Below are 54933 nucleotides of genomic sequence, written 5' to 3' on the forward strand. Positions count from 1 at the left end.
AGCCGGGGCGGGCGTCGGCGCAGGCGCCGGGGCGGTGCCGCCGGTGGGCTGCCACAGCGTCGGCGTGCTGGCCGGGTTCCAGTTGGTGCCGGCCCAGGCGGTGTGGGTCACGATGGCGACATACAGCGCGCCGTTGTAGCTGACGACGGTGCCCACCGTGTAGGTGACGCCTTCCTTCCAGGCCGGGGCGGTGGCCTGCGCCAGCATCATCCCGTCGAAGCTCGACGCCTGGGCGGCAGCCGCCGCCGCGGGCAGGCTGGCCGCCTGCACCTGTGCCCACAAGCCGCCGATGGCCACGGCCACCACGGTCATTCCCACGCTCTTCATGATCGGTCCCTTTCAGTTTTGTTGATGACGACGCACGGCTCATGCAGTGGGCGAGCGCTCACTGCAATTTGAAAAAACACGGAAAGGGACGGCCCCTCGCAGATCCCCGGACGGTGTTGCACCGTCGCTACGGGGGCGATTCTCAGAGGGGCGTCAGCCGGCGGCGAGGGGCGGCTTGCAACAAGATGCGAGCATCCGCGCAACGCGTCGGAGGGTGGCTCCAGGCGTCATGGCGGCGCCAACTGCCGTCATTGCGGAGTCATCAACAGGTATTGAATTGGTTATGTACCGGTCTGCATTGGTACTTAACTTATTGCATCGCTTACAGATGCTTGCAATTCAGTGGCGGCGCATTCATCCGGTCAACGGGTCTCGGTCAGCCAGATCTGGCTGCTGACGCCGCGCGGATAGTACTTGGCGGCGAACACCAGGCCGTTCTTCACCTGCTCGCTCCAGCAATGGATGCTCAGCTCCGGGTGCAGCTGCCAGGCGGCATGGGCCTCGTCGGCGCGCGCGCCGAGGTGGCCCAGGTCCATCTGCAGGATCTCGCGGGCGACGAACTGGCAGACGTAGGCCTTGGCCGGGAAGGTGTTGTCGCTGCGCGAGGTGATGCGCCAGCCGCCGTCGGCGAACAGGCAGGTGTCTTCGCGCAGCACGTGGTCGGCGACGTGGCGCTTCAGCGCGGCCAGGTAGGGGGCGTACTCGCCGTCCGGTGCCAACGCGTCGCGGCAGCCGGCGAACCACGGGTAAGCCAGCGCCTCGATCACCGGCAGGATCACCGCATCGTCGTCGGGCGCCTCCAGCAGCGCCGGGATGCGGCCGTCGGCACTGGCCGAGCCCGCCACGGTCGCGGCAGCGCGGCGCGCCTGGGCGTGGGCGCGCTCGGCCAGCGCCGGCCGGTCGAGCTGCGTGAACAGCCGCTGCAGGATGACGCAGGCGGCCCAGGCCTTGCCGGCGATGTAGGTGTTTCCGGCGGCTTGGCCGAGCGACGGATCCAGGCAGTCGTAGGTCGTGATCTCGCGTCCGCCTTCGCAGCGGCTGCTGTCGGCGCGCGGCACGCCGATGCGCCGGGCCGGGTCGCGGTGGTCGCGCCGTTCCAGGCTGTCCAGGCAGCGTTCCAGCACGCCCAGCCGGCGTCGCGTCCAGGCCGGGTCGCGGCCCTGGTGGGCGTACAGGCCGGCGCACAGCGTCCAGTTCAGCAGCTCCTCGGTCGTCATCTGCGAGAAGCAGCCGGTCAGTCCCGCGCGCTCGTAGGCCGAGCGCCCCGGCGGCGCGAAGATGCCGTCCACGCCCATGTCGTGCGTGAAGCTCAGGCCGTCCGCGTCCTCGTACGAGTAGCCGGCGACGTACTGGTCGAGCACGTTGCGGATGGTCCACGGGTGGTGCAGCCCCTCGTGCAGCGAATGGTCGGGCACCAGGTCCAGCGTGTTCAGCATGTTGTACTCGCCCTCGTTGACGACCCACAGCGCGCGGCCGTCGCGTTCGAGCAGCTGGGTCGAGTAGAGGTACGAGCGGGTCGCATGGGCCACCGTGAAGCGCTGCGCCGCCGACAGCGCGCTGCCCGCCAGCCGGGCATCGGCCGCGCGGCTGGCCTGCACCGCCTCGTCGAAGCCGGCCTGCGACAGCGCGAAGCACGCCACCGACTCGACCGAATCGAACCAGCGGGCGTAGAGCTGCCGGGTCGCGATGCCGCCGGTGACGACGCCGGCGCGGTGGAAGCAGAACGCGAAGCGCAGCGTGCGCTTCTCGCCGGCCGGCACCTCGGCGCAGACCAAACCCCAGCGGCCGAGCATCGATGCGCGGTTGCTCTCGTGCGGGTCGCCCAGCACCGCGAGCGGGTCGAAGCCGATGCCCGACCAGGCGCCGGGCGCATCGGTCGCGAAGCCGCTTTCCAGGCCATCGCCGATGCCTGCGCCTTGCGCGAGCTGCAGGTGCCGCAGGCCGCGCAGCGGGTCGATGCCCGACAGGCCGACGGCCACGCGGCGCGCCCGCGTGCCGGCGCGGTTGTCGACCTCGATCTCGGCCCGCACCGCCGGCACGTAGGCGCGCATCGCGTCGGCCGCGTCGCAGGCGTCCGGGTCGGGCAGCGCACGCACCGGCGTGTACAGCGTGAAGCGCAGGTCACCGGCCTGCCAGCTGTCGGTGGCGAGGGAGAACGTCCGCTGCACCTCGTCGCGCTCGAACAGCCGCGCGCCGAGGCCGGAGGCGCCCAGGTGCGCATCGCCCTGGTCGCTGACGAAGCGCTGGCGCTCGGCGTCGTCGGGTGGTTCGCAGAACGGCAGCGTCTCGAACAGCCCGGGCGACAGCGCCGATTCCAGCGCCACCAGCACCGATTGGCCGGGCGCGCCGCACAGCTCCAGGTCCATGCCGCCGGACGCACCCGGGAAGCCGAGCGTCAGGCTCGCATGCGCGCCGGCCGGCGCGTGCTGGGTGTTGAAGAAGCGGTTCGACAAGCTCATGGGGCGGCCTCGGTGTATGGTGCCGATTCTGCAAGCGCTGCCAGCGCCGGGCCATGTCCCGATGCCGGGCCGGCTTGCCCTGAGCCGTGACACCGCGACGATTGCCATGCACCCCGCCCGTCCCGAGAACGCCCTGCCGGACTACGCCAAGCAGCCCGACGTGCGCACCACGGTGTCGATGACCGATGCCCACACGCGTCGCGTCGGCGCGCGCTGGCAGTACCCGCGGCACGACCATCCCTACTTCGAGCTGTGCCTGCTGCTGTCGGGCGAGCAGCAGGTGCGCCTGACCGGCCGCACGCTCGCGCAGCAGGCCGGCGACCTGCTGCTGATCACGCCGTTCGAGGCGCATGCGTCGAGCACGCCGGTCGCGTCGCAGCTGTACTGCGTGCACTTCGACCTCGACGACCTGGAGCTGCGCCGCCTGCTGTGCCGTGCCGGCACGCGCGTGTTCGCGGCCGACAGCGCGCTGACGCAGCGCCTGCGGCCGGCGCTGCAGCGCATGTTGGCGTTGGCCGAGGCCGGCACCGGGCTGTCGGCCCTCGCCTACCGGCTCGAACTGGGCGCCGCGCTGATGGCGCTGTTTGCTGCGCTGACCCAGGGCCTGGAGCATGAAGAGATCGCCGCCGCGCCGGTGCCGCAGCTCGCGCTGCAGACGGCCGGCCGCCTGGCCGAGCTGATCGAGCGCGAGGTGCAGGGCGGCGGTGCCGAGACCTCGCTCGAAGCCGCGATCCGCCGGCTCGGCTACACGCCGGACCACGGCAACGCGCTGTTCCGGCAGGTCTATGGCATGTCGGCGCGCCAGTACCGATCGACGCTGAAGCTGCGCCGCGCCAAGCTGTTGCTGATGGACGCGCAGCTCAGCATCGCGGCCGTCGGCGAGCGCCTCGGTTACGCGAGCGGCGCGCACTTCAGCCGGCAGTTCAAGCGCTGGTGCGGCGTCGCGCCGCTGGACTACCGGCGCGACAGCGGCGCCGCGCCGGCCTGATCAGCGTGCCAGCCGGCGGCCGCTGCGCACCGTCGTCGTGCCGGCGGCCGCCACCGGTTCGGCCGCCGCGTCGTAGTCGCGCCGCGCCAGCAGCACCCGGCCCATGTTCACCTCGGCCCAGCGGCACATCTGGCCGGTGACCTCGGTGATGCTGTCACCCAGCGGCGTCAGCGCGTACTCGACGCTGGGCGGCGTGGTGGCATAGACGGTGCGCGTGACCAGGCCGTCGCGCTCCAGCGAGCGCAGGCTCTGCGTCAGCATCTTCTGCGTCACGCCCTCGATCTGCCGGCGCAGCTCGCCGAAGCGCATCGGCCCCGGCGCCAGCGACCAGATCACCAGCAGCGTCCACTTGTCGGCCAGCAGCTCGATCACGCTGCGCGACGGGCAGCGGGCACTGTAGGCGTCGCCGGCGGGGAGCTTGCGCAGCCGGGCGCGGGACATCGCGCCGTAGTCACGGTCGGCGTCGCCGTTGACGTCACGGCCGGCAAGGGTGGTATCCATCAGGTACCTATCACACCCATGGGTGCCTTCTTTACGAGAGAAACCAGGGCGCCAATCATGCCAGCACGGGCCCGCTTCCGGGCCATCGAAGGAGATTTCATGAAAGGCGTGACACAGCACCGCTTCGGCGGCCCCGAGGTCCTGGAGCTTGCCGAGCTCCCCCGACCGAAGCCGCTGCCCACCGACCTGCTGCTGAAGGTGCATGCGGTCGGCATCAACCCGGTCGAGACCTACGTGCGCAGCGGCGCCTTCCCGCTGCTTGGCGAGCCGCCCTTCGTGCTGGGGTGGGACGTGTCCGGCGTGGTCGAGGAGATCGACCCCGGCTCGACCCGCTTCCGGGTCGGCGACGAGGTGTTCGGCATGCCCTTGTTCCCGCGTGCCGCGGGCGGCTACGCCGAATACGTGGCCGGCCCGACGCGCCAGTTCTGGCGCAAGCCGGCGCGCCTGAGCCACGCCCAGGCGGCGGCGCTGCCGCTGGTGGGGTTGACCGCCCTGCAGGCCCTGGGCGACATCGCGCAGATCGAGCCCGGCCAGCGCGTGCTGGTCCACGCCGCCGGCGGCGGCGTGGGGCACGTCGCGGTGCAGATCGCGAAGGCGCTTGGTGCCCACGTCATCGGCACCGCCAGCGCGGGCAAGCACGACTTCGTGCGCAGCCTCGGCGCCGACGAACTGATCGACTACCAGGCGGTCGACTACACGCAGGCAGTCCGTGACGTCGACGTGGTGTTCGACCTGCTGGGCAACGGCCACGGGCAGCGCTCGCTGGCGGTGCTCAAGCCCGGCGGCATCCTGGTGACCGCACTGCCGCGCGCCAGCGGCGACCTGCCGGCGCTGGCGGCCGCAGCCGGACGGCGCTTCGCGAGCGTCGCGGTGGAGCCCGATGGCGCGGGGCTGCAGCGCCTGGCCGGCTGGGTGGCCTCGGGGCAGCTGACGCCGCACGTCGGCCACGAGCTGCCGCTGCGCGAGGTGGCCCGGGCGCACGAGCTGGTCGCGCAGGGCGGCCTGCTCGGCAAGATCGTGCTGAAGGTCGCCTGAGGGAGATCAGCCCGCCGGGCGCCGCGGCCCGCTGCCGCGCGCCAGCCGGGCCTCCATCGCATACGCGATGCGCGACAGGCCGAAGCACAGCACGAAGTAGGTGATGGCCAGCGTGCCGTACACCTGCACCGGTTTCGTGAAGACCTGCGTGTTGATCTGCGTCGTGATGAACGCCACCTCGGTCAGCCCGATGATGTAGCCGAGCGAGGTCTCCTTGATCGTCGAGACGAACTGGTTCACCAGCGACGGCAGCATGTGGCGCAGCGCCTGCGGCAGCACCACGTAGCGCAGCGCACCGAAGCGGCCGAAGCCGAGCGAACGCGCCGCGTCCATCTGGCCTTGCGGGATGCCGCGCACGCCGGCGCGCACGATCTCGGCGATGTAGACGCCGTCGAACACCACCAGCGCGATCAGCATGGTGCTGAACTGGTCGGTCTTGTGGCCGGTGACGCTGGGCAGGAAGAAGTAGGCCCAGAACACCACCATCAGCAGCGGGATGCCGCGCACCACGAACACCAGGGCCGTCACCGGCCAGCGCAGCGCGCGGTGCTCGCTGATGCGAGCCAGGCCCAGCAGCAGCCCGAGCGGGAAGGCCAGCACCAGGCCGAGCGCCGCCAGGATCAAGGTCAGCGCGAGCCCGCCCAGCGGCCCGTTCGGGTACTGGCCGATCAGGAAGTAGAGCCAGTAGGTCTGGATCAGCTCGATCATCGCGGCCTCAGCGGGTGCGCACCGGATAGCGGTGCTGGTACCAGCTCGCCAGACCCGTGATGGTGAGGGAGATCGTCAGGTAGGCCGCGGTCGCGAACGCGAAAGCCTCGACGCTGCGGAAGGTGGCCGATTCGACCTGCGCCGCGCGGTACATCATCTCGGCCACGCCGATGACGGTGGCGATGCTGGTGTTCTTCCACAGGTTCAGCGTCTGCGAGATCAGCGGCGGGATGGTCACGCGCACGGCCTGCGGCAGGATCACCAGCCGCATCACCTGCAGGAAACGCAGGCCCAGCGCGCGGGCCGCCTCCATCTGGCCCGGCGGCACCGCGCGGATGCCGCTGCGGATGTCCTCGGCCATGTAGGCGGCGGTGTACAGCGTCAGCGCCGCGACCGCGCTGATGGCCTCGATGTTGCCGGCGTACAGGCGTTGCTTCAGCGCCTCGGGCAGCAGCTCGGGCGCGCCGAAGTACCAGAACAGCATGTGCGCCAGCAGCGGCACGTTGCGGATCGCCTCGACGTACGACACGCCGAGGGCCCGCAGCACGCGCGACGGCGACAGCCGCAGCATCGCCACCGTGGTGGCCAGCGGCACGGCCAGCACCAGCGTCACCGCCGTCAGCTGCACGGACAGCACGAAGCCGGCCACGAGCGCGTCGTGGTACTGGCCGGACAACAGGAGGGAGAAGTCGAAGAAGGGCACTCGTCAGGAGTGTGCCACCAGGTGCATCGAACGACCGTCAGCGCCCGCGCGTGCCTGGCTTCGCGGCGGCGGGCGCGACGGTTCCTCGACGGAAGGCCTCAGCCGTCAATCTTGTCCGACACAAACTTGAAGTCCCGCGACTGGAACTTCAGCCGCGTGTTCGGCCCGTACCACTTCTGGAACAGCTTGTCGGCCTCGCCCGATTTCTCCAGGTCGCGCAGCACGCCGTCGACGACGTTCTTCACGCCGGCCTCGCCCTTGCGGATGCCCAGCGCCAGCGCCTCGGTGCTGATGCTCTGCGGGATGATCAGGTAGTTCTTCGCGGCCGGGCCGAGCTTGGCGAAGTCGTCGACGATGGACGCCTCGTCATTCACGTAGCCGACGCCCTTGCCCTGCTGCAGTGCCAGGAAGGCCTGCTGCGTGGTCTCGAAGGTCACGACGTCGACGGTCGGCACCGCCTTGCGGATGTTCGGCTCCTGCGTGCCGCCCTTGACGGTCAGCACCTTCTTGCCGCCCAGCTGCGCCAGCTGCGAGATGCCGCTGTCCTTCTTCACCAGCACCTTCTGGCCGGTGACGAAGGTGGTCAGCGAGAAGTCGATCAGCGCCTCGCGCTCCTTGTTGTGCGTGAGCGATGCGGCCAGGAGGTCGACGCGGCCCTGCTGCAGCTCGGGGATGCGCGCGGCCACCGCAAGCTGCTTGAACACCGGCTTGACGCCCAGCTTGGCAGCGATCGCGCGGCCGATGTCGACCTCGTAGCCGACCACGTCGCGCGTCTTCGGGTCGACGAAGCTGTTCGGCTCGTCGGTGCCCAGCACGCCGATCACGATCTCGCCCTTCTTCTGGATGTCGGCGAGCTGGTCGGCACGGGCGCTCACCGCGAAGACGGCGGCAGCGGCTGCGACCAGCGTGGACAGGAACAGGCGTTTTTGCATGGAGGTTCTCCTCAGCTCGTTGTAGTCGAAACGCGAAGGCTACCGAAGACCGGCCGGCGCGCGAACGACTGAATCCGGATAAGCAAAGGCGTGTCGGTTAGATGCGGGCCAGCGCCCCCTCCAGGTCGGCGCGCTGGTCGGCCAGGTCTTCGACGCCGACGCTCAGCCGCACCAGCGAATCGCCGATGCCCAGCAGCGCACGCTGCTCGGCCGGGATGGTCGCGTGCGTCATCAGCGCCGGGTGCTCGATCAGGCTCTCGACGCCGCCCAGGCTCTCGGCCAGCGAGAACACCTCGCACGCCTCGAGGAAGCGGCGCGAGCCGGCCAGGTCGGTTTTCAGGGTCACCGACAGCATGCCGCCGAACCCGTTCATCTGGCGCTTGGCGAGCGCGTGCTGCGGGTGCGATTCGAGGCCGGGGTAGTGCACGCGCGACACCTTGGGGTGGCGCTCCAGCCATTGCGCCAGCGCCGCGGCGTTCTCCGAATGGCGCTGGATGCGCAGCGCGAGCGTCTTCACGCCGCGCAGCGTCAGGAAGCTGTCGAAGGGGCTCGCGATCGCGCCGACCGCGTTCTGCAGGAATCCCAGGCGCTCGGCATGGCCGGCTTCCTCGGCCTGCTTGCCGACCACGGCCACGCCGCCGATGACGTCCGAGTGGCCATTCAGGTACTTGGTGCTCGAATGCACGACCACGTCGAAGCCCCGTTCCAGCGGTCGCTGCACGTAGGGGCTGGCGAAGGTGTTGTCGGCCACCGCGATCAGGTTGTGCTCGCGCGCGATGCGGGCGATGGCCTCCAGGTCGGTCAGCTTCAGCATCGGGTTGCTCGGCGTCTCGACCCAGACCATCTTCGTCTCGGGGCGGATGGCGGCGCGCAGCGCCTGCGGGTCCGACAGGTCGACGAAGCTGAAGCGGTGCCCGGCGCTGCGCGTGCGCACCTTGTCGAACAGCCGGAAGGTGCCGCCGTACAGGTCGTCGCTGGCGACGATGTGCGCATTGGCGTCCAGCAGCTCCAGCGTGGTCGAGATGGCCGCCAGGCCGGAGGCGAAGGCGAACGCGCGCGTGCCGCCTTCGAGGTCGGCGACGCAGCGCTCCAGCGCCCAGCGCGTCGGGTTGTGCGAGCGGCCGTAGTCCAGGCCCTTGTGCACGCCCGGGCTCTGCTGCACGTAGGTCGAGGTGGCGTAGATCGGCGGCATGATCGCGCCGGTGCTCGGGTCGGGCGACTGCCCCGCGTGGATCACGCGGGTCGCGAAATGGTGGTGGTCCTTGGAGCTCATTGGCGTGCCTTGCGCAAGTGATTCAGAAGATCGAAACGGGTGATCAGGCCGAAGAATGTATCGCCGTCGGCGACGATCGCGACCAGGCCGCGGTCCAGCACCTGGCGCAGCGCGGCGATGCTGGAACCGGGGCGCAGCGTCTCGAGCGCCGTGCTCATCGCCGAGCTGACGGTGCCGACGTAGTTGTCCGGGTCGCCGCTCAGCTTCATCAGCACGTCCGATTCGTCGATCACGCCGGCCAGCCGGCTGCCGTCCAGCACCGGCAGCTGCGACACGTCGGCCAGGCGCATGCGCTGGAAGGCGGTCAGCAGCGTGTCGTCGGGCGTCACCGAGATGACGCTGCCTTCGTCGAGGCGGCGCGACACGATGTCGCGCAGGTCGCCGTAGCGCTGCCGCGCGAGCAGGCCTTCGTCGATCATCCAGCTGTCGTTGTAGACCTTGGACAGGTAGCGCGTGCCGGTGTCGCAGACGAAGGTGGCGACGCGCAGCGGCTGGGTTTGCGCGCGGCAGAAGCGCAGCGCCGTGGCCAGCAGCGTGCCGGTCGATGAGCCGCCCATCAGGCCTTCGGCGCGCAGCAATTCGCGCGCGGTCGCGAAGCTTTCTTCGTCCGGGATGGAGTAGGCGTGCTTGATGCCCGACAGGTCGGCGATCGGCGGGATGAAGTCCTCGCCGATGCCTTCGACCGCCCACGAGCCGGCCGCGCCGTGCGAGCCGGTCAGCACCTGGTCGGCGAGGATGGAGCCGACCGGGTCGGCCAGCACGAATTCGAGCTTCGGCTGCACGCCGCGGAAGTAGCGCGTCAGGCCGGTCAACGTGCCCGACGAGCCGACGCCGACGACGATGGCGTCCAGGTCATGGCCGCTCTGTTCCCAGAGCTCGGGCCCGGTGCCGCGCTCGTGCGCGAGCGGGTTGTTCGGGTTGTTGAACTGGTCGGCGAAGAAGGAGTTGGGGATTTCCTGGGCCAGGCGGGCTGCGTAATCCTGGTAGTAGGCCGGGTGGCCCTTGCCGACGTCGGAGCGCGTGGTGTGGACTTCGGCGCCAAGGGCTTTCAGGTGCAGCACCTTCTCGGTCGACATCTTGTCGGGCACGACCAGCACCACGCGGTAGCCCTTGGCGCGCGCCACCAGCGCGAGGCCGAGGCCGGTGTTGCCGGCGGTCGCCTCGACCACGGTGCCGCCGGGCTGCAACAAACCGTCGCGCTCGGCCGCCTCGATCATCGAGACGCCGATGCGGTCCTTGATGGAACCGCCGGGGTTCTGCGATTCGAGCTTGAGCAGCAGCGTGCACGGGCCGGTGTCGAGGCGCGTCACGCGCACCAGCGGCGTGTTGCCGATCAGGTCGAGCACCGCGGGATGGGTGGTGGCGTTCATGGGTTTGTCTCCAGGATGAGCGAGGCACGCGCCTCGTGAGCACGTGCCTCGTAGCCCGGATGCTAATCCGGGGTGTGCGCATGAACCGAACGGGGTTATCGCCGGTTCGCCAGCCGGGCCACCACCGCGATGAAGCGGTCCACCTCGTCGCAGGTGTTGTAGAACGCGAGCGACGGCCGCACCGTGGCCTCGAGCCCGAAGCGCCGCAGGATCGGCTGCGCGCAGTGGTGGCCGGTGCGCACCGCGATGCCCTCGCGGTTCAACGCCTGCCCGACCTGGTCGGTCGAATACCCGTCGAGCACGAACGACAGCACGCTCGCCTTCTCGTCGGCCGTACCGACCAGCCGCACACCCGGGATCGGTCGCAGCGCGTGAGTGGCATACCCCAGCAGCGCATGCTCGTACTGCGCGATCGCGTCCAGCCCGAGCCGCTGCACGTAGTCGATCGCCGCCCCCAGCCCTACCGCGTCTGCGATGTTGCCGGTGCCGGCCTCGAAGCGCGTCGGTGCGCCGTGGTACACGGTCTTCTCGAAGGTGACGTCGGCAATCATGTTGCCGCCACCCTGCCACGGCGGCATGTCTTCCAGGATCGCCTGCTTGCCGTACAGCACGCCGATGCCGGTCGGCCCGAACAGCTTGTGGCCGGAGAACACGAAGAAGTCGGCATCCAGCGCCTGCACGTCGACCCGCATGTGCGACACCGACTGCGCGCCGTCGACCAGCGCTTTCGCGCCGGCCGCATGGGCGAGGGCCACGATCTCCTGCACCGGCACCACGGTGCCCAGCGCGTTCGACACCTGCGTCACCGACACCAGTTTCGTCTTCGGCCCGAGCAGCTTGCGGTATTCGTCCAGCCGCACCTGCCCGCTGTCGTCGACCGGGATCACGCGCAGCACCGCGCCCTTCTCGGCGGCGAGCTGCTGCCACGGCACGATGTTCGCGTGGTGCTCCAGGTGCGAGACGACGATCTCGTCGCCGGCGCCGATGTGCTGCGCGCCCCAGCTCTTGGCCACCAGGTTGATCGCCTCGGTGGTGCCGCGCACGAACACGATCTCGTCGACCGAAGCGGCGCCCAGGAAGCGCTGCACCGTCTTGCGAGCGCCTTCGTAGGCATCGGTCGCGCGCGCCGCGAGTTCATGCGCCGCGCGGTGGATGTTCGAGTTCTCGTGCTCGTAGAAGTGGCTGATGCGGTCGATCACCGACTGCGGCTTCTGCGTGGTCGCGGCATTGTCGAACCAGACCAGCGGCCGGCCGTTGACGCGTTCCTGCAGGATCGGGAAATCGCGCCGCACCGCGTTCACGTCGAAGGCCGGCTTCACCGGGGCGGCGTGGGCCGGTTCGCCGAGCGCGCGCTGGCCCGGGTGGCGCGGCGTCTCCAGGAAGTAGAACGACGGTGCGGCGGGTGCCACGCCGGCGGCCGAACTGCCGAAGCGCCCGTCCCAGGCCGGTGCCGCGGTGTAGCCCAGGTCCGGCACGCCGTTGCCGGCCACCGCATGCGGCAAGGACGACGGCGCCTGCGCGGCCAGCGCCGCCGGATGCTGCGGCGAGCTCGGCGCCAGGTTGGCACCGGGCACCGCCGCCGAGAGCGGCTGCACGTTCGGCGTGGCCGGGCCGATGCTGCCCGGCGGCGGCGTGAAGCCGGCCGGGTGTGCGTTGGCCGGCACCGATGGCACCGATGACGGAACCGCGCCAGGCCAGTTCGCGAAGAGTTCCCCCGCCAGCTTCGCGATCGCTGCCGGGTCGAGCGCGTCGAGTGTGCTCATCACTTGTACCGCTTACTTGTAAACATCGGGATACTCGTGGAACTTGCCGATCTCGACGTCTTCGAGCACGGCCAGCGCGTCGGGCGTCTGCACCGCGAGCGAGCAGTACAGCGAGATCAGGTACGACGAGATCGCGTTGCGGTTGATGCCCATGAAGCGCACCGACAGCCCCGGGCTCTGCTCGCCGGCGAGGCCCGGCTGGTACAGGCCGACGATGCCCTGGCGCTTCTCGCCGACGCGCAGCAGCAGGATCTTGCTCTTGCCGTCGGCCACCGGCACCTTGTCGGACGGGATCAGCGGGATGCCGCGCCAGGTGATGAACTGCGAGCCGAACAGGCTGACGGTCGGCGGCGGCACGCCGCGGCGCGTGCACTCGCGGCCGAAGGCGGCGATCGCCAGCGGGTGCGTCAAGAAGAAGGCCGGCTCCTTCCACACCTTGCTCAGCAGCTCGTCCAGGTCGTCGGGCGTGGGCGCACCGGTCAGCGGGAACACGCGCTGCTCGTCGGCCACGCTGGCCAGCAGCCCGTAGTCCGGGTTGTTGATCAGCTCGCTCTCCTGCCGCTCCTTGATGGTCTCGATCGTCAGGCGCAGCTGCTCCTTGATCTGGTCGTGCGGGCTGCTGTACAGGTCGGAGATGCGGGTGTGCACGTCCAGCACCGTGCTGACGGCGTTCAGGAAGTACTCGCGCGGCTGCTCTTCGTAGTCGACGAAGGTGCTGGGCAGTTCGCCCTCGTCGCGCTGCGACGAGCAGGCCACCAGCACGTCCTGCGGGTTCTTGACCTGGTTCAGGCGGTAGATGCCGGCCTCGACCGGCACCCACTGCAGCAGGTGCGTCAGCCAGCGCGGCGTCAGCGTCGCAAGCGTCGGCGCGGTCTTGGTCGCGTTGGCAAGTTGCCGGGCGGCGTGGTCGCCGAGGGCCAGCTGCTGCTGGGTGTCTGCCATGGAGGAACTCCTGAAACGAAAAACGAATGAAGTTATGCGGGGATCAGATAAGCGGCGGCAGTGTCGCCAGCGCCTGCGCGCCGATCAACCGGCTATCGCCATCAACGGGGGCTTTGTGGGTGTGTCAGGCGGGGGTCCCGAGTTCGAAGCGCGCGATCAGCGACGACAGGCTGACGCCCAGCGCCGCGGCGAGCTTGGCGGCGGTCTCGATCGACGGCATCACGGTGCCGCGCTCGATCTCGCCGAGGTAGGAGCGGTTCAGGTCGGCGCGGCCGGCGAGCTGCTCCTGCGACCAACCGCGGTCCTCGCGGGTCATGCGCACGACCTGGCCGAAGCGTTGCCTCAACGTGTTGCTCATGGCCGGCGGTCCTGGCGCGTGGTGGCCTGGGTCACGTGGCTGCCCGGCGGCACGCTGTCGGTGACCCAGACGTTGCCGCCGATGGTCGACCCGCGACCGATCACGATGCGGCCGAGGATGGTGGCGCCGGCGTAGATCACGACGTCGTCCTCCACCTGCGGGTGGCGTGCGAGGCCCTTCCGGATCTTGCCGCTGTCGTCGGTCGGGAAGCGCTTTGCGCCGAGGGTGACCGCCTGGTAGACACGCACCCGCTCGCCGATCTCCGCCGTCTCGCCGATCACGACGCCGGTGCCGTGGTCGATGAAGAAGCCGGCGCCGATGGTCGCGCCGGGGTGGATGTCGATGCCGGTGCGCCCGTGCGCCAGCTCGGCGACGATGCGCGCCAGCAGCGGCACGCCCAGCTCGTACAGCCGGTGCGCGATGCGGTGGTGCACCATCGCGTCGATGCCGGGGTAGCACAGCAGCACCTCGTCGACGCTGCGGGCGGCCGGGTCGCCGTGGAAGGCGGCGAGCACGTCGCTGTCGAGCAGGCCGCGGATGCCGGGCAGCGACGCGGCGAAGCGGCGCACCAGGTCTTCGGCGTCGACGTCGTGCTGGCCGGCATGGCGCAGCTCCAGCCGCACCTGGGCGCACAGCGCATGCAGCAGCGAGTCGAGCGTGTGGCCGATGTAGCGGTCCTCGTTGTCCTGGCGCAGGTCCGGCGGGCCCAGGCGCATCGGGAACAGCACGCCGCGCAGCGCGTCGACGATGCCCTGCAGCGCTTCGCGCGATGGCAGCTCGCGGCCGCCGGGCTCGCGCGGGCGCTGTTGCGCATCGCGCCAGCGGGTGCGGGCGGCGCGCAGGCCGGTGACGACCTCGTCGATGTCGAAGCTCATGGTGACGGCCCGGGCATCAGTCTTGAATCCACGGCAGCCCGTGGAAGCGCCAACCRTCCTCGTGGCCGCGTTGTCCGTGGGCATTCAGCTCGCCTTCGAAGCCTTCGCTGACGTTGAAGGCCTGCGTGAAGCCGGCCTTGGCGGCCGCCTCGGCCGCGAGCGCCGAGCGCTTGCCGCTGCGGCACAGCAGCAGCACGACGGCCTGCTTGGGCGCCTTGGCCTCCAGTTCGCGCACGAAGCGCGGGTTGCGCGTCAGGCTGGTGCCGGTGGCCCAGGGCACGTGCACGCTCTCGGCGACGTGGCCGACGAACTTGCGCTCTTCGGCCGTGCGCACGTCGACCAGCACCGCCTGGCCGCTGCGTGTCAGCGCCCAGGCGTCAACGGGCGACAGGCTGCCGGAGAACGGCAGGTTGCCGTCACGGGCGCGCTGGCGGGCTTCATCGAGCACGGTGGCGCGGGGGAATTCTGCAAGCACTGCGGACATCGGCGGTCTCCTTCATCAATCAAGGTCGGATGAAGGCTATCGCCACCAATTGCGGCGGCGAACGAAGAAAAGCGCGCTTCGATATGCGGTCGCGACAGGCACGGCATGAGCACATCCGAAAAGCTTCGTTCGGCCGGCGCGGCCGCGGCCCTACCGTGCAGTCCTCAGGAGAAGTCGCATGGAACACACCACACGTCGCGCATCGCGGGCCCAGTCGCTGGCCATCGCCCTGGCCTTGATCGCCGCGGCGGGCCTGGCCAACGCGCAGGTCCGCATCGCCTACCAGACCGTCGTCGAACCGGCCAAGGTGGCGCAGGCCGACGGCCTGTACGAGAAGGCCACCGGCCAGGCCATCGAATGGCGCAAGTTCGAGAGCGGCGCCGAGGTCATCACCGCCGTCGCGTCGGGCGACATCCAGATCGGCTACGTCGGCTCCAGCCCGCTGGCCGCCGCGGCCAGCCGCGAGCTGCCGATCGAGACCATCCTGGTGGCGGCCGAGATCGGCAGCGCGGAAGCCCTGGTGGTGCGCAACGGCTCGGGCATCGCGAGTCCGGCCGACCTGGTCGGCAGGAAGGTCGCGGTGCCGTTCGTGTCGACCACGCACTACAGCCTGCTGGCGGCACTGAAGCACTGGGGCATCGACGCGAAGAAGGTGACCATCGTGAACCTGCGCCCGACCGAGATCACCGCCGCCTGGCAGCGCGGCGACATCGATGCCGCCTACGTGTGGGATCCGGCGCTCGGCAAGCTCAAGGAGAACGGCAAGCTGCTGACCACGTCGGCCGAGGTGGCCACCTGGGGCGCACCGACCTTCGACGCGTGGATCGTGCGGCGCGATTTCGCGCAGAAGAACCCGGCCTTCGTCGCGCAGTTCGTCAAGGTCACCGGCGAGGCGTATGCGGCCTACCGCAAGGATGCAAAGGCCTTCGTCGCGAACGCGGCCAACGTCGACAAGATCGCCCGGCTGACCGGCGCCGCGGCCGCCGACGTACCCGAGCTGCTGGCCGGCTCGAAGTTCCCGACCCTCGCGGAGCAGGCTTCACCTGCGCTGCTCGGCGGCGGGACTGTCAAGGCGTTGACCGACACCGCGAAGTTCCTGAAGGAGCAGGGCAAGGTCGACAAGGTGCTGGCCGACTATGGCAGCCATGTGACTGCGAAACACGTGCAGGCCGCGGCCAAGGCCTCGGGCCAGGCGGTCGCGGCAGCACGCTGAAGCGACACGGAAGAGAAACGAAAGAGGACACCAAGGAGTTCACGCCGTGGTCGAGCTGCAGGCGGTCACTGTAGGGTACCGGGGTGCTGCAGGGTCGACCACGGCTGTGAACACCCCGGTTCTGGATGCCATCGATTGGCAGATTTCGCAAGGCGCGCTGGYGGTGCTGCTGGGTCCGTCGGGCTGCGGCAAGTCCAGCTTGCTGAATGTCATCGCCGGCTTCGTGACGCCCAGCGGGGGGCGGGCGTCGGTGTCGGGCCGGGCGATCACCGGGCCGGGTGCGGACCGCGGCGTCGTGTTCCAGGACGACGCGTTGCTGCCGTGGCTGGACGTGCTGAACAACGTCGCCCTGCCCTTGCGCCTGCGCGGTGGGGGCCGCGCAGCGCGCGAGGACAAGGCCCGCGAGTTCCTCGCGCTGGTCGGGCTGGAGGGCTTCGAGTCGCGGCCGGTGTGGGAGCTGTCGGGCGGCATGCGCCAGCGCGTCGGCATCGCGCGTGCACTGGCGGCCGACCCCGAGGTGCTGCTGATGGACGAGCCCTTCGGCGCACTGGATGCGCTGACGCGCGAGCGCATGCAGGAGCTGCTGCTGAAGGTGTGGCAGGCCACCGGCAAGACCATCGTGCTGGTGACGCATGGCGTCGAGGAGGCGGTGTTCCTGGCGACCGACCTGGTCGTGCTGTCGCGCCGGCCGGCGCGCATCGTGCAGCACCGCTTGCTGGACTTCGGACGCCGCCACGCGCAGGGCGAGGCGGCGCGGGCGATCAAGTCGCTGCCTGAATTCGTCGCGGTGCGCGAGCAGGTGCTGGGCGCGGTGTTCGCGCAGGACGAGGCGCTGCATTGAGCCGGGCATGGACGACGCCATCTCCCCGATGACCGTGCGCGCGCTGGCGCAGCCCGCCGAGCCGCCGGTGCGCGAGGCCATCGCCCCGCCGTGGTCGCGCCCGGTCGTGATCAGCCTGCTGAGCGTGCTGGTGCTGCTGGCCGCGTGGCAGGCGGTCACCGCGGCGCGCTGGATCGAGCCGCTGTTCCTGCCGCCGCCCGCCGCCGTGTGGGAGAAGTTCGCGCGCGTGGCTGGCGAGGGCTACATGGACGCCACGCTGTGGCAGCACGCCGGTGCGAGCCTCGCGCGCGTCGCGCTGGCGCTGGGCATCGCGGTGCTGACGGCGATCCCGCTCGGTTTGTGGATGGGCTTGTCGCCTACAGCGCGCGGCGTGTTCGACCCGCTGATCGAGTTCTACCGGCCGGTGCCGCCGCTGGCCTACCTGCCGCTGATCGTGATCTGGTTCGGCATCGGCGAGCTGTCGAAGGTGCTGCTGATCACGCTCGCGATCTTCGCGCCGCTGGTGATCGCCACCGCGACCGGCGTGCGCCAGGTCGACGAGACGCGCCGGCGCGCCGCGCAGGCCTTCGGCGCGACGCGCTGGCAGCTGCTGCGCCACGTGGTGCTGCCGAGCGCGCTGCCCGAGATCCTGACCGGGCTGCGCGTCGGGCTGGGGGTCGGCTGGTCGACGCTGGTCGCCGCCGAGCTGGTGGCCGCGACGCGCGGGCTGGGCTTCATGGTGCAGGCGGCCGCGCAGTTCCTGGCCACCGACATCGTGCTGCTGGGCATCTTCACGATCGCGCTGATCGCGTTCGGGCTGGAGCTGGGGCTGCGCGCGCTGCAGCGGCGGTTGGTGCCGTGGCAGGGGCGCGCGTGAACTGCCGGCGCCGCTTGCGCGTATGCTCGACGGCCTGACGGCCGAGCACGACATGGTGAAGTCCTTTCCCGCCCATCGCTTTGCCCGCGCGCCCGACGAGCGCGTGCGCTGGGACGAGGCGCGTGCGAAGAATCCGCCGGTGATTCTGCTGGGCGACAAGCCGTTCTGATGGCGCCGTCGCTGCAGCAGCACGTGCCGGTGATCGACCTCGCGTCGCCGGAGGCATCGGTGGCGCGGCAGATCGGCGAGGCCTGCCGGGCGCATGGCTTCTTCTACGTCGTCGGGCACGGCGTCGACGAAACGCTGATGGATCGCCTGGAGGACCTGAGCCGCCGCTTCTTCGCGCTCGACGAGCCGACGAAGCTGCAGTGGCGCATGGCGCTGGGCGGCCGCGCGTGGCGCGGCTACTTTCCGCTCGGCGGCGAGCTGACCTCGGGCCGGCCCGACTGGAAGGAAGGCCTGTACCTGGGTGAGGAGCTTGGCGACGAGGACCCGCGCGTGCAGGCGTGCACGCCGGTGCATGGCCGCAACCTGTTCCCCGAGCACCCGGCGCTGCCCGGCTTCCGCGAGACCTTGCTCGCGACGATGACGGCATTGACCGGCCTCGGTCACCGCCTGATGCGCCGCATCGCGCAGAGCCTGGAGCTGCCACCTGACTACTTCGACAAGCGCTGCACCGCCGACCCGCTGATCCTGTTCCGGCTGTTCAACTACCCGACACGCCCGGTGCCGGCCGGCACCGAGGCGCAGTGGGGCGTCGGCGAGCACACCGACTACGGGCTGCTGACGCTGCTGCGCCAGGACGACGTCGGCGGCCTGCAGGTGAAGACCCGCGAGGGCTGGATCGAGGCACCGCCGTTGCCGCACAGCTTCGTCTGCAACATCGGCGACATGCTGGACCGCATGACCGGCGGGCTGTACCGCTCGACGCCGCACCGCGTGCGGCTCAACACCTCGGGGCGCGACCGCCTGTCGTTCCCGTTCTTCTTCGATCCGGCGTTCGACGCGCGGGTGCAGCCCATCGAAGGCCTGCCGCCGGCCGACGACGACAGCGCGACGCGCTGGGACCGCGCGAATCCGCATGCGTTCGACGGGACGTATGGGGACTACCTGCTGGGCAAGGTGGGGAAGGTGTTTCCGCAGTTGCGCAACCAGGTGCTGTGACGCCGGGGAATTTCTCTCAACAATGTTGAGAGTTTTGATGGGCAGGCCCCGGATTGGCATCCGGGCTACGCATCCGCATAAGCAAAACCGCTTTCATTCGTTGGCGTTCCGAACCGCGGTCCCTATCGTGGCGGCTCGTTGTCATCACCGGGCCCACCCCGCCCGACCCGCCATGAAGATCGTCAGCATTTCCGGCAGTCCCTCGCTCCGATCGCGTTCGGGTTGGCTGCTGCAACTGGCCCGGACCCGCCTCGAAGGCTCGGCCGACAGCAGCCACCTGATCGCGGTGCGCGAGCTGCCCGCGGCCCCCTTGCTGCACGCCGACACCCAGAACCCGGCGATCCGCGAGGCCGTGGCCCACGTGCGCGATGCCGACCTGCTGATCGTCGCGACGCCCATCTACAAGGCCGCCTACAGCGGCCTGCTCAAGCTCTTCCTTGACCTGCTGCCCACCGACGCGCTGCGCGGCAAGACCGTGCTGCCGCTGGCCACCGGCGGCAGCCTGGCCCACCTGCTGGCGCTCGACTACGCGCTCAAGCCGGTGCTGTCGGCGCTCGGTGCGCGCGACATCCTCGATGGCGTGTTCGCCACCGATGCGCAACTGCTGCCGCACGAGTCCGGCGGCTACGCCCCCGACGACGCGCTGGTCGAACGCCTCGGCCGCGCACTGCAACCCTTGTCTCCTCGCCCGCTTGCCATGAACGCCGGGTGATTCGACACCCCGGTGCCGTTGCGGGCCGGGGTGTCTCTTTCCAAGGAAGTACCTCCCATGAAGCTGCCCATCGATTCGATCCTGTCGTCGCGTCGCCGCTGGCTGGGCCTGGCGCTCGCCGCCAGCCTCGCCGCCGCCCCCGCCTTTGCGCAGACGAAGACCGAGCTGCGCATCGGCTACCAGAAGTACGGCACGCTGACGCTGCTGAAGGCGCGCGGCGACCTGGAGAAGCGCCTCGCGCCGCAGGGCGTCGAGGTCAAGTGGACCGAGTTCCCGGCCGGGCCGCAACTGCTCGAAGGCCTGAACGTCGGCTCGATCGACTTCGGCACCGTCGGCGAAGCGCCGCCGATCTTCGCGCAGGCCGCCGGCGCCGACCTGGTCTACGTCGCCAACCAGCCGCCCGCGCCCGCCGGCGAGGCCATCGTCGTCGCCAAGGGTTCGTCCCTGCGCTCGGTCGCTGAACTCAAGGGCAAGAAGGTCGCGCTGAACAAGGGCTCCAACGTCCACTACCTGCTGGTCAAGGCGCTCGAGAAGGCCGGCGTCAAGTACGGCGAGATCCAGACCGTCTTCCTCGCACCGGCCGATGCGCGCGCCGCGTTCGAGCGCGGCAGCGTCGATGCGTGGGTGATCTGGGATCCGTTCCTCGCCGCGGCCGAGAAGCAGCTGGGCGCCCGCGTGCTCGCCGACGGCAAGGGCCTGGTCGCCAACCACCAGTTCTACCTGGCCTCGCGGCCTTATGCCGACAAGCAGCCGCAGGTGATCCGCGCCATCGTCGAAGAACTCGCCAGGCTGGACCGCTGGGCCGAAGGCAACAGCCGCGAGGTCGCGACCTTCCTCGCACCGCAGATCGGGCTCGACCTCGGCGTCGCCGAGGTGGCCGCCGGCCGCTTCGCCTACGGCATCGTGCCGATCACGCCCGCCGTCGCCGCGCAGCAGCAGAAGATCGCTGATGCGTTCTTCGAGCTGAAGCTGATCCCGAAGGCGATCCGCATCTCCGATGCGTTGCCGTCGGCCTTGAAGACGGCGGCGAATCCATGAGCACGCGGCGGCAACTGCTGCAGGCCTCGCTCGGTGCGGCGGCGGCCTCGTTCGCCGGCCTGCCGCGCGCAGCGGAGCCGGTGCCGGCCCAGCTGCGCATCGGTTTCCAGAAGGCCGCCGTCAACCTGGTCGTGCTGAAGCAGCAGGCCGCGCTGGAAAAGCGCTTCGCCGGCAGCACCGTCAAGTGGATCGAGTTCCCCGCCGGCCCGCAGCTGCTCGAAGCGTTGGCGGTCGGCAGCCTCGAGTTCGGCCTGACCGGCGACACGCCGCCGGTGTTCGCGCAGGCGGCCGGCAAGGAGCTGCGCTACGTCGGCGCCGAGCCGCCGAAGCCGCTGTCGTCGGCCATCCTCGTCAAGCCCGATGCGCCGCTGAAGGCGCTGGCCGACCTGAAGGGCCGCAAGCTCGCATTGCAGAAGGGCAGCAGCGCCCACTACCTGGCGGTGCGTGCGCTCGACAAGGCCGGCCTCGCCTGGACCGACATCCAGCCGGTCTACCTGGCACCCGCCGATGCGCGCGCCGCCTTCGAGCGCGGCAGCGTCGACGCCTGGGCGATCTGGGACCCGTACTACGCCTCGGTCGAGCTCGACCTGAAGCCGCGCGTGCTCGCCAATGGCCGCGACCTGTCGAGCAACAACTCGTTCTACCTCGCGTCGCGCGCACTGGCCGAGCAGCACCCGCAGGCGGTGCTGACGCTGCTGGCCGAGCTGTCGCGCGCCGATGCCTGGGTGCAGGCGAACCGCAAGGAGGCGGCGCAGCTGATCGCCGACTTCAGCGGCCTGAGCCTCGCGACCACGCACCTGTTCATCTCGCGCCGGCCGGTCTCGCCGACGGCGCCGCTGACGCCGGCGATCGTCGCCGACCAGCAGCGCGTCGCCGACGCATTCGCGCGGCTGAACCTGATCCCGCAACCGGTCCGCGTGGCCGACATCGTCTGGTCACCGTCCTCCAAAGCCCTATGAAGATCCTCTGGTTCATCCCCACCCACGGCGATTCGCGCTACCTCGGCACCAGCAAGGGCGCGCGCGCCGCCACCTTCGACTACTTCAAGCAGGTTGCCATCGCCGCCGACAGCCTGGGCTACGAAGGCGTGCTGCTGCCCACCGGTCGCTCCTGCGAAGACTCGTGGGTGCTGGCGGCCAGCCTGATCGACGCGACGCGCCGCCTCAAGTTCCTGGTCGCGCTGCGACCGGGCCTGGTGCAACCGGTGCAGTCGGCGCGCATGGCGGCCACCTTCGACCGGCTGTCGGGCGGTCGCCTGCTGGTCAACCTGGTGACCGGCGGCGATGCCGAAGAACTGGAAGGCGACGGCCTGTTCCTGCCGCACGCGCAGCGCTACGAGCTGTCGCGCGAGTTCCTGACGATCTGGCGCGACGTGCTCGCGAAGAGCCACGACAACGAAGCCGTCAGCCACGACGGCGAGCACCTGCGCGTCAAGGGCGGCAAGGTGCTGTACCCACCGATCAACAGGCCGTACCCGCCGATCTTCTTCGGCGGCTCGTCGGAGGAAGCCCACGAGCTGGCCGCACAGCAGCTGGACACCTACCTCACCTGGGGCGAGCCGCCGGCGGCCGTGGCGGCCAAGGTGGCCGACATCCGCGCGCGGGCCGCCAGGCACGGCCGCACGCTCGAGTTCGGCATCCGCCTGCACGTGATCGTGCGCGAGACCGAGGACGAGGCCTGGCGTGCCGCGGCCGAGCTGGTGTCGCACCTGGACGAAGAAACCGTCGCGCGTGCGCAGCAGAAGTTCGCGCAGATGGATTCGGTCGGCCAGCGCCGCATGGCCGAGCTGAACAAGGGCAAGTTCAACCCGAAGAACGTGCGCGAGGGGCTGGAGGTTTCGCCCAACCTGTGGGCCGGCGTCGGCCTGGTGCGCGGCGGGGCCGGCACCGCGCTGGTCGGCGACCCGCAGCAGGTGGCCGACCGCATCCAGGAATACGCGGCGCTCGGGCTGGAGTACTTCATCCTCAGCGGCTACCCGCACCTGGAAGAGGCACACCGCTTCGCCGAGCTGGTGTTCCCGCTGCTGCCCATCAACCTGCGCGAACGGCTGGCGGGCCAGGTGCTGACCGGCCCGTTCGGCGAGGTGGTCGCCAACACCTACGTCCCGAAAGTCTCGCAGAGCTGACCATGTCCGACTTCCGCAGCGTCGACCACGTGCAGTTGCCGATTCCGCTGGGCGGTGCCAGGCAGGCGCGCGCCTTCTACGAAGAGGTGCTGGGCCTGCGCGAGGTGCGCAATCCCGAACTCGACCGGCCCGGCCTGCTGCGCTACTCGCTCGGCTGGCAGCGGCTCGACCTGAGCGAGGGCCACTACACCGGCGTCGCGCCGCAGGCCCACCTGGCGCTGCGGGTGAGCGACCTCGACCGCATCGTGTTCCGCCTGCAGCGCGCCGGCATCCGGGTCGACGAGGCGCCGCTGTTCGACGCCAGCCGGGCCTATGTCGAAGACCCGTTCGGCAACCGCCTCGAGCTGATCGAGCCGAACCACCCCGACGCGCAGAGCCCTCGCCATGTCACGACCGTCCAGATCGCCATTTGAATCGCTGGGCCGGCGCATCGCGCCCTGGCTGCTGCCCATCGCGGTGCTGGTCGCCTGGGAGCTGTCGTCGCGCTTCGGCTGGCTGTCCACGCGCGTGCTGCCCGAGCCGCTGGCGGTCGTGAAGGCGTTCTGGAACCTCGCGCTGTCGGGCGAGATGGGGCAGCACGTGGCCACCAGCACTTGGCGCGCGCTGTCGGGCTTCGCCATCGGCGGCGGGCTCGGCCTGGCGCTGGGCCTGCTGACCGGCTCGCTGCGCAGTGCCGAGACGCTGCTCGACTCGACGCTGCAGATGGTGCGCAACATCCCGACGCTGGCGCTGATCCCGCTCGTGATCCTGTGGTTCGGCATCGAGGAATCGGCCAAGCTGTTCCTGGTGTCGCTGGGCGTGTTCTTCCCGGTCTACATCAACACCTTCCACGGCATCCGTTCGGTCGACAAGGGCTTGATCGAGATGGCGCGCAGCTACGGGCTGTCGGGCTGGGCCCTGTACCGCCACGTGATCCTGCCGGGCGCGCTGCCGTCCATCCTGGTCGGCGTGCGCTTCTCGCTCGGGTTCATGTGGGTGATCCTGATCGTCGCCGAGACCATCTCGGCCCAGGCCGGCATCGGCTACATGACGATGAACGCCCGCGAGTTCCTGCAGACCGACGTGGTGCTGGTCGGCATCCTGCTCTATGCGCTGCTCGGCAAGCTGGCCGACGTGCTGGCCAAGGGGCTGGAACGCTGGTGGCTGCGCTGGCACCCGTCGTACCAGCCGGCGGCTTGACCGATGTTCAGAAGGATCTCCGCCATGCTGCCGACCCAGATCGAGTTCCAGGGGCTGGCCTTTGCCGGCGATGCCGCACCGGTCGTGCCCCACGCGACGCCGCGGCGCAGCGCACCGGCCGGCATCGCGCTGCAGCTGGACGGGCTGTCCAAGCTGTTCGGCGAGCGCGAGGTGCTGGCCGACATCGACCTGCGCGTCGAGCCGGGCGAGTTCGTCGCCATCGTCGGGCGCAGCGGCTGCGGCAAGAGCACCTTGCTGCGCCTGGTCGCCGGGCTGGAGCAGGCGAGCCGCGGCGGCCTGAAGCTGGACGGCGAGCCGCTCGCGCAGCACCGGCGCGACCTGCGCTTCATGTTCCAGGACGCGCGGCTGCTGCCGTGGAAGCGCGTGATCGACAACATCGCGCTCGGGCTGGAGACGCCCGATGCGCACGGCCGGGCGCTGCAGGCGCTGGCGCAGGTGGGCCTGGCCGACCGCGCGAACGACTGGCCGGCGGTGCTGTCGGGCGGGCAGCGGCAGCGCGTCGCGCTGGCGCGCGCGCTGGTGCATGCGCCGCGGCTGCTGCTGCTGGACGAGCCGCTGGGCGCGCTGGATGCGCTGACGCGCATCGAGATGCAGTCGCTGATCGAATCGCTGTGGAAGCGGCATGGCTTCACCGCGCTGCTGGTCACGCACGACGTGTCGGAGGCGGTGGCGCTGGCAGACCGGGTGCTGCTGATCGAGGACCACCGGGTGGCGCTGGATGAGCGCATCGCGCTGCCACGGCCGAGGTCGCGGGGGAATGCGGCGTTTGCGGCGCTGGAAGAGCGGGTGTTGCAGCGGGTGTTGCAGACGCCCGGAAGCGAAGCCCCCGAGACATTGCCACCCATCGCCCATTGGCAATTTGCCGTGTAGCCCGGATGCCAATCCGGGGTTCGTCGGCCCATCCCGGATTGCCATCCGGGCTACTGGCACACTGGCGCCCATGCCGCCGTCCGAGCCCCTTCTCGTCGCCTGCCTTTGCGCCGCCTGGTGCGGCACCTGCCGCGACTACGAGCCCTTGTTCGACAGCCTGCGCGCCGAGCACCCGAAGCTGCAGTTCGCCTGGATCGACATCGAGGACAACGACGAGGTGCTCGGCCCGATCGACGTCGAGAACTTCCCGACCCTGCTGATCGCCCGCGGCGACACCGCCCTCTTCTTCGGCACCGTCACGCCGCACCTGCAGACGCTGTCGCGCCTCGTCCAGAGCGCCATCGACGGCAACCTGCCCGGCGTGCGCGAGGCCGGTCTGGAGGGCATGCCGGCCCGGATCCGCGCCCTCGGATCAGAAAGCGCATAAGAAAGGAAGTTTTGATTCGTTCCTCGCGTTAGGGCAGATGCCTAGGATTCACATCCTCCCCGCGGCTTCGTGCCGCCCACCCAGGACGATTTCATGACGACGGCCCGCTTCATCCGCCACTCGCTGCTCTCCTTCGCGCTCGCCGCCACGGCCGGCGTCGTGCTCGCCAAGGACATCACGCTGCTCAACGTGTCCTACGACCCGACGCGCGAGCTCTACCAGGAATACAACACCGCCTTCAGCAAGTACTGGAAGGCCAAGACCGGCGACAACGTCACCATCAAGGCCTCGCATGGCGGCTCGGGCAAGCAGGCGCGCTCGGTGATCGACGGCATCGACGCCGACGTGGTCACGCTGGCCCTCGCCTACGACATCGACGAGATCGCCGAAAAGGCCAAGCTGCTGCCCGCCACCTGGCAGAAGCGCCTGCCGCACAACAGCACGCCCTACAGCTCCACCTACATCTTCCTGGTGCGCAAGGGCAACCCGAAGGGCATCAAGAACTGGGACGACCTGGTCAAGCCGGGCGTCTCGGTGATCACCGCCAACCCGAAGACCTCGGGCGGCGCGCGCTGGGGCTACCTGGCGGCCTACGGCTTCGAGCTGAAGCGCAACGGCGGCAACGACGCCAAGGCGCGCGAGTTCATCGCCAAGGTCTACAAGAACGTGCCGGTGCTCGATTCGGGCGCGCGCGGCGCCACCGTCACCTTCGCCGAGCGCGGCATCGGCGACGTGCTGCTGGCCTGGGAGAACGAGGCCTACCTGTCGCTGAAGGAATTCGGCGCCGACAAGTTCGACGTGGTGTACCCGCCCACCAGCATCCTGGCCGAGCCGCCGGTGTCGGTGGTCGACAAGGTGGTCGACAAGCGCGGCACCCGCGACGTCGCCCAGGCCTACCTCGATTACCTCTACACGCCGGAAGGCCAGGAGATCGCGGCGCGCAACTTCTACCGCCCGATCGACCCGAAGGTCGCCGCCAAGTACGAGAAGCAGTTTCCGAAGCTGAACCTGTTCACCATCGACGAGGTGTTCGGCGGCTGGACCAAGGCGCAGAAGACGCACTTCGCCGATGGCGGCGTGTTCGACCAGATCTACTCGAAGTAAAATCGCAAGTAAGCGCAGGCTTCAATGGTCGGCGGCGGGCGCGGGAGCGCTCCGCCGCTGAGTCGCTTGTGCAAAAAACTCATAACGATTCGCCGAATGAATGGTTCACCGTTGGCGTGTCGGTCCGTAACATCGCCGCTCCGATCTGACCGGGCCGCGTCGTTGACGGCCGAAACACCATGTCCACCCGCTCCTTCTCGCCGTTCTTCTCGCCGGCGCGCCGTGCGCTGCTGCTGTCCACCGCCGGCGCCGCCGCGCTGTTCGCCTTCGCGCCCGCCCACGCGGCCGGCCCGACGCTGCTGAACGTCAGCTACGACGTCGCGCGCGAGTTCTTCAAGGAGATCAACCCGGCGTTCCAGAAGTCCTGGAAGGCCTCGACGGGTGAAGACGTCGCGATCAACCAGTCGCACGGCGGCTCCAGCAAGCAGGCGCGTGCGGTGCTCGACGGCCTGGAGGCCGACGTCGTGACGATGAACCAGTCGAGCGACATCGACGTGCTGGCCACGCGCGGCAAGCTGCTGCCCGAGGACTGGGCCAAGCGCTTGCCGAACAACGCGGCGCCCACCACCTCGGTCACCGTGATCCTGGTGCGCAAGGGCAACCCGAAGGGCATCAAGGACTGGGGCGACCTGGCCAAGCCGGGCACCAGCGTCGTGATCCCGAACCCGAAGATCACCGGCAACGGCCGCTACACCTACGTGGCGGCCTGGGGCTCGGCGATCAAGGCCGGCGGCACGCCGGCGCAGGCGCGCGAGCTGGTGCAGAAGATCTTCGCCAACGTGCCGGTGTTCGACGGCGGCGGCCGCGCCGCGACGACGACCTTCGCGCAGCGCAACATCGGCGACGCGCTCGCGACCTTCGAGTCCGAGGTCAACCTGATCAAGGACGAGTTCGGCGACAACTTCGAGGTGGTCTACCCGAAGTCGACCATCCTGGCCGAGAACCCGGTGGCGGTGGTCGAGAAGGTGGCCGACAAGAAAGGCACGCGCAAGCAGGCCGAGGCCTACCTGAAGTTCCTGTGGACCGACGAGGCGCAGGAGATCGCCGCCAAGCACCAGCTGCGCCCGCGCAGCGCGGCCATCCTGGCCAAGTACGGCCGTGACTTCCCGAAGGTCAACACCTTCACGATCGACGAGGTCTTCGGCGGCTGGACCAAGGCGCAGAAGGAGCATTTCGACGACGGCGCGATCTACGACCAGATCCTCGCCGCCGGCAAGAAGTAAGCACGCCCGCCCTGTCGTGCTGTTCTCCCGCACCCTGCTGAAGCGGCACAGCGTGCTGCCGGGTTTCGACCTGGCGCTCGGCTTCACGCTGCTGTACCTGAGCTTCATCGTCCTCGTGCCGCTGTCGGCCGCGTTCCTGAAGACGGCCACGATGACCTGGCCGGCCTTCTGGGAGGCCGTCACCGCGCCGCGCGTGCTCGCCTCCTACCGCCTGACCTTCGGCGCCTCGCTGGGCGCGGCGCTGCTGAACTCGGTGTTCGGGCTGGTCGTCGCGTGGGTGCTGGTGCGCTACGAGTTCCCGGCCAAGCGGCTGATCGACGCGCTGGTCGACCTGCCGTTCGCGCTGCCCACCGCGGTGGCCGGCATCGCGCTGACGGCGCTGTATGCGCAGAACGGCTGGATCGGCCGCTTCCTGCCGTTCAAGGTGAGCTTCACGCCGCTCGGCGTGCTGGTGGCGCTGACCTTCATCGGCCTGCCCTTCGTCGTGCGCACGCTGCAGCCGGTGCTGGAAGACCTGCACAAGGAGATCGAGGAGGCCGCGGCCACGCTCGGCGCGTCGCGGCTGCAGACCTTCACGAAGGTGATCTTCCCGATCATCTCGCCGGCGCTGCTGACCGGCTTCGCGCTCGCGTTCGCGCGCGCGCTGGGCGAGTACGGCTCGGTGATCTTCATCGCCGGCAACATGCCGCTGATCAGCGAGATCACGCCGCTGTTGATCATCACCAAGCTGGAGCAGTACGACTACACCGGTGCCACCGCGATCGCGGTGGTGATGCTGGTCAGCGCCTTCGCATTGCTGCTGGCGATCAATGCATTGCAGGCGTGGACGAGAGCGAGGCAAGGCCGATGAGCGCCGTCATCGTCGCCCCCCGCTCGCTGAAATCGGCGACCACCGAACCCGCGTGGGTCAAGTGGACGCTGATCGGCACCGCGCTCGCGTTCCTGACGCTGTTCCTGTTCGTGCCGCTGGCGATCGTGTTCGCCGAGGCCTTCAAGAAGGGCATTGGCGTCTACTTCGCGGCCATCACCGATCCCGACGCGCTGTCGGCGATCAAGCTGACGCTGATCGCCGCCGGCATCTCGGTGCCGATGAACCTGGTGTTCGGCGTCGCCGCCGCCTGGTGCATCGCGAAGTTCGAGTTCCGCGGCAAGAACGTGCTGCTGACGCTGATCGACCTGCCGTTTTCCGTGAGCCCGGTGATCTCGGGCCTGATCTACGTGCTGATCTTCGGCCTGCAGGGCTGGTGGGGCGGCTGGCTGCGCGACCACGACCTGAAGATCATCTTCGCGGTGCCGGGCATCGTGCTCGCGACGGTGTTCGTGACCTTCCCGTTCGTCGCGCGCGAGCTGATCCCGCTGATGCAGGCGCAGGGCACCGAGCAGGAAGAGGCGGCGCGCGTGCTGGGCGCGAGCGGCTGGCAGATCTTCCGCCGCGTCACGCTGCCCAACGTCAAGTGGGCGCTGCTGTACGGCGTGATCCTGTGCAACGCGCGCGCGATGGGCGAGTTCGGCGCGGTCAGCGTGGTGTCGGGCCACATCCGCGGGCAGACCAACACGATGCCGCTGCACATCGAGATCCTCTACAACGAGTACCAGTTCGCCGCGGCGTTCGCGGTGGCATCGCTGCTGGCCGGGCTGGCATTGGTGACGCTGGTGTTGAAGTACGCGGTCGAGCGGCGCGTGAGGGCGCAGAAGAAGTTGGCCGGTGAACGGGCCGAATGACGGTTGGAACAAGGCATCAAGATGAGCATCGAAGTCCGCAACCTGAAGAAGAGCTTCGGCAAGACCGTCGTCTGCGACAACCTGAACCTGGACATCCCGGCCGGCGAGCTGGTCGCGCTGCTGGGCCCGTCGGGCTCGGGCAAGACCTCGCTGCTGCGCATCATCGCGGGGCTGGAGGTGCCGGACAGCGGCACCGTGCTGTTCCATGGCGAGGATGCGACGAACACCGACGTGCGCGAGCGCCAGGTCGGCTTCGTGTTCCAGCACTACGCCCTCTTCGGCCACATGACGATCTTCGAGAACGTCGCGTTCGGGCTGCGCGTGCGGCCGAAGGCGACGCGGCCGAGCGAGGCCGAGATCAAGGCCAAGGTGACCGACCTGCTGAAGCTGGTGCAGCTGGACTGGATCGCCGACCGCTACCCGCACCAGCTGTCGGGCGGCCAGCGCCAGCGCATCGCGTTGGCGCGCGCGCTGGCGGTCGAGCCCAAGGTGCTGCTGCTGGACGAGCCGTTCGGCGCGCTCGATGCCAAGGTGCGCAAGGAGCTGCGCCGCTGGCTGCGCCGGCTGCACGACGAGATGCACGTCACCAGCGTGTTCGTCACGCACGACCAGGAAGAGGCGATGGAGGTGGCCGACCGCATCGTCGTGATGAACCAGGGCCGCATCGAGCAGGACGGACCGCCGGACGAGGTGTACGACCACCCGGCGAGCCCGTTCGTGCTGCAGTTCCTCGGCGACGTGAACCTGTTCCACGGGCGCTTCGGGCGGGGTGGTGCCGGGGGTTCCGCCGAAGAGGTGAGCTATGTGCGACCGCACGAGCTGCAGATCCTGGGCACGGCCGAAGAGGGCTCGCTGCCGGTGACGCTGTCGCAGGCGCTGACGGTGGGGCCGAACACGCGGCTGGAGTTCAAGCGCGACGATGACGGCAGCTATGTCGACGTGGAGCTGCCGCGTTCGGAGTACCAGGTGCTGCGCGAGAAGCTGCAGCTGGCGGCAGGCTCGCGGGTGCACCTGCGGCCGCGGCGGGTGCAGCGGTTCGCGAACGACGAGTTGCCGGATCCGGCGGCGATGATTTGAAGGGCGATCCGGGGCAGTGGATCACTCCTCGATGGCTTCACCGTTCAACGACCGCTCCACCGCCGCCCGCGTCAGCGTCGGCGCGAACGCCTCGATGAACGAGTACACATACCCGCGCAGCCAGGTCCCGCGCCGCACCGCCAGCCGCGTCAGGTTCACCTCGAACAGGTCGCGCGCATCGATCGCGCGCAGCTGCCGGTCGCGCTCGGGGTCGTACGCGATCGACGCGACGATGCCCACGCCCATGCCCAGTTCGGCATAGGTCTTGATCACGTCCGCGTCCATCGCGGTCAGCACCACGCTCGGCTTCAGCCCCTCGGCCGCGAAGGCCTCGTCGATGTGCGTGCGCCCGGTGTAGCCGACGTCGTAGGTGATGATCGGGTAGCGCGCCAGCCGCTGCAGCGTGAGCGGCCCCTCGTGCTTCAGCAGGTCGTGCCCGATCGGCACCACCACGCTGTGCGTCCAGCGGTAGCACGGCAGCGCCACCAGCTGGTCGTAGCCGGCCAGCGCTTCGGTCGCGATGCCGATGTCGGCCTCGCCGGACAGCAGCATCTCGGCCACCTGTTTGGGCGTGCCCTGGTGCAGGTTCAGCGTGACCTGCGGGTACAGCTGGCGGAAATCGCGCACCACGGCCGGCAGCGCATAGCGCGCCTGCGAGTGCGTCGCGGCGATCGACAGCCGGCCGCTGGTCTGCGCGCTGAACTCGTCGCCGGCGCGGCGCAGGTTGTCGGCGTCCAGCAGCAGGCGCTCGACGATCGGCAGCACGGCCTCGCCGGGCGGCGTGAGGCCGGTGAGCCGCTTGCCGGCGCGCACGAAGATCTCGATGCCGAGTTCGTCCTCGAGCTCGCGGATCTGGCGGCTGATGCCGGGCTGGGAGGTGTGGAGCACGGCGGCCACCTCGGTGAGGTTGAAACCGCAACGCACGGTCTCGCGGACCGACCGCAACTGCTGGAAATTCATTCGTGTGGGCACGGCCGCGGGGGTGACGCGGTGCGCGCATGAGTAGGTGCGCAATTCTGATGAGTGCGCCCGCCCGCCACAACGAATGTTTGCTTATGAACATATGTGACCCCGGATCGGCATCCGGGGTTGTGCCTCACGACAGCAACTGCTTCCTCGCCCGATGCAGCCGCACGAACAGGTTGTCCTCGCTGATCGACAGGGTCTCGCACACCTGCTGCGTCGGCTGGTCGTGCAGCACGCGCAGCCGCATCACGTCGCGCAGGCCGCCGGGCAGCGCCTCGATGCGCGCCAGCATCCGGTCCAGCTGCTGGCGCTGCTCGGCCACCTCGTCGGGTCGCGGCTGCGGGCATTCGATCGCCGCGGCGCCGACCGCGTCGCCGTCGTCGTCCAGCAGCTGGGCGTCCAGGCTGTCGTGGCCGGTCCGCTGGCGCACCAGGTCGACGATCTTGTGCTTCAGCACCGCCGTCAGCCACGAGCGCAGCGCCGCGCGGCCGCCGAAGCTGGCGCGCCCCGAGATCACTGCCTCGAACACGTCGTGCACCACGTCCTCGGCCAGCATCGGGTCGTGCAGCTTGCGCTGCGCGAAGCGCACCAGGTAGCCGCGGTGCGACACCATCTCCGCCCAGGACACCGCAGCGGCGGTTGCGGCAAGACCGGGCGTGGCGTGGGGGGCGGCAAGTTGCATGGCGGGCTCCGTGGAACAGTCGTTGTCGATGGACAGGACTGTGGCCAGCGCAGCTCGCACCCCCCTCGCGGAACCTCACAGGAAGATCACATTTGCGTCAGCAGGCGGTCCCGGCGACCGTAAGAAGCCGGGCCCGGCGCACGACAATGGACCCATGCCCGCCACCATCCTCGTTGCCGAAGACCAGACCGACATCCGCGACCTGATCGTGCTGAACCTCGGCAACGCGGGCTATGCGGTGACGGCGGTCGCCGACGGCGTCGCGGCACTGGCGAGCCAGAACGAGCAGGCGAGCGACCTGCTGATCCTCGACCTGATGATGCCGGGCCTGGACGGGCTGGAGGTCTGCAAGGCGCTGCGTGCCCGCGGCCGCAGCACGCCGATCCTGATGCTCACCGCCAAGGCCACCGAGCTCGACCGCGTGCTGGGGCTGGAGCTGGGGGCCGACGACTACCTGACCAAGCCGTTCTCGCTGGCCGAGCTGCTGGCGCGCGTGAAGGCGCTGCTGCGCCGCGCCGACCTGCTGCGCGCCGCGCAGGCCGGCGCCCAGGCCCAGGCCAGCACGCTGCGCAACGGTGACCTGGAAATCCTGCCGACCAAGCGCCAGGTGCGCTACCGCGGCGAGGAGCTGGATTTCACCGCGCTCGAGTTCGACCTGCTGCTGCATTTCGCGAGCCACCCGGGCCATGTGTTCTCGCGCGGGCAGCTGCTGAATGCGGTGTGGGGCTACACCCACGACGGCTACGAGCACACGGTGACGACGCACATCAACCGGCTGCGGGCCAAGCTGGAGGCCGATCCGATGAAGCCGCAGCTGATCCTCACGGTCCGCGGCGCCGGCTACAAGATGCGCGAAGCCCCACGATGAAGGATGACAGCCCCTCGTCCGTCGGGTACGCCGGCCCGGCGCTCGTCCCGGTTCGCTGAAGCTGCAGCCATGAGTGTTCGCTTAAAGATCGCCCTGACGATCTTCGCCACCGGCCTGGTCACCGCGCTCGCGGTGATCGCCACCGTGCTGTTCGCCTTCGAGCGCTTCGAGCACGAGACCACCTACCAGCGCTCCAGCGTGTTCCTGAACCGTGTCGTCACCCTGTACGACAACCTGTTCGAGATGCACGAGCGGCACCCGGAGGATTTCGACGCCTTCCTGAAGAACCTGGTGCTGTTCGAACCCGACACCCAGCTCTACCTGCTGGGCATGGACGGCACCGTGCTCGCGAGCACCGGCTCGGCCAAGCTGGCGCCGGGCTTCCGGGTCGCGCTCGATCCGGTGCGCGAGGCCGTCTCGCCGCATGCCTCCTCGTACGTGATGGGCGACGACCCCGAGCGCATGGACGCCGATGCGGTGATCGCGGCGCAGCCGATCCGCCGGCCCACGATCCGCGGCGGCGACAACGTGGCCGGCTACCTGTACCTGGTGGCGCACAAGGCCGAGCTGCCCGAGGGCCGCTGGCAGATGCTGCGCGCCAGCCTCGCGCGCCCGGTGCTGGGGCTGATCGGCGGCATCGTCACGGTGACCACGCTGCTCGCGGCGATGGTGATCGCGTCGGTCACGCGGCCGCTGCGCCGGCTCACCGACGCGGTCGCGATGCTGTCGCACAAGGGCCTGCAGGACGGCGCCGCCGACGCGCAGCCGCTGCTGCCGCCGGCCTCGCGCGACGAGTTCGGCCAGCTCACCAAGGCCTTCGGCGCAATGCTCGCGACGCTGCAACGGCAATGGGATGCGCTGCGCCGGCTCGACCACTTCCGGCGCGAGGCGGTGAGCAACCTGTCGCACGACCTGCGCTCGCCGCTGACCGCCACCGACGCCTGCCTGGAGACGCTGGACGCGCGCTGGGCCGGCGACCCGGCGCGCGCCGACGACCGCCGGCTGGTCGAGGTGGCGCTGCGCAACACCCGCAACGCGTCGCGCCTGGTGAAGGCGATGGGCGACCTGGCGACGCTGGACGAGCCGAGCTTCCAGCTGCGCCCCGAGCAGGTCGACCTGCGCGAGCTTCTGGACGACATCCAGCTGCGCTTCGCCGAACGCGCGAGCCAGTGCGGCGTGCAGCTCGAGGCGCTGGCAGGCGACGAGCCGGTGGCGGTGCGGGTCGACGTCGAGCTGTTCGAGCGCGCGGTGGCCAACCTGGTCGACAACGCGCTGAAGTTCTGCGGCACCGGCTGCCGCATCACGCTGTCGGCGCAGCGCCGCGGCGACACCGCCGAGGTGGCCGTCGGCGACACCGGCCCGGGCATCCCGGCCGCCGACCTGCCGCATCTGTTCGATCGCTTCTACCAGGCACGCACCAATGTGGCGCCCGCCACCGGCGAGGGCGGCAAGGGGCTGGGGCTGGCGATCGTGAAGCGCATCACGGAGCTGCACGGCGGCGAGGTCGGCGTGGAGAGCCCCGCCGGCCGCGGCACGCGTGTGATCCTGCGCATTCCCGCGCTGCGGGACAGCGCTGCCCTGTAACGGTGCAGGAAAACACCTAGTGCGTGCGTGACAGCGTTTGCCTAAAGTCCGCCCACTCGCGGCAGACATCCCCGGATGTCGAGCTGGGCGGGGGACTGAGGAGACAGACACAAGGCAACCGAAGCGCGCGTCCTGCACGTGAACGAGGCTGCAGCACACCAACAGGCTGGCGCTCCCGAGAGCGACCGGACCGATGACAAAATGCGAAGGGCGCCAGGTGATCCTGGCGCCCTTTCTCATTGCGTCATCGCGTCATTGCGTCATCGCGTCATTCCGGCCCCGCATGCTCGATCTCATCACCGTCACCCTCGCCTCGCTGTTCGCCGGATTCATCGATGCCATCGTCGGGGGCGGCGGGCTGATCCTGGTGCCCGCGCTGTTCAGCGTCTATCCGAACGCCGTGCCGGCCACGCTGCTGGGCACCAACAAGGGCGCCGGCGTGTGGGGCACCGGCTGGGCCACCGCGCAGTTCGCCAAGCGCGTGCAGCTGCAGTGGAGTGCGCTGCTGCCGGCCGCGGTGGCCGCGCTGGTCGGCGGGCTGGCCGGCGCCTGGACCGTCACGCTGGTCAGCCCCGACGGGCTGCGCAAGGCGCTGCCGCTGATCCTGATCGCGGTGCTGGCCTACACGCTCGCGCGCAAGGACATGGGGCGCACCCATGCGCCGCGCCACAGCGGCCACGCGCAGGCGGCGCTGGCCAGCGGCATCGGCCTCGTGATTGGCTTCTACGACGGCTTCTTCGGCCCCGGCACCGGCAGCTTCTTCGTGTTCCTGTTCGTGCGCCTGCTGGGCTACGACTTCCTGAACGCGAGCGCCAGCGCGAAGCTGCTGAACACCGCGACCAACATCGCGGCCCTGGCGCTGTTCGCGCTCAAGGGCCACGTCTGGTGGCACGTGGCGCTGGTGATGGCGGTGGCCAACGTGATCGGCAGCCTGCTCGGCACGCGGCTCGCGCTGAAGCACGGCGCCGGCTTCGTGCGCGGCGTGTTCATCGCGGTGGTGTCGGCGCTGATCCTGAAGACCGGCTGGGACGCCTTCCTGCGCTGAGCCGGACGCAGGCCCGGCGAGGGGTCGCCCTCATGCGTGCACGCGGTTCTTGCCGTCGTGCTTGGCGCGGTACAGGCAGGTGTCGGCCTCGGACAGCAGGGCGTGGTGCTCGCCGGCCGGCGCGGCCTGGGCCAGCCCGATGCTGAGCGTGACCTGCAGCTGCGGGTGCAGCGCCTGCCAGTCGTGCGCCGCCACCGCGCTGCGCAACGCCTCGCAGGCACTGGCAGCATGCGCGGCATCGCTGTCGAGGAAGGCGATGCAGAACTCCTCGCCGCCGTAGCGCGCCACCAGGTCGGTGCCGCGGCAGCGCTCGCGCAGCAGCTGGCCGACCTGGCGCAGCACCGCGTCGCCGACCGCGTGGCCGAAGCGGTCGTTGATGCGCTTGAAGTCGTCCAGGTCGCACATCGCCACCGACAGCGGATGGCCGTTGCGCTGTGCGCGCGCCAGTTCCTCGGCCAGCCGTTCGTCGAGCTGGCGCCGGTTGGCCAGGCCGGTCAGCGCATCGGTGCGGCTTTGCGCATCCAGCCGCACCAGCAGCCGCGATTTCTCCTCGTCGGCCGCCAGCAGCGCAGCATGCAGGGCCTGCAGCTGCGCGTGCGCATGGGCCAGCTCGACGCGCTTGAGGCGCTGCACCTCGGCCTCGTGGCGTGCCTCGGCCACTTCCAGCTGCACGCGCAGCGCGGTCAGCTTGCGGTCGGAGTCCTCGTTGAACTGCAGGCGCTCGGCGGCATGGAAATCCTCGTGGTGCGCCAGCGCGAGATCGAAGCGGCCGGCCGCCTTGTGCAGCTCGGCCAGCGTCTGGTGGGCGAGCGCCGTGTAGTTGCGGTTGCCGCTGGCGCGTGCCAGTTCGAGCGCGCGCTCCAGCTCGGCCTGCGCGGCGCCGGCGTCGCCGCGCGCCAGCAGCACGCGCCCGAGCGTGACGTGGGCGTTGATCTCGCCGCCGACGTAGCCGCCCGGGCCCAGGTCGGCGAGCGCGGCGCGCAGCACCTGGCAGGCCTCGTCCAGCCGGCCCTGCCGCCACAGCGTCTCGCCCAGGTTCGAGCGCAGCACCGCGCGCATGCCGTCGTCGCCCAGCGTGCCGGCCATCGCCAGCGCGCGCTGGAAATGCGCCGCCGATTCGTCGTGGCGACCGAGGTTCTTGCAGTTGATCGCCATGTTGTTGAGCACCCGCACGCAGCGGCGCGTGTCGCCGACGGACTCGAAGTGCGCCAGCACCTGCTCGTAGTGGGCCAGGCCGCCGGCCACGTCGCCGCAGCGCGAGCAGGCGACGCCCACCGACAGCAGCACGTCGGCGATCAGCAGCGGGTCGCCGTGCCGGTGCGCGGCATCCAGCGCCTGCAGGGCCCAGGCCAGCGCGTCGTCCAGCGCGCCGAGCAGCTCGCTGCCCTGCGACAGCCCGCGCAGCATCTGGGCGCGCAGCCGCAGGTCGCCGGGCGGGGCGACGTCGAGCGCCTGCCGCAGGTCGGCCGAGCCTTCGGCGTGGCGGCCGCAATGGTGCTGCGCCAGCCCGCGGGCCTGCAGCGCGCGGGCGGCGCGGGCCGGGTCGGGCGGGACGCCCAGGCTGGCGAGGGCGCGCCCGGCCGTGGCCAGCGCCTGCGCCGGCGCCGTCATGTACAGGCGGCTGCAGTCGTCCAGCAGGTGGTCGAAGGCATCGTCGGACGGGGACGAGAACGATGGCAGGGCCGGCATCGCGTGGCAGGTCGCGTCGTGGGGGCTTGCGCACTGTCGCACAGTCGGCGCGGCCGGCGTGCGAAATGCGCCCACGTCCCGGTGCCGCCGTCAACAAAGGCGGAATTCCCGGCCTGTTCATCGGATCGGCGCCGGGCTGCCTGCGTAGCATCGAGCGTGAAGAACTGCTATTCGACCGGAAATCCCCATGCCTGCCATCGACCCCAAGCTGCGTTCGCTGAACATCGACGTGCCCGCCCAGCCCGAGGCGCTGGTGCAGCTGTCCCTGTTGCTGGCCGAGGACGACGTCAACCTGCAGGCGCTGAGCCGCCTGATCGAGACCGACATGGCGCTCGCCTCGGCGGTGCTGAAGGCGGTCAACTCGTCGCTCTACGGCCTGAAGGGGCGCGTGCAGAGCGTGCAGCAGGCGGTCACCTACCTGGGCACGCGCGAGGTCGCGGCGGTCACGTTCGAGATGGGGTTGCGGGCGGTGTTCCCGCCCGCGCCGGAGCTGGAGCCGCTGTGGCAGCGCGCCAGCGTGCGCGGGCTGCTGATGGGCCGCATCGGCCAGGTGCTGAGCGTCGACCCGTGGGGCGCGCACTCGGCCGGCCTGTTCGAGGAATGCGGCAAGGCGGTGCTGTTCAAGCATTCGCAGGCGGTCTACCAGCCGATGCTCGCGTCGGCGGCCGACGACACCGAGCTGATCTACCTGGAGCACCAGGCCTTCGGCGTCAGCCATGACCTGCTGGGCGCCGCGCTGTGCGAAAGCTGGGGGCTGGCGCAGGCCGCGGTGGCCAGCGTGCGCCACCACGTCACGGTGAACGCGACGCGCGAGCTGCCGCCGCAGGTGCCGCGGCGCTCGATCTGCGCGCTGTCGGCACTGGCCAACGTGCTGATGACCGACCCGGATTCGCTGGAAGAGGTGGCGCGCGCGGTGGCGCCGCAGGCCTTGCTGGACGAGACGCTGGTGCTGCGCGGCGCGCGCAAGGTGAAGCAGCAGATCGAGGACGCCGAGGCCCGCTGACGCCGCGGCTCAGACGCGCCGCGTCGTCTCTCGAACGATCAACTCGAGCGGCGGCACATGCACCTCTTCGGCTGCGTGCCCGAGCATGCCCAGCAGGGCATGCGCCGCAAACAGACCCATCTCGTAGATCGGCTGCCGCACCGTCGTGATCGGCGGCGTCAGGTAGGCCGCCGCCGGCAGGTCGTCGACGCCGACCAGCGACACGTCGTCCGGCACCCGGATGCCGCGGCGGTACAGCACCACCCGCGCGCCGAACGCTGACTGGTCGTTGGCACAGAACACCGCGGTGAACGGCCGCCCGCTGTCGAGCAGCCGCGTCATCGCGAGCAGGCCGCCCGGCTCGGTGAAGTCGCCTTGCACCACCAGCTCGGGGTCGGGCGCGAGGCCCGCCTCTTCGTGCGCCTTCAGGTAGCCCTGGTAGCGGTCCTTGGCATCGTCGTGGTCGCGCACGCCGGCGATGTGCGCGATGCGCCGGTGGCCCAGCGAGATCAGGTGGCGCGTGGCCAGGTAGCCGCCGCGCACCTGGTCGAGCTTGATCGCGACGATGTTGTGGCTGTCCAGGTGGCGCCCGGTCACGACGATCGGCTGGTGGCGCGAGAACTCGACGATCTGCGCATCGTCCATGTGGCCGGTCAGGATCACCACGCCGTCGATGCGCCGCGTCATCAGCAGGCGCACGCGCTCGGCTTCCTCGCGCGCATCCCAGTGGCCGCTGACGATGATCGGCGCGTAGCCGCTGCCCAGCAGCCCGGTCTCGATGCCCTTCATCGCCCGCGTGTAGAACGGGCTCTCGATGTCCTGCGCCAGGATGCCGATGGTCATCGTGGTGCCGGTCTTCAGGCTGCGCGCGAACAGGTTGGGCTTGAAGTCGAGCTTGCTGATCGCGCTCTCGACCGCCTGCCGCTTGTCCGAGGTCACGCGGGCGGTGCCGTTCAGGATGCGCGAGACCGTGCTCGGCGACACGCCGGCTTCACGTGCCACGTCGAGCAGGGTGACGACGGCCGGGGTGGCCATGCGCTGGCGGACAGTTGGACGGGTCACGATGTGCTGTAGCGAAAAGACGATCCGCGATTCTGCATGGCTGGCGGAGTCTGGCAACGATTTCATAGCATTGCCGTTCCCAGATGGGGGTATGCATGAAATCGATGGCTGGAGGCCAGCATTCCGGCGGCCGTCCTGCCGGCGGATGCCTGTCGGCCGCACGGCTTCAGCCCGCACCAATGCTCGGTTTCACCGACCGGGCAGCGGGTTTTCCCGGCCTCGGGAATCCCCTGAGGGCCGGCCATCTTGACGACCGGAGGCCGTGCATCTCTAATCTGATCTACTCTGAAATCGTTTTCAGCGTAAATCGTGCTGCAACGTGGAATCGACCCGATCAGGGTCCCCCCGGAGAGGACTTTCCCTCACTGCTGAATCGCAAGGGTTTTGAGCGATTGACACCTTGGCGGCGCTCGACTGAAATCGTTACCAAATATGAAATCGATTTCAAGAGACCCGACCTGATCGAAGTTCGACCCGCGTTCGACGCGAACCTGTACAAAAGCTGGCGGAGCGAAGGCAGCCCGCCCGCGTCCACCAAGACCAAAAGGAGACTGACGTGACGAGACTGATGAAACCTCTGCTGCTGTGCGCGGCGCTGGCGCTGGCCGGAGCGGCCGGTGCCCAGACCACGACGACGCTGACCGTGGCGTCCTTCCCCAGCTTCGACTTGGCCGTGAAGGCCGCGATCCCGCTGTACAAGAAGCTGCACCCGGAGGTCGAGATCAAGCTGACCAGCCTGGCCTTCGGCGACCACCACACCGCGATGACGACGGCGCTGGCCACCGGCTCGAACCTGCCGGACGTGATGGCGGTGGAGGTCGGCTTCATCGGCAAGTTCGTCGAGTCCGGCGGCATGGAAGACCTGGGCAAGGCGCCGTACAACGGCCTGCAGTACCAGTCGAAGATCGCCCGCTTCACCGTGCCGCAGGCCATGAGCGGCAGCGGCGTGCTGGCGGCGATACCGGCCGACATCGGCCCGGGCGCCCTCTTCTACCGCAAGGACCTGCTCGACAAGGCCGGCGTCAGCGAGGCCGACCTGACGAAGAGCTGGGAGTCGTACATCGAGTCCGGCAAGAAGGTGAAGGCCGCCACCGGCGCCTACCTGCTGGCCAACGCGGTCGACATCAAGGACATCTACATCCGCTCCGGGCTGAAGGACGGCGAGGGCATCTTCTTCGACAAGAAGGGCACGCCGCTGATCAACACGCCGCGCTTCCAGAAGGGCTTCGAGCTGGCCAAGGCGGCACGCACCGCCGGCATCGACGGCAAGATCACCGCCTGGTCCAACGAATGGAGCGAGGGCTTCAAGCGCGACAAGGTGGCCTCGCAGATGATGGGGGCCTGGCTGGCCGGCCACCTGTCGAACTGGCTGGCGCCGGAATCGAAGGGCAAGTGGCGCTCGGCGCAGCTGCCCAACGGCGCGTTCGCGTCCTGGGGCGGCTCGTTCTACGCGATCCCGAAGAAGGCGGCCAACAAGGCGGCCGCCTGGGAGTTCATCAAGTTCATGACGCTGAACAAGGACATGCAGCTCGAGGCCTTCCGCAGCCTGGATGCTTTCCCGTCGCTGATCGAGGCGCAGAGCGATCCGTTCCTGGACCAGCCGATCGAGTACCTGGGCGGCCAGAAGGCGCGCCAGCTCTGGAAGGTGTCGGCCGACAAGATCCGCGCGATCGCGGTCGACAAGTACGACCCGGTGGCCAATGACGTCGTGAATGCCGAGCTGGACAAGGTGCTCGAGCAGAACAAGGACATCAAGACCGCGCTGGCCGACGCACAGGAACAGGTGAAGAAGCGCGTGCGCCGCTGACCGGCACCGATTGAACGTTCGCTGACCGAGCGTCGGCCCCCGGACCGCGTGGCACGCGCGGGCCGGGTGGGCCGGCGCAGCGCCGAGCGCCTTGCATCCATCGCCCGATCCCCCCGACACCATGCAAGCCATGCCCAAACCCCCGGTCTCCACGGCCAGCGCGGCCGCGCAGGCGCAGGCCGGCGGCGCTCGCAAGCGCCGCCGCAGCTTCCGCGACGTCGCGCCGTACGTGTTCATCAGCCCGTTCTTCATCCTGTTCGTGGCGTTCGGGCTGTTCCCGCTGCTGTTCTCGATCTACATGTCCTTCCACCGCTGGGAGCCGGCCGCGGGGCTGGAGGCGATGCAGTGGGTGGGGCTGGAGAACTACATCTACGTCGTCACCAACGACGACGGCTTCCGCAAGTCGCTCTACAACACGGCCTGGATGGCCATCGTGTCCGGCGTGCCGCAGCACCTGGTGGCCCTGCCGCTCGCGTTCTTCCTGCACACCGCGTTCGGCCGCTGGCGCAACGCCGTGGTCGGCGCCTATTTCCTGCCCTTCATCACCTCCACGGTGGCGATCTCGCTGGTGTTCACCTCGCTGTTCTCGCGCGACTACGGCGTGATCAACGCGGCGCTCACCGGGCTGTCGCACGTGCCGGTGCTGGGCTGGCTGTTCCCGTCGCAGAACATCGACTGGGCGCAGCCGGCGTACATCAAGTGGATGGTGTCGTCGGTCGTCTGGTGGCGCTACGTCGGCTTCAACATGGTGCTGTACCTGTCGGCGATCCAGACCATCCCCAAGGACTTGTTCGAGGCCGCGACCATGGATGGCGCGAAGGCCTGGCAGCAGTTCAGGTACGTGGCGCTGCCGATGCTGCGGCCGATGATCTTCTTCGCGGTGACGATGACCATCATCGGCAACCTGCAGCTGTTCGAGGAGCCCTTCATCCTGACCTCGGGCGGCAGCCCGACCGGCGGCAACGGCGGCCTCGACCAGGCCGGCAAGACGGCGGCCATGCACATGTACACGACGGCCTTCGTCGACAACGACTTCGGCACCGCCTCGAGCGTCGCCTGGCTGCTGTTCATGGTGATCGCGCTCGTCACCTGGGCCAACAACCGCCTGCTCGGCGAGAAGAAGGCCTGACGCCATGAGCTCCACCACCATCCGATTCGCCAACCCGGCCACCGCCGTGGCGGCCTACGCCATCGTGCTGGGCGGCGCGCTGCTGATGATCGCGCCGTTCTATTTCATGTTCGTGTTCGCGACGCACACCGACCGCGAGATCCTGTCGGTGCCGCCGCCGCTGTGGTTCGGCGACGACTTCATCGCCAACGTGAAGCTGCTGCTGCTGCGCCTGCCCTACTTCTGGAAGAACCTCAGCTGGAGCCTGTACACGGCGCTCGCGATCACGGCCCTGAACCTGCTGTTCTGCTCGCTGGCCGGCTTCGCGTTCGCGATGTACGACTTCCGGCACAAGGAACGGCTCTTCGCCTTCGTGATGGCCACGCTGCTGCTGCCCAGCTTCGTCGCGATGATCCCGACCGCGCTGACGATGAGCTGGCTCGGGTGGATGAACCAGCCGAAAGCGCTGATCGTTCCGGCCGCCTGCGGCGCGCTGGGCATCTTCATGATGCGGCAGTACATCGGATCGGCCATCCCGCGCGACCTGGTCGACGCCGCGCGCATCGACGGCTGCGGCGAGTTCGGCATCTACCTGCGCATCATCGTGCCGCTGATCGGGCCGGCGCTCGGCACGCTGGGCCTGGTCACCTTCATCGGGGCGTGGAACAACTTCCTCGGCCCGCTGATCGTGATGAACGACATGGAGATGTTCACCGTGCCGCTCGCGCTGCGCTCGCTGCAGGGCACCGGCCAGACGCCGTGGGGCGCCATCTGCGCCGGCTCGTCGATCGCGGTGCTGCCCTTGCTCGTGATGTTCGTGCTGGCCTCGCGCCGGCTGATCGAAGGGCTCACCGCCGGTGCGGTGAAAGCCTGACCTCCCTGCCCCCCGTTCTCCCCGTCCAAGGACCCGACCCGTGACCGACCCGACCTTCCCCCGCGACTTCGCGTGGGGCGTTGCCACCAGCGCCTACCAGATCGAAGGCGCCGCCCGTGAAGACGGCCGCGGCCTGTCGATCTGGGACAGCTTCTCGCACACCCCCGGCAAGACCTTCGACGGCCACACCGGCGACGTGGCCTGCGACCACTACCACCGCTGGGCGGACGACGTCGAGATGATCGCCGGCCTGGGCGTCGACAGCTACCGCTTCTCGGTCGCCTGGCCGCGCGTGCAGCCGCTGGGCCGCGGTGCGTGGAACGACAAGGGCCTGGCGTTCTACGACCGGCTGGTCGACCGCCTGCTCGAGCGCGGCATCGCGCCGCACGTGACGCTGTACCACTGGGACCTGCCGCAGGCCCTGCAGGACGGCGGCGGCTGGGGTGTGCGCGACACCGCGCAGCGCTTCGCCGAGTACGCCGAGGTGATGGGGCGCCGGCTGGGCGACCGCGCGGCCAGCATCGCGACGCACAACGAGCCGTGGTGCACCGCGCACCTGGGCCACGGCAACGGCCAGTTCGCGCCCGGTTTCAAGGACCCGCAGCTGACGGTGCAGGTGGCGCACCACCTGCTGCTGTCGCACGGCCTGGCGCTGCAGGCGATGCGCGCGGCCGGCGTGAAGGCGCCGCTGGGCATCGTGCTGAACCAGTCGCCGGCGACGCCGGCCACCGGCAGCGCCACCGACCAGGCGCTGGCCGAGCGCGAGTACGCGACCTTCGTGCGCTGGTTCATGGACCCGATCTTCCTGAAGCGCTACCCGACGGCCCCCGGCGTGCATCTTTATCCGGTCACTGCTGAAAACGATTTCGAGACGATCGCGCAGCCGCTCGACTTCCTCGGCGTCAACTACTACACCCGCATCTGGGCTTCCAGCGAAGACCCGCCGCGCCCGGCGCCGAAGCTGCGCGGCGAGAGCGACATGGGCTGGGAGAACTACCCGCAAGGCCTGACCGAGCTGCTGCTGAAGATCCATGCCGACTACGCGTTGCCGCCGCTGTGGATCACCGAGAACGGCACGGCCTGCGCCGACCGGCTCGACGGCGGCCGCGTCGCCGACCCGCAGCGCATCGACTACCTGTCCAGCCACCTCGACGCGGTGCGCGCCGCGATGGCGCAGGGCGTGGACGTGCGCGGCTTCTTCTACTGGAGCCTGATGGACAACTACGAGTGGAACTCGGGCTACGCCAAGCGCTTCGGGCTGGTGTACGTCGACTACGACACGCAGCAGCGCACGCTGAAGGACAGCGCGCTGTGGTACCGCGACTTCATCGCCGCCCGGCGCCAAGGAGGCTGACATGTCCACTCTCACGTTGCGCGGCGTGCGCAAGAGCTACGAGAACAACGTCGAGGTGATCCGCGGCATCGACCTCGACATCGCCGACGGCGAGTTCGCCGTCTTCGTCGGGCCGTCCGGCTGCGGCAAGTCCACGCTGCTGCGCATGATCGCCGGCCTCGAGGACATCAGCGACGGCGAGATCCACATCGGCGGCGAGCGCATCAACGACGTGCCGCCGGCCGAGCGCGGCGTCGCGATGGTGTTCCAGAGCTATGCGCTGTACCCGCACATGAGCGTCGCCGAGAACATGGGCTTCGCGCTCAAGCTCGCCGGCCAGTCGAAGGAACAGGTGAAGCAGGCGGTCGGCCGCGCGGCCGAGATCCTGCAGATCACGCACCTGCTCGACCGCAAGCCCAAGGCCTTGTCGGGCGGGCAGCGCCAGCGCGTCGCCATCGGTCGCGCCATCGTGCGCAAGCCCAAGGTCTTCCTGTTCGACGAGCCGCTGTCCAACCTGGATGCCTCGCTGCGCGTGCAGATGCGCATCGAGCTGTCGCGGCTGCACCAGGAGATCGGCAACACGATGATCTACGTCACGCACGACCAGGTCGAGGCGATGACGCTGGGCGACCGCATCGCGGTCTTCAATGGCGGCCGCATCGAGCAGGTGGGCTCGCCGCTGTCGCTCTACGAACACCCGGCCAACCGCTTCGTCGCCGGCTTCCTGGGCTCGCCGCGCATGAACTTCATCCCCTGCGTCGCGGCCGCCGCCGGCGCCGATACGGTGCAGCTGCGCGTCGAGCAGGCCGGCACGCTCAGCCTGCCCGGCGGCCTGCCGTCCGGCGCGTCGACGCAGCTGGTGCTGGGCATCCGCCCCGAGCACCTGGGCGTCGGGCGCGTCGAGCAGGGCCTGGCCGCGCGCGTCGACCTGCTCGAGCACCTGGGCGATTCGATCATCGTGCACGCCACGCTGCGCGGCACGGACAACACCGTGTCGCTGCGCCTGCCGGCCGACCACGAGGGCCTCGGCGCCGGCCAGGACATCGGCCTCGTCCCCCAGGCCGCGCGCGCGCTGCTGTTCACCGACGGCGGCAGCGCCCTTGCCCTTCACTGACCCGGACCCATCCCCATGCACGCCCGCCGGCCAACCGATGGCACACCCAGCATGAAAACGATTTCGTGCCGGAATGTGCCGCGCCCTGGAGCCCGCGAGCGCCCCCGTTTTGGCCTGCCACTCCAAAGGCCAAGAGCCGCCGTTCCGGCGAACGACCTTTCCACCCCAACAGGAGACCAGGAGATACCATGAACCACAAACCTCTGTTCCTCGCCATGGCGCTCGCGGGCGCCGCCGGAGCGGCCGCCGCCGGCCCGGCCATCGACTTCTCGGGCTACATGCGGGCCGGCGTCGGCCTGAACGCGCGCGGCGGCAACCAGGTCTGCTACGGCCTGGCCGGTGCCGACACCAAGTGGCGCCTGGGCAACGAGTGCGACTACGTGGTCGAGCCCAACATCAATGCCAAGCTCGCCGAGTTCGAGGGCTCCGACTGGCACGTGCACGTGATGCCGAGCGTCTACAAGGCCTGGTCGGACGGCCAGACCTCGCCCGACACGCTGACCACGCGCTTCGGCCAGATCTACACCTACGGCGACCACATCAGCCAGCTGGCCAACGGCAAGGTCTGGGCCGGCCGCCGCTTCTACAACCGCCTGCAACTGGGCATCAACGACCAGTTCCTCGAGAACAACGACGGCAACGGCGCCGGCATCGAGGACATGGACCTGGGCGTGGGCAAGCTGAGCGTCGCGTTCATGATGGACCCGAACTACGGCGTGCCGGGCGCCGTCAACGACACCTCGGTCAAGAACAACCGCTTCGCGATCCCGGTGCGCATGACGGGCATCAAGGACCTGCCGAACGGCGAGCTGTCGATCTACGTGACCGGCTCGATGCAGACCAAGACCAGCGGCGCCAACGGCCAGGAAGCCGACAAGCAGCCCAAGGGCCTGGCGGTCGGCGCGTACCAGACCCTCAACGGCACGCTGGGCGGGGCGACGATCTTCGGCGCCAAGTTCGACAAGCAGGGCGAGACCAAGAACAGCCGCATCGTGGTGCAGCAGACCGGCAAGTTCGGCGAATCCACCGGCTGGGACGCGATCGCCGAGTACCGCATCAACAAGCAGATCAACGATGGCGGCAACAAGTGGTTCTCGCTGGGCGCGCGCACCGACACCTACCTGGGTGGCCCGTTCCGCGCGCTGGTCGAGCTGGGTCACGACCAGGTCAAGCCGGACGCCGGCTCCAGCCTGGCGGCGGCGGCCGGCAGCACCGGCAACCTGACGATGACCAAGATCACCGGCGCGCTGGCCGCCTCGGCCGGCAAGGACCCGTGGTCGCGCCCGACCGTGCGCCTGTTCGTCACGCATGCGGTGTGGAACGAGGCCGCCCGCCTGAACCTGGGCGGCACGACGCAGGCGGTCTTCGGCGACAAGAAAGCCGGCACCTCCATCGGTATCCAGGGCGAAACCTGGTGGTGACCGGCCCGGGCCGCCGCCGGGTGGACAGGTTTTGCCGCGGTTGGGGGATCGTGCTTGCCCGACTCCCCCGGTGTGCGGCCCGAACACGCGGGCCCGGCGCTTCGGCGCGGTGATCCGCGGGACACCCCACGGCGGTGGGGTGTCCGAAGCAAGAGCGTTGGCCCGGCCTTGTGCCGGGCCTTTTTCATGGTCAGCCGGCCAGCAGCCTGCCGTCGATCGCGATGTGCAGCGTGCGCACCGTCAGCACCGCCAGCGCGAGCGTCAGGAACGCGAGCATCGCGATCGCGATCGCCTGCAGCGGCAAGGCCGGGTGCGCAAGGGCGTAGTGCAGCGCCGCATTGCTCAGCGCCGCCAGCGGAAAGCTGATGGCCCACCACCCCGGCGCGAACGGCACGTCGCGCCGGAACACCTTGGGCGCCAGCACCCCGAACATGAACAACCCGAAGTAGAAGAGCATCGACGCGAAGCGGTCGACCCCGCCGGTCATCGATGTGTAGGCGAGGAAACCCACAGCGAACGGCCCGATCAGCACCATCAGCGACGGCACCATCGCGGTCGCCACCGGTTCCTGGTGCGCCAGGCGCGACAGCACCAGCGTCAGCAGCACCAGTGCGAGCACGGTGCCCAGGGCCATCGCCGCCCAGTTGATCTCGGCGGCCCAGGCCATCGGCATCTGCGCGCCGGTGACCGCGATGTCCAGCGTCGCGACACCGGGGATCACCCAGGCGGGCACCGCCAGCTTCGCGTCGATGCTGCCGCGCAGCAGGCGCGACACGACCACGGCACTCAGCGCGAAGGTGGCCACCAGGCCGAGCGTCCACACCGCCCTCGCCGCCGCGCCGCTGTAGGGCTGCAGCACCGCCGACAGCAGCAGCAGCGAGATCACGATGGTGCCGAAGAAGTTGCCGGCCACCGGGTGGCGGAACTCCGCCAGCACCGCGTCCGGATGCCGGGCCAGCTTGGCCACGTAGCTCGCGGCCAGCACCGCGAACACGGCCAGTGCGAACACCCCCATCGCCTCGCCGATCGCGGCAGGCACGCCGAACTGCCCGGCGGCCTGGCGCCACGCGAGCGCCATGCCGGACAGGCCCATCACCGATGCGAACAGGTTGACCGGCAGGTGGCGCACGCTGGGCGGGTTGCGCAGCGGGATGGCAGGCGGGTGAAGGGCGGTGGACGGGGTGGACATGCAGGGCTCCGATGGCTGGATTTGTCGGTCACGGAAGTTTCCGCCATACTGGATCGAGCCGCTCCGGCCAAGCCCGTCGATTCCAGCCAAACATCCGGGAGCACCCGCCATGCGCATCGGCATCCTCGTCTCCCCACGCGTCCAGCTGCTGGACGTCGCCGGTCCGGCCGACGTCTTCGTCGAGGCGGCGCGCCAGCTCGGCGACCCGCGCGCCTACCAGGTGCAGCTGATCGGCACCGAGGCGGGCGTCATCCAGTCCAGCAGCGGCCCGCGTCTGCAGGTGGACGCCAGCATCGCCGACCACCGGGGCCGCCTCGACACCCTGCTGGTGGCCGGCGGCCCCCACATCGCGTCGATCGCCGGGCGCGAAGACCTGCAGCGCTGGCTGCAGCGCCAGGCGAAGGTGGTGCGGCGCATCGGCTCGGTGTGCACCGGCACCTTCGTGCTGGCCGCCGCCGGCCTGCTGCAAGGCCGGCGCGTCGCGACGCACTGGAACAGCGTCGAGCGCCTCGCCGCCGAGAACCCGGCCGCCGCCGTCGAGCCCGACGCGATCTACGTGAAGGACGGCAAGCTCTACACCTCGGCCGGCGTGACGGCCGGCATGGACCTGGCGCTCGCGATGGTCGAAGAGGACCACGGCCGCGAGCTGGCGCTGCGCGTCGCGCGCGAACTCGTGATGTTCCTGAAGCGGCCCGGCGGGCAAAGCCAGTTCAGCGCGCACCTGGCGGCGCAGACCGCCGAGAAGTCGGGCATCCGCGCGCTGCAGGACCACGTGCTGGCCAACCTGCGCGGCGACCTGTCGGTGCCCGCGCTGGCGGCGCGCGCCGGCATGAGCGAGCGCAACTTCGCGCGCGTCTTCAAGGACGAAGCCGGCATGACGCCGGCCGAGTTCGTCGAGGTGGCGCGCATCGACGAGGCGCGGCGGCGCATCGAGGCCAGCGACCTGCCGCTGAAGCGACTGGCCGACGCCGTGGGCTACGCGAATGCCGATGCGCTGCGGCGCGCGTTCACGCGGCGCGTCGGCGTCGCGCCGCGCGACTACCGGCGCCAGTTCACTTGACGCCTGCGCAGGCCGCGTCCTGCGGCGGCACGATGGTCCACAGGATGTCGTAGGTGGAAACCTTCGATGTCCCGGGCATGAAGGGCAGCGTCTGCAGCGGCGGCGTGCCGGCCGGCGCCTCGTCGGCACTGTGGAAGAGTTGCACCGAGCCGGCCTTGCGCAGCGCGGCCAGGTCGACCCACGGCGACTTGAGCGGATCCCCCGACTCCAGCACCGCCGGATTGCTGCCGGAATACACCGACACCATGCCGCCCTCGTAGGTCGGCCCGACCACGAAGCGCAGCGGGCAGGCCGTCGTCTGCTGCCAGGCCTTCAGCACCGTGTCGGCCAGCTGCTGCGCCGGGTAGAACTGGTCGGGCCGGCCGCGGCCGGCCAGCGAGGCCGGGTCGAGCACCGAGCGCGAGTACGCGGCCATCAGCGCGACATGGATCACCAGCGCCAGCGTGCACAGCCGGCGCAGCGTGATGCCGGCCACGCGGCCGCGCAGCAGCCACGCCAGCCACAGGCTGATGAACTGCACGCTCTGGAAGCCCCAGTGGTCCTGCAGGCGCACGCCCATCGCCAGGCACATCACCACCAGCACCGCGAGCGGAAAGCCGAGCAACCCGAACAGCCAGGCGCGTCGCACCCGGCGATCGGCGCCCGGGTCGACGTCGGCCGGCACCGGCGCCAGCCGTTGCCACGCCGCGAGCCCCAGCATCGCGACCAGCACCGGCAGCAGCATGCGCAGGTGCACCGCGGCGAACGACAGCAGCTTGTGCACGCGCCCGGCGGCATCGAGCTGCAGTGCGGTGGTCGACGCATAGCGCAGCGTCGAGAACTGGTGATGGAAGACCCAGGCGATGTGGGGTGCGAACAGCGCCAGCGAGATCGCGATGGCGAGCGCCAGGCCGACGCGCGCACGTGTCGACGCCAGCATGCCGCTGCCGGCCAGCGCGAGGATGATGCCCGCCAGCCCGACCGCCGACTGGTACTTCGACAGCAGCGCCAGCCCGGCCAGCACGCCGAGCGCGACCCACCAGCCCCAGGAGGCCCGGGCCTCGCCCGCCCGCAGCGCCGTCCAGGCCGCGGCGGCCATGCACAGCATCATCACGGTGTTGTGGTTGTAGAGCTGGCCCTTCCAGCTGAACGCGAAGTGCAGGCCCCACAGCACGATCGCGATGCCGGCGAGTCGCACGCCCAGCAGCCGGCGCGCGACCAGCCAGGTGAACACCGCCGTGCCGGCCAGGCACAGCGCCGACAGCACGTAGGGCCAGTACGGCGAGAACCCGAACAGGCGGACCGCCGCGCCCAGCAGCCAGGTCGGCAGCGGCGGATGCTTGTGGTAGCCCCATTCGAACCCATGCGACCAGGTGAACTGCTCGAAGTGGTCGCCGGGCTGGCCGGGATTGAGCACGGCACCGAACACGGCCCAGCCGACGGTGAACAGCAGCGCGAACGCGAGCGACGGGGAGGGCATGGTGGGAAGGGACGGCGTGCGGCCGAAAGGGCGCCGCAGTTTAAACCGGGGCCTCCCTGGTACTGACCCTCTTGGCGGCGGCGTCGCCACGGGCCTATCGTCGGATACCGGCCGCCGCGCCCTTGCAGGAGATCCCTGTGCCCGATCCCGTTCGTGCGGAAGACCTGGCGCTGCAGCGCCTGTACCACTGGGAGCGCAGCGCGCCCGACCGCATCTGCTTCACGCAGCCGCAGGGCGGTGGCGTGCTGCGCGAGTTCACCTGGTCGCAGGTGATGGACGAGGTGCGCCGCATGGCCACGCACCTGCGCGCGCAAGGGGTGCGCGACGGCGTGAAGGTGGCGCTGCTGTCGAAGAACTGCGCGCACTGGATGATGGCCGACTGGGCGATCTGGATGGCCGGCGGTGTTTCGGTGCCGCTGTACCCGACGCTCGCGGCCGGCACGATCCGCCAGATCCTCGAGCACAGCGAAGCGCTGCTGCTGTTCGTCGGCAAGCTCGACGGCTGGGAGGCGATGAAGGCCGGCATCCCGGCCGCGCTGCCGTGCATCGGCATGCCGCTCGCGCCGGCCAACGCCTACCCGCAATGGGACGAGATCGTCGCGCGCAGCGCCCCGCTGCCCGGCGAGCCGGTGCGCGAGGCCGGCGAGCTGGCGACCCTCATCTACACCTCGGGCACCACCGGCACGCCCAAGGGCGTGATGCAGAGTTTCGGTGCGTTCGCGTGGTCGATCCGCGCCGGCTTGAAGCGCCTCGATGCGATCGACCCCGACACCCGCATGCTCAGCTACTTGCCGCTCGCCCACGTGGCCGAGCGCGCGCTGGTCGAGCACGGGCAGCTGGTGACCGGCATGCACCTGTTCTTCGCCGAGAGCCTGGAGACCTTCGCGAGCGACCTGCAGCGGGCCCGGCCGACGGTGTTCTTCTCGGTGCCGCGGCTGTGGGTCAAGTTCCAGCAGGGCGTGCACGCGAAGATGCCGCCGGCCAAGCTGCAGCGGTTGCTGAAGATCCCGCTGGTGGGCTGGCTGGTGCGGCGCAAGATCCTGCGCGCGCTGGGCCTCGACCAATGCCGCGTCGCCGCCTGCGGCGCGGCGCCCCTGCCGCCGGAGTTGCGCACCTGGTACGAGGGGCTGGGCCTGTCCATCCTCGACGCTTACGGCATGACCGAGAACTGCGGCGTCTCGCACGCCACCTGGCCGGGCCGCGCGAGCCCGGGCACGGTCGGGCCGCCGTACGACGGCGTCGAATGCCGCATCGATCCGGCCAACGGCGAGATCCAGATGCGCAGCCCGGGCCTGATGCTGGGCTACTACAAGGCGCCGGGGCTGACGCGCGAGGCAATGACCGAGGACGGCTGGCTGCACACCGGCGACAAGGGCGAGATCGATGCGCAGGGCAACCTGCGCATCACCGGCCGCGTGAAGGACCTGTTCAAGACCAGCAAGGGCAAGTACGTCTCGCCGGCGCCGATCGAGGACCAGCTGGTGATGCACCCGGCGGTCGAGGCCTGCTGCGTGATCGGCGCCAACCTGGGGCAGCCGATGGGCATCGTGATGCTGTCGGCCGCCGCGGCGCTGCGGGCCGGCGACGTGGCGTCGCGGCGCGAACTCGAGGCTTCGTTCGAGGCGCACCTGCGCCACGTGAACGAAGGGCTGGATCCGCACGAGCAGATGGATTGCCTGATCACGGTGAGCGAGCCCTGGACGGTCGACAACGGCTTCATCACGCCGACCTTCAAGGTCAAGCGCAACCGGATCGAGGAGGCCTATGGGGCCTTGTTCGAGGGGTGGGCGGGGGCGCGGCGTGCCGTCGTGTGGCATCCGTCATGAATTTCGCCACTAGACTGCGGCCCATGACCAAACTCGCCCTCACCTGCCTCGCGCTCGCCCTCACCGCCTGCGCCTCCGACGTCCCGCGCCAGACCGTCACGCAGGCCGGCGAGGTGGTGGTGACGCCGCTGAACGACCTGAACCTGATCCGCACCGACATCCCGGTGCCGCTGCAGGCGGCGCAGAAGGCACCCTACCTGGTGCCGACCCCCGCCGGCTGCGCCGCGATCTCGGCCGAGGTGCAGGCGCTCGATGCCGTGCTCGGTCCCGACCTCGACGCGCCGCTGTCGCCCACCAACCCGAGCCTGATCGAACGCGGCGCCGGCACCGCCAGCGGCATGGCCGTCGGCAACCTGCGCACCACGGTCGAAGGCGTGGTGCCGTTCCGCGGCTGGATCCGCAAGCTGAGCGGCGCCGAGCGCTATTCGCGCGACGTCGCTGCAGCCATCGCTGCCGGCACCGTGCGCCGTGCCTTCCTGAAGGGGTTGGGTGCCAGCGCGTCGTGCGAGATCCCGGCGGCACCGCGCGCGACCACCGGGACATGAGCATGCCCGCCTGCGACAGCCCCGAGGCCGTCGTGCAACGCCAGCTCGACGCCTACAACGCCCACGACCTGGACGCGCTGCTGGCCACCTACGCACCCGACGCACGCCAGTTCGAGCTCCCGGCCCAGCTGCTGGCCGCCGGCCATGCGCAGATGCGCGAGCGCTTCATCCAGCGCTTCCAGGACCCGACGCTGCATGCGCGGCTGGTCAAGCGCACGGTGATGGGCGCCATCGTCGTCGACCAGGAGGACGTCGTGCGCCAGTACCCCGAGGGCCCGGGCCGCGCCGAGATCATCGCGATCTACGAAGTGCGCGACGGGCTGATCCGCAGCGCGTCGTTCGTCTTCGGCCCGCCGGTGATCGGGGGCGCGGCATGACGCGTCGCGGCCGGCCGGCGCTGCCCGCGAAGTGAAGACGCTGCAGGTCAAGGTCAAGCCGAACGCCCGCAGCAGCCAGCTCGAGCCCCAGCCCGACGGCAGCTGGCTCGCCCTGCTGAAATCCCCACCCGTGGATGGCAAGGCCAATCAGGAACTGGTGGCGCTGATCGCGCAACATTTCGGTTTGCGCAAAGCGCAGGTGCAGATCAAGAGCGGCGCGTCCGGGCGCATGAAGCTGGTCCAGCTGGACGACAGCTGAACTGGCGCCGCTCGTGGCTGCCGCGAAGCGCCTTCCGAGAACCCGACCGAGACCCGTTCGATGAGCCTTCCCTACCAAGACGCGCACCGTGCCGTCCCCGAGCGCGTGGCCGACCTGCTGTCGCGCATGACCCTCGACGAGAAGATCGCGCAGATGCACGCCTTCTGGCTGCTGCTGTCCGAGGATGGCCGGCACCGGCCGCGCATGGACAGCTTCACCGGCGGCAGCGATGCCGACGCGGTGCGCCACGGGCTGCGCCATGGCCTGGGCCAGGTCTCGCGACCGCTCGGCAGCCACAGCGTCGAGCCGGCGGCCGGCGTGCGGGCGCTGAACCGGTTGCAGCGCTTCCTGGTCGAGGAGACGCGGCTGGGCATCCCGGCGCTGTCGCACGAGGAATGCCTGGTCGGGCTGATGGCGCGCGGCGCGACGCTGTTCCCGTCGGCGCTGTCGTACGGCGCCACCTGGAACCCGGACCTGGTCGAGCGCGCCGCGCAGGCAATCGGCCGCGAGGCGCGCAGCGTCGGTTGCCACCACGGCCTGGCGCCGGTGCTCGACGTCTCGCGCGACGTGCGCTGGGGCCGCACCGAAGAGACCTTCGGCGAAGACCCCTACCTGGTCGGCGTGCTCGCCACCCGCTACGTGCGCGGCCTGCAGGGCCCGCAGCGCGACCTGCTGGCCACGCTGAAGCACTACGTCGGCCATTCGGCCAGCGAGGGTGCGCGCAACCACGCGCCGGTGAGCCTGGGCTGGCGCGAGCTGAACGACGTGTTCATGCTGCCGTTCGAGATGGCGGTGAAGCAGGCGAATGCCGGCTCGGTGATGCCGGCCTACCACGACGTCGACGGCGAGCCGGCGCACGCCTCGCACCGGCTGCTGACCGAGGTGCTGCGCGGCCAATGGGGCTTCGACGGGTTGATCGTCGCCGACTACGTCGGCATCAGCCTGCTGTACCAGCACCATGGCGTGGCGGCCGACCGCGCCGAGGCGGCGGCCCAGGCCTTCAACGCCGGGCTCGACATCGAGCTGCCCGGCGACGACTGCGCGCCGCAGCTGAAGCAGGCGCTCGAGCGCGGGCTGATCACGCTGCAGAAGATCGACGAGATCGTCGCACGCGTGCTGGCCGAGAAGTTCAGGCTCGGGCTGTTCGAGCGGCCGTATGCCGACGAGGCCGGCATCGCGTTGCAGCAGCCTGGCACGCTGGCCATCGCGCGCGAGGTGGCGCGGCAGTCGGTGGTCGTGCTGCACAACGACGGCACGCTGCCGCTCGACCCGCGCGCCGGCCGGCGGCTGGCGGTGATCGGCCCGACGGCCGCCGATCCGCTGGCGCTGCTCGGCGGCTACAGCTTCCCGGTGCACCTGATCCTGAACGACCAGGCCGAAGGTGCGTCGCACG

The 54933-nt window shown here is 69.9% G+C and carries 56 protein-coding genes (1 of these 56 only partly in view); 37 read left to right on the forward strand and 19 right to left on the reverse strand.

All coding sequences use genetic code 11. From position 1 onward, the window contains the following. Positions 1 to 327, reverse strand: a 327-nt coding sequence (locus tag AC1DYN_RS06620; RefSeq protein WP_477958327.1) for a carbohydrate-binding protein, incomplete at its 3' end; no start/stop codon positions are given. A 362-nt stretch (positions 328 to 689) separates the two neighbouring features. Further along, the gene (locus AC1DYN_RS06625) at positions 690 to 2786 is read right to left on the reverse strand and encodes a glycoside hydrolase family 52 protein (RefSeq protein ID WP_477958328.1); all 2097 of its coding nucleotides are present in this window, start codon (positions 2784 to 2786) and stop codon (positions 690 to 692) included. A gap of 106 nt (positions 2787 to 2892) precedes the next feature. Here AC1DYN_RS06625 and AC1DYN_RS06630 point away from each other — a divergent pair, with 106 nt between their 5' ends. Beyond that, complete coding sequence (locus AC1DYN_RS06630; protein ID WP_477958329.1) at positions 2893 to 3774, forward strand: helix-turn-helix domain-containing protein; 882 nt, start codon at positions 2893 to 2895, stop codon at positions 3772 to 3774. On the opposite strand, the gene AC1DYN_RS06635 is transcribed toward AC1DYN_RS06630, so the two are convergent. Beyond that, positions 3775 to 4275 carry a winged helix-turn-helix transcriptional regulator gene (locus AC1DYN_RS06635; protein WP_477958330.1) on the reverse strand — a complete coding sequence of 167 codons (501 nt, stop codon included), beginning with the start codon at positions 4273 to 4275 and terminating at the stop codon, positions 3775 to 3777. Between the two features lie 99 nt (positions 4276 to 4374). Here AC1DYN_RS06635 and AC1DYN_RS06640 point away from each other — a divergent pair, with 99 nt between their 5' ends. After that, positions 4375 to 5310, forward strand: a complete 936-nt coding sequence (locus tag AC1DYN_RS06640; protein ID WP_477958331.1) for an NADP-dependent oxidoreductase — start codon at positions 4375 to 4377, stop codon at positions 5308 to 5310. A gap of 6 nt (positions 5311 to 5316) precedes the next feature. Here AC1DYN_RS06640 and AC1DYN_RS06645 read toward each other — a convergent pair whose 3' ends face one another. From AC1DYN_RS06645 to AC1DYN_RS06690, 10 genes are all read right to left on the reverse strand, one after another. Next, positions 5317 to 6018, reverse strand: a complete 702-nt coding sequence (locus tag AC1DYN_RS06645) for an amino acid ABC transporter permease (RefSeq protein ID WP_477958332.1) — start codon at positions 6016 to 6018, stop codon at positions 5317 to 5319. 7 nt (positions 6019 to 6025) lie between these two features. After that, positions 6026 to 6721: an amino acid ABC transporter permease gene (locus tag AC1DYN_RS06650; RefSeq protein ID WP_477958333.1), complete on the reverse strand. Its 696-nt coding sequence runs from the start codon at positions 6719 to 6721 to the stop codon at positions 6026 to 6028. Between the two features lie 98 nt (positions 6722 to 6819). Further along, positions 6820 to 7653, reverse strand: a complete 834-nt coding sequence (locus AC1DYN_RS06655; protein WP_477958334.1) for an ABC transporter substrate-binding protein — start codon at positions 7651 to 7653, stop codon at positions 6820 to 6822. Positions 7654 to 7750: 97 nt separating this feature from the next. Continuing rightward, positions 7751 to 8926 carry a trans-sulfuration enzyme family protein gene (locus AC1DYN_RS06660; RefSeq protein WP_477958335.1) on the reverse strand — a complete coding sequence of 392 codons (1176 nt, stop codon included), beginning with the start codon at positions 8924 to 8926 and terminating at the stop codon, positions 7751 to 7753. Beyond that, positions 8923 to 10296, reverse strand: a complete 1374-nt coding sequence (locus tag AC1DYN_RS06665; RefSeq protein WP_477958336.1) for a pyridoxal-phosphate dependent enzyme — start codon at positions 10294 to 10296, stop codon at positions 8923 to 8925. The genes AC1DYN_RS06660 and AC1DYN_RS06665 overlap by 4 nt, the downstream gene beginning before the upstream one ends. Positions 10297 to 10391: 95 nt before the next feature. Next, on the reverse strand, positions 10392 to 12059 hold the full coding sequence (locus AC1DYN_RS06670; protein WP_477958337.1) for a family 2A encapsulin nanocompartment cargo protein cysteine desulfurase: 1668 nt from the start codon (positions 12057 to 12059) through the stop codon (positions 10392 to 10394). A 12-nt stretch (positions 12060 to 12071) separates the two neighbouring features. Next, on the reverse strand, positions 12072 to 13001 hold the full coding sequence (locus AC1DYN_RS06675; RefSeq protein ID WP_477958338.1) for a family 2A encapsulin nanocompartment shell protein: 930 nt from the start codon (positions 12999 to 13001) through the stop codon (positions 12072 to 12074). Positions 13002 to 13125: 124 nt separating this feature from the next. After that, positions 13126 to 13359 (reverse strand): helix-turn-helix domain-containing protein, encoded by a 234-nt coding sequence (locus AC1DYN_RS06680; protein WP_477958339.1) that lies wholly within the window; start codon positions 13357 to 13359, stop codon positions 13126 to 13128. After that, positions 13356 to 14234, reverse strand: a complete 879-nt coding sequence (gene epsC, locus AC1DYN_RS06685) for a serine O-acetyltransferase EpsC (RefSeq protein ID WP_477958340.1) — start codon at positions 14232 to 14234, stop codon at positions 13356 to 13358. Before epsC ends, AC1DYN_RS06680 begins: the two co-directional genes overlap by 4 nt. Before the next feature lie 16 nt (positions 14235 to 14250). Next, positions 14251 to 14718: a rhodanese-like domain-containing protein gene (locus tag AC1DYN_RS06690; protein ID WP_477958341.1), complete on the reverse strand. Its 468-nt coding sequence runs from the start codon at positions 14716 to 14718 to the stop codon at positions 14251 to 14253. Between the two features lie 178 nt (positions 14719 to 14896). Here AC1DYN_RS06690 and tauA point away from each other — a divergent pair, with 178 nt between their 5' ends. The 18 genes from tauA (at position 14897) to AC1DYN_RS06780 (ending at position 30290) form a co-directional block, all read left to right on the forward strand. Continuing rightward, positions 14897 to 15931: a taurine ABC transporter substrate-binding protein gene (gene tauA / locus AC1DYN_RS06695; protein ID WP_477958342.1), complete on the forward strand. Its 1035-nt coding sequence runs from the start codon at positions 14897 to 14899 to the stop codon at positions 15929 to 15931. 46 nt (positions 15932 to 15977) lie between these two features. Next, a complete protein-coding gene (locus AC1DYN_RS06700; RefSeq protein ID WP_477958343.1) occupies positions 15978 to 16772 on the forward strand; it encodes a taurine ABC transporter ATP-binding protein in 795 nt (264 codons plus the stop codon). A gap of 7 nt (positions 16773 to 16779) precedes the next feature. Next, positions 16780 to 17628: a taurine ABC transporter permease TauC gene (tauC, locus tag AC1DYN_RS06705; protein ID WP_477958344.1), complete on the forward strand. Its 849-nt coding sequence runs from the start codon at positions 16780 to 16782 to the stop codon at positions 17626 to 17628. Positions 17629 to 17650: 22 nt separating this feature from the next. Continuing rightward, the gene (locus AC1DYN_RS06710; RefSeq protein ID WP_477958345.1) at positions 17651 to 17797 is read left to right on the forward strand and encodes a hypothetical protein; all 147 of its coding nucleotides are present in this window, start codon (positions 17651 to 17653) and stop codon (positions 17795 to 17797) included. After that, complete coding sequence (locus AC1DYN_RS06715) at positions 17797 to 18792, forward strand: isopenicillin N synthase family dioxygenase (RefSeq protein WP_477958346.1); 996 nt, start codon at positions 17797 to 17799, stop codon at positions 18790 to 18792. The genes AC1DYN_RS06710 and AC1DYN_RS06715 overlap by 1 nt, the downstream gene beginning before the upstream one ends. Positions 18793 to 18964: 172 nt before the next feature. After that, a complete protein-coding gene (gene ssuE, locus AC1DYN_RS06720; RefSeq protein WP_477958347.1) occupies positions 18965 to 19504 on the forward strand; it encodes an NADPH-dependent FMN reductase in 540 nt (179 codons plus the stop codon). A gap of 57 nt (positions 19505 to 19561) precedes the next feature. Beyond that, positions 19562 to 20542: a sulfonate ABC transporter substrate-binding protein gene (locus tag AC1DYN_RS06725; protein ID WP_477958348.1), complete on the forward strand. Its 981-nt coding sequence runs from the start codon at positions 19562 to 19564 to the stop codon at positions 20540 to 20542. After that, the gene (locus AC1DYN_RS06730) at positions 20539 to 21501 is read left to right on the forward strand and encodes a sulfonate ABC transporter substrate-binding protein (protein ID WP_477958349.1); all 963 of its coding nucleotides are present in this window, start codon (positions 20539 to 20541) and stop codon (positions 21499 to 21501) included. The genes AC1DYN_RS06725 and AC1DYN_RS06730 overlap by 4 nt, the downstream gene beginning before the upstream one ends. After that, on the forward strand, positions 21498 to 22667 hold the full coding sequence (ssuD, locus tag AC1DYN_RS06735) for an FMNH2-dependent alkanesulfonate monooxygenase (protein ID WP_477958350.1): 1170 nt from the start codon (positions 21498 to 21500) through the stop codon (positions 22665 to 22667). Before AC1DYN_RS06730 ends, ssuD begins: the two co-directional genes overlap by 4 nt. A 2-nt stretch (positions 22668 to 22669) precedes the next feature. Continuing rightward, positions 22670 to 23080: a VOC family protein gene (locus tag AC1DYN_RS06740; RefSeq protein WP_477958351.1), complete on the forward strand. Its 411-nt coding sequence runs from the start codon at positions 22670 to 22672 to the stop codon at positions 23078 to 23080. After that, complete coding sequence (gene ssuC / locus AC1DYN_RS06745; RefSeq protein ID WP_477958352.1) at positions 23052 to 23846, forward strand: aliphatic sulfonate ABC transporter permease SsuC; 795 nt, start codon at positions 23052 to 23054, stop codon at positions 23844 to 23846. The genes AC1DYN_RS06740 and ssuC overlap by 29 nt, the downstream gene beginning before the upstream one ends. Positions 23847 to 23870: 24 nt before the next feature. Further along, positions 23871 to 24737, forward strand: coding sequence for an ATP-binding cassette domain-containing protein (locus tag AC1DYN_RS06750; protein WP_477958353.1), 867 nt, complete (start codon positions 23871 to 23873; stop codon positions 24735 to 24737). Between the two features lie 70 nt (positions 24738 to 24807). After that, complete coding sequence (locus tag AC1DYN_RS06755) at positions 24808 to 25164, forward strand: thioredoxin family protein (RefSeq protein WP_477958354.1); 357 nt, start codon at positions 24808 to 24810, stop codon at positions 25162 to 25164. Positions 25165 to 25257: 93 nt separating this feature from the next. Next, entirely contained in the window at positions 25258 to 26268 is a 1011-nt protein-coding gene (locus tag AC1DYN_RS06760; protein WP_477958355.1) for a sulfate ABC transporter substrate-binding protein, read from the forward strand. Between the two features lie 179 nt (positions 26269 to 26447). Further along, positions 26448 to 27491, forward strand: a complete 1044-nt coding sequence (locus tag AC1DYN_RS06765; protein WP_477958356.1) for a sulfate ABC transporter substrate-binding protein — start codon at positions 26448 to 26450, stop codon at positions 27489 to 27491. Between the two features lie 16 nt (positions 27492 to 27507). Continuing rightward, positions 27508 to 28341, forward strand: coding sequence for a sulfate ABC transporter permease subunit CysT (cysT, locus tag AC1DYN_RS06770; RefSeq protein WP_477958357.1), 834 nt, complete (start codon positions 27508 to 27510; stop codon positions 28339 to 28341). After that, positions 28338 to 29213: a sulfate ABC transporter permease subunit CysW gene (gene cysW, locus AC1DYN_RS06775; protein ID WP_477958358.1), complete on the forward strand. Its 876-nt coding sequence runs from the start codon at positions 28338 to 28340 to the stop codon at positions 29211 to 29213. Before cysT ends, cysW begins: the two co-directional genes overlap by 4 nt. Before the next feature lie 21 nt (positions 29214 to 29234). After that, entirely contained in the window at positions 29235 to 30290 is a 1056-nt protein-coding gene (locus tag AC1DYN_RS06780; protein WP_477958359.1) for a sulfate/molybdate ABC transporter ATP-binding protein, read from the forward strand. Between the two features lie 21 nt (positions 30291 to 30311). On the opposite strand, the gene AC1DYN_RS06785 is transcribed toward AC1DYN_RS06780, so the two are convergent. Together AC1DYN_RS06785 and AC1DYN_RS06790 are read right to left on the reverse strand one after the other, a co-directional pair. Further along, positions 30312 to 31250 carry a CysB family HTH-type transcriptional regulator gene (locus tag AC1DYN_RS06785; protein ID WP_477958407.1) on the reverse strand — a complete coding sequence of 313 codons (939 nt, stop codon included), beginning with the start codon at positions 31248 to 31250 and terminating at the stop codon, positions 30312 to 30314. A gap of 136 nt (positions 31251 to 31386) precedes the next feature. Further along, positions 31387 to 31938, reverse strand: a complete 552-nt coding sequence (locus AC1DYN_RS06790) for a sigma-70 family RNA polymerase sigma factor (protein ID WP_477958360.1) — start codon at positions 31936 to 31938, stop codon at positions 31387 to 31389. 154 nt (positions 31939 to 32092) lie between these two features. Here AC1DYN_RS06790 and AC1DYN_RS06795 point away from each other — a divergent pair, with 154 nt between their 5' ends. The 3 genes from AC1DYN_RS06795 (at position 32093) to AC1DYN_RS06805 (ending at position 35435) form a co-directional block, all read left to right on the forward strand. Continuing rightward, positions 32093 to 32806: a response regulator gene (locus tag AC1DYN_RS06795; RefSeq protein ID WP_477958361.1), complete on the forward strand. Its 714-nt coding sequence runs from the start codon at positions 32093 to 32095 to the stop codon at positions 32804 to 32806. Positions 32807 to 32875: 69 nt separating this feature from the next. Next, positions 32876 to 34390 (forward strand): sensor histidine kinase, encoded by a 1515-nt coding sequence (locus AC1DYN_RS06800; protein ID WP_477958362.1) that lies wholly within the window; start codon positions 32876 to 32878, stop codon positions 34388 to 34390. Positions 34391 to 34673: 283 nt separating this feature from the next. Next, positions 34674 to 35435 (forward strand): TSUP family transporter, encoded by a 762-nt coding sequence (locus tag AC1DYN_RS06805; RefSeq protein ID WP_477958363.1) that lies wholly within the window; start codon positions 34674 to 34676, stop codon positions 35433 to 35435. A gap of 30 nt (positions 35436 to 35465) precedes the next feature. Here AC1DYN_RS06805 and AC1DYN_RS06810 read toward each other — a convergent pair whose 3' ends face one another. After that, positions 35466 to 37124, reverse strand: a complete 1659-nt coding sequence (locus tag AC1DYN_RS06810; protein WP_477958364.1) for a GGDEF domain-containing protein — start codon at positions 37122 to 37124, stop codon at positions 35466 to 35468. 187 nt (positions 37125 to 37311) lie between these two features. Between AC1DYN_RS06810 and AC1DYN_RS06815 the strand changes: the two genes are divergently transcribed. Next, a complete protein-coding gene (locus AC1DYN_RS06815) occupies positions 37312 to 38127 on the forward strand; it encodes an HDOD domain-containing protein (protein WP_477958365.1) in 816 nt (271 codons plus the stop codon). 9 nt (positions 38128 to 38136) lie between these two features. Here the strand turns inward: AC1DYN_RS06815 and AC1DYN_RS06820 are convergent, their stop codons facing one another. Beyond that, positions 38137 to 39141, reverse strand: coding sequence for a LacI family DNA-binding transcriptional regulator (locus AC1DYN_RS06820; protein WP_477958366.1), 1005 nt, complete (start codon positions 39139 to 39141; stop codon positions 38137 to 38139). Positions 39142 to 39263: 122 nt separating this feature from the next. Between AC1DYN_RS06820 and AC1DYN_RS06825 the strand changes: the two genes are divergently transcribed. From AC1DYN_RS06825 to AC1DYN_RS06855, 7 genes are all read left to right on the forward strand, one after another. Then, positions 39264 to 39728, forward strand: coding sequence for a hypothetical protein (locus AC1DYN_RS06825; protein ID WP_477958367.1), 465 nt, complete (start codon positions 39264 to 39266; stop codon positions 39726 to 39728). Further along, entirely contained in the window at positions 39725 to 40975 is a 1251-nt protein-coding gene (locus tag AC1DYN_RS06830) for an ABC transporter substrate-binding protein (protein ID WP_477958368.1), read from the forward strand. The genes AC1DYN_RS06825 and AC1DYN_RS06830 overlap by 4 nt, the downstream gene beginning before the upstream one ends. Positions 40976 to 41105: 130 nt before the next feature. Continuing rightward, positions 41106 to 42104 (forward strand): carbohydrate ABC transporter permease, encoded by a 999-nt coding sequence (locus tag AC1DYN_RS06835; RefSeq protein WP_477958369.1) that lies wholly within the window; start codon positions 41106 to 41108, stop codon positions 42102 to 42104. Positions 42105 to 42108: 4 nt separating this feature from the next. After that, the gene (locus AC1DYN_RS06840) at positions 42109 to 42957 is read left to right on the forward strand and encodes a carbohydrate ABC transporter permease (RefSeq protein WP_477958370.1); all 849 of its coding nucleotides are present in this window, start codon (positions 42109 to 42111) and stop codon (positions 42955 to 42957) included. Between the two features lie 40 nt (positions 42958 to 42997). Then, positions 42998 to 44311, forward strand: coding sequence for a GH1 family beta-glucosidase (locus AC1DYN_RS06845; protein WP_477958371.1), 1314 nt, complete (start codon positions 42998 to 43000; stop codon positions 44309 to 44311). 1 nt (position 44312) lies between these two features. After that, entirely contained in the window at positions 44313 to 45404 is a 1092-nt protein-coding gene (locus tag AC1DYN_RS06850; protein WP_477958372.1) for an ABC transporter ATP-binding protein, read from the forward strand. Between the two features lie 188 nt (positions 45405 to 45592). Further along, positions 45593 to 46825 (forward strand): carbohydrate porin, encoded by a 1233-nt coding sequence (locus AC1DYN_RS06855; RefSeq protein WP_477958373.1) that lies wholly within the window; start codon positions 45593 to 45595, stop codon positions 46823 to 46825. Between the two features lie 190 nt (positions 46826 to 47015). Here the strand turns inward: AC1DYN_RS06855 and AC1DYN_RS06860 are convergent, their stop codons facing one another. After that, complete coding sequence (locus AC1DYN_RS06860) at positions 47016 to 48014, reverse strand: SLAC1 anion channel family protein (RefSeq protein ID WP_477958374.1); 999 nt, start codon at positions 48012 to 48014, stop codon at positions 47016 to 47018. Positions 48015 to 48123: 109 nt separating this feature from the next. Between AC1DYN_RS06860 and AC1DYN_RS06865 the strand changes: the two genes are divergently transcribed. Further along, complete coding sequence (locus AC1DYN_RS06865) at positions 48124 to 49074, forward strand: GlxA family transcriptional regulator (RefSeq protein ID WP_477958375.1); 951 nt, start codon at positions 48124 to 48126, stop codon at positions 49072 to 49074. Here the strand turns inward: AC1DYN_RS06865 and AC1DYN_RS06870 are convergent. Further along, entirely contained in the window at positions 49067 to 50533 is a 1467-nt protein-coding gene (locus tag AC1DYN_RS06870; RefSeq protein ID WP_477958376.1) for a glycosyltransferase family 39 protein, read from the reverse strand. The genes AC1DYN_RS06865 and AC1DYN_RS06870 overlap by 8 nt on opposite strands. A 137-nt stretch (positions 50534 to 50670) precedes the next feature. Between AC1DYN_RS06870 and AC1DYN_RS06875 the strand changes: the two genes are divergently transcribed. The 5 genes in view from AC1DYN_RS06875 to AC1DYN_RS06895 are tightly spaced (at most 60 nt apart) and all read left to right on the forward strand, a layout consistent with a single transcriptional unit that may run on beyond the window. Next, positions 50671 to 52359: an AMP-binding protein gene (locus tag AC1DYN_RS06875; RefSeq protein ID WP_477958377.1), complete on the forward strand. Its 1689-nt coding sequence runs from the start codon at positions 50671 to 50673 to the stop codon at positions 52357 to 52359. Between the two features lie 23 nt (positions 52360 to 52382). Further along, complete coding sequence (locus AC1DYN_RS06880; RefSeq protein ID WP_477958378.1) at positions 52383 to 52904, forward strand: hypothetical protein; 522 nt, start codon at positions 52383 to 52385, stop codon at positions 52902 to 52904. Further along, the gene (locus tag AC1DYN_RS06885) at positions 52901 to 53281 is read left to right on the forward strand and encodes a nuclear transport factor 2 family protein (protein ID WP_477958379.1); all 381 of its coding nucleotides are present in this window, start codon (positions 52901 to 52903) and stop codon (positions 53279 to 53281) included. Before AC1DYN_RS06880 ends, AC1DYN_RS06885 begins: the two co-directional genes overlap by 4 nt. A gap of 31 nt (positions 53282 to 53312) precedes the next feature. Then, complete coding sequence (locus AC1DYN_RS06890) at positions 53313 to 53540, forward strand: DUF167 domain-containing protein (protein WP_477958380.1); 228 nt, start codon at positions 53313 to 53315, stop codon at positions 53538 to 53540. Positions 53541 to 53600: 60 nt separating this feature from the next. Then, positions 53601 to 54933 carry the 5' portion of a glycoside hydrolase family 3 N-terminal domain-containing protein gene (locus AC1DYN_RS06895; RefSeq protein WP_477958381.1) on the forward strand. Its footprint extends 1052 nt past the window's final position, so 1333 of the gene's 2385 nt are visible here — the first part of the coding sequence; its start codon is at positions 53601 to 53603; its stop codon lies off the right edge, out of view.

The sequence above is a fragment of the Rhizobacter sp. P2_D12 genome, from assembly GCF_056404395.1.

Excerpts from the sequence above, each read along its gene's own strand:
- AC1DYN_RS06625 (WP_477958328.1), bottom strand. The coding sequence starts at position 2,786 with ATGAGCTTGTCGAACCGCTTCTTCAACACCCAGCACGCGCCGGCCGGC.
- AC1DYN_RS06630 (WP_477958329.1), top strand. The coding sequence starts at position 2,893 with ATGCACCCCGCCCGTCCCGAGAACGCCCTGCCGGACTACGCCAAGCAG.
- AC1DYN_RS06635 (WP_477958330.1), bottom strand. The coding sequence starts at position 4,275 with ATGGATACCACCCTTGCCGGCCGTGACGTCAACGGCGACGCCGACCGT.
- AC1DYN_RS06640 (WP_477958331.1), top strand. The coding sequence starts at position 4,375 with ATGAAAGGCGTGACACAGCACCGCTTCGGCGGCCCCGAGGTCCTGGAG.
- AC1DYN_RS06645 (WP_477958332.1), bottom strand. The coding sequence starts at position 6,018 with ATGATCGAGCTGATCCAGACCTACTGGCTCTACTTCCTGATCGGCCAG.
- AC1DYN_RS06655 (WP_477958334.1), bottom strand. The coding sequence starts at position 7,653 with ATGCAAAAACGCCTGTTCCTGTCCACGCTGGTCGCAGCCGCTGCCGCC.
- AC1DYN_RS06660 (WP_477958335.1), bottom strand. The coding sequence starts at position 8,926 with ATGAGCTCCAAGGACCACCACCATTTCGCGACCCGCGTGATCCACGCG.
- AC1DYN_RS06665 (WP_477958336.1), bottom strand. The coding sequence starts at position 10,296 with ATGAACGCCACCACCCATCCCGCGGTGCTCGACCTGATCGGCAACACG.
- AC1DYN_RS06670 (WP_477958337.1), bottom strand. The coding sequence starts at position 12,059 with ATGAGCACACTCGACGCGCTCGACCCGGCAGCGATCGCGAAGCTGGCG.
- AC1DYN_RS06675 (WP_477958338.1), bottom strand. The coding sequence starts at position 13,001 with ATGGCAGACACCCAGCAGCAGCTGGCCCTCGGCGACCACGCCGCCCGG.
- AC1DYN_RS06680 (WP_477958339.1), bottom strand. The coding sequence starts at position 13,359 with ATGAGCAACACGTTGAGGCAACGCTTCGGCCAGGTCGTGCGCATGACC.
- epsC (WP_477958340.1), bottom strand. The coding sequence starts at position 14,234 with ATGAGCTTCGACATCGACGAGGTCGTCACCGGCCTGCGCGCCGCCCGC.
- tauA (WP_477958342.1), top strand. The coding sequence starts at position 14,897 with ATGGAACACACCACACGTCGCGCATCGCGGGCCCAGTCGCTGGCCATC.
- tauC (WP_477958344.1), top strand. The coding sequence starts at position 16,780 with ATGGACGACGCCATCTCCCCGATGACCGTGCGCGCGCTGGCGCAGCCC.
- AC1DYN_RS06710 (WP_477958345.1), top strand. The coding sequence starts at position 17,651 with ATGCTCGACGGCCTGACGGCCGAGCACGACATGGTGAAGTCCTTTCCC.
- AC1DYN_RS06715 (WP_477958346.1), top strand. The coding sequence starts at position 17,797 with ATGGCGCCGTCGCTGCAGCAGCACGTGCCGGTGATCGACCTCGCGTCG.
- ssuE (WP_477958347.1), top strand. The coding sequence starts at position 18,965 with ATGAAGATCGTCAGCATTTCCGGCAGTCCCTCGCTCCGATCGCGTTCG.
- AC1DYN_RS06725 (WP_477958348.1), top strand. The coding sequence starts at position 19,562 with ATGAAGCTGCCCATCGATTCGATCCTGTCGTCGCGTCGCCGCTGGCTG.
- AC1DYN_RS06730 (WP_477958349.1), top strand. The coding sequence starts at position 20,539 with ATGAGCACGCGGCGGCAACTGCTGCAGGCCTCGCTCGGTGCGGCGGCG.
- ssuD (WP_477958350.1), top strand. The coding sequence starts at position 21,498 with ATGAAGATCCTCTGGTTCATCCCCACCCACGGCGATTCGCGCTACCTC.
- AC1DYN_RS06740 (WP_477958351.1), top strand. The coding sequence starts at position 22,670 with ATGTCCGACTTCCGCAGCGTCGACCACGTGCAGTTGCCGATTCCGCTG.
- ssuC (WP_477958352.1), top strand. The coding sequence starts at position 23,052 with ATGTCACGACCGTCCAGATCGCCATTTGAATCGCTGGGCCGGCGCATC.
- AC1DYN_RS06750 (WP_477958353.1), top strand. The coding sequence starts at position 23,871 with ATGCTGCCGACCCAGATCGAGTTCCAGGGGCTGGCCTTTGCCGGCGAT.
- AC1DYN_RS06755 (WP_477958354.1), top strand. The coding sequence starts at position 24,808 with ATGCCGCCGTCCGAGCCCCTTCTCGTCGCCTGCCTTTGCGCCGCCTGG.
- AC1DYN_RS06760 (WP_477958355.1), top strand. The coding sequence starts at position 25,258 with ATGACGACGGCCCGCTTCATCCGCCACTCGCTGCTCTCCTTCGCGCTC.
- AC1DYN_RS06765 (WP_477958356.1), top strand. The coding sequence starts at position 26,448 with ATGTCCACCCGCTCCTTCTCGCCGTTCTTCTCGCCGGCGCGCCGTGCG.
- cysW (WP_477958358.1), top strand. The coding sequence starts at position 28,338 with ATGAGCGCCGTCATCGTCGCCCCCCGCTCGCTGAAATCGGCGACCACC.
- AC1DYN_RS06780 (WP_477958359.1), top strand. The coding sequence starts at position 29,235 with ATGAGCATCGAAGTCCGCAACCTGAAGAAGAGCTTCGGCAAGACCGTC.
- AC1DYN_RS06785 (WP_477958407.1), bottom strand. The coding sequence starts at position 31,250 with ATGAATTTCCAGCAGTTGCGGTCGGTCCGCGAGACCGTGCGTTGCGGT.
- AC1DYN_RS06790 (WP_477958360.1), bottom strand. The coding sequence starts at position 31,938 with ATGCAACTTGCCGCCCCCCACGCCACGCCCGGTCTTGCCGCAACCGCC.
- AC1DYN_RS06795 (WP_477958361.1), top strand. The coding sequence starts at position 32,093 with ATGCCCGCCACCATCCTCGTTGCCGAAGACCAGACCGACATCCGCGAC.
- AC1DYN_RS06800 (WP_477958362.1), top strand. The coding sequence starts at position 32,876 with ATGAGTGTTCGCTTAAAGATCGCCCTGACGATCTTCGCCACCGGCCTG.
- AC1DYN_RS06805 (WP_477958363.1), top strand. The coding sequence starts at position 34,674 with ATGCTCGATCTCATCACCGTCACCCTCGCCTCGCTGTTCGCCGGATTC.
- AC1DYN_RS06810 (WP_477958364.1), bottom strand. The coding sequence starts at position 37,124 with ATGCCGGCCCTGCCATCGTTCTCGTCCCCGTCCGACGATGCCTTCGAC.
- AC1DYN_RS06815 (WP_477958365.1), top strand. The coding sequence starts at position 37,312 with ATGCCTGCCATCGACCCCAAGCTGCGTTCGCTGAACATCGACGTGCCC.
- AC1DYN_RS06820 (WP_477958366.1), bottom strand. The coding sequence starts at position 39,141 with ATGGCCACCCCGGCCGTCGTCACCCTGCTCGACGTGGCACGTGAAGCC.
- AC1DYN_RS06825 (WP_477958367.1), top strand. The coding sequence starts at position 39,264 with ATGAAATCGATGGCTGGAGGCCAGCATTCCGGCGGCCGTCCTGCCGGC.
- AC1DYN_RS06835 (WP_477958369.1), top strand. The coding sequence starts at position 41,106 with ATGCCCAAACCCCCGGTCTCCACGGCCAGCGCGGCCGCGCAGGCGCAG.
- AC1DYN_RS06840 (WP_477958370.1), top strand. The coding sequence starts at position 42,109 with ATGAGCTCCACCACCATCCGATTCGCCAACCCGGCCACCGCCGTGGCG.
- AC1DYN_RS06850 (WP_477958372.1), top strand. The coding sequence starts at position 44,313 with ATGTCCACTCTCACGTTGCGCGGCGTGCGCAAGAGCTACGAGAACAAC.
- AC1DYN_RS06855 (WP_477958373.1), top strand. The coding sequence starts at position 45,593 with ATGAACCACAAACCTCTGTTCCTCGCCATGGCGCTCGCGGGCGCCGCC.
- AC1DYN_RS06860 (WP_477958374.1), bottom strand. The coding sequence starts at position 48,014 with ATGTCCACCCCGTCCACCGCCCTTCACCCGCCTGCCATCCCGCTGCGC.
- AC1DYN_RS06865 (WP_477958375.1), top strand. The coding sequence starts at position 48,124 with ATGCGCATCGGCATCCTCGTCTCCCCACGCGTCCAGCTGCTGGACGTC.
- AC1DYN_RS06870 (WP_477958376.1), bottom strand. The coding sequence starts at position 50,533 with ATGCCCTCCCCGTCGCTCGCGTTCGCGCTGCTGTTCACCGTCGGCTGG.
- AC1DYN_RS06880 (WP_477958378.1), top strand. The coding sequence starts at position 52,383 with ATGACCAAACTCGCCCTCACCTGCCTCGCGCTCGCCCTCACCGCCTGC.
- AC1DYN_RS06885 (WP_477958379.1), top strand. The coding sequence starts at position 52,901 with ATGAGCATGCCCGCCTGCGACAGCCCCGAGGCCGTCGTGCAACGCCAG.